The 45,678-nt window shown below is 69.5% G+C and carries 53 protein-coding genes; 31 read left to right on the top strand and 22 right to left on the bottom strand.

All coding sequences use genetic code 11. The annotated features are described in order from the left end of the window. The 4 genes from EP26_RS21210 to EP26_RS21195 form a co-directional block, all read left to right on the top strand. Positions 1-324 (top strand): IS630 family transposase (locus EP26_RS21210; RefSeq protein ID WP_043335572.1); only part of this gene is annotated, 324 nt, incomplete at its 5' end. Between the two features lie 16 nt (positions 325-340). After that, the gene (locus EP26_RS21205) at positions 341-988 is read left to right on the top strand and encodes an ABC transporter ATP-binding protein (protein ID WP_043341624.1); all 648 of its coding nucleotides are present in this window, start codon (positions 341-343) and stop codon (positions 986-988) included. Next, positions 945-2,150 (top strand): capsule biosynthesis protein, encoded by a 1,206-nt coding sequence (locus tag EP26_RS21200; protein WP_157033655.1) that lies wholly within the window; start codon positions 945-947, stop codon positions 2,148-2,150. Before EP26_RS21205 ends, EP26_RS21200 begins: the two co-directional genes overlap by 44 nt. Further along, positions 2,140-3,912 (top strand): polysaccharide biosynthesis/export family protein, encoded by a 1,773-nt coding sequence (locus EP26_RS21195; protein ID WP_084112721.1) that lies wholly within the window; start codon positions 2,140-2,142, stop codon positions 3,910-3,912. Before EP26_RS21200 ends, EP26_RS21195 begins: the two co-directional genes overlap by 11 nt. Before the next feature lie 78 nt (positions 3,913-3,990). On the opposite strand, the gene EP26_RS32210 is transcribed toward EP26_RS21195, so the two are convergent. Further along, entirely contained in the window at positions 3,991-6,213 is a 2,223-nt protein-coding gene (locus tag EP26_RS32210) for a glycosyltransferase family 4 protein (RefSeq protein WP_157033654.1), read from the bottom strand. Between the two features lie 81 nt (positions 6,214-6,294). Beyond that, entirely contained in the window at positions 6,295-6,465 is a 171-nt protein-coding gene (locus tag EP26_RS35070) for a hypothetical protein (protein WP_157033653.1), read from the bottom strand. A gap of 159 nt (positions 6,466-6,624) precedes the next feature. On the opposite strand from EP26_RS35070, the gene EP26_RS21185 reads away from it, so the two are divergent. After that, positions 6,625-8,004, top strand: a complete 1,380-nt coding sequence (locus EP26_RS21185) for a glycosyltransferase family 4 protein (RefSeq protein ID WP_052389463.1) — start codon at positions 6,625-6,627, stop codon at positions 8,002-8,004. 156 nt (positions 8,005-8,160) lie between these two features. After that, a complete protein-coding gene (locus EP26_RS21180; protein WP_052389462.1) occupies positions 8,161-8,595 on the top strand; it encodes a response regulator in 435 nt (144 codons plus the stop codon). A gap of 25 nt (positions 8,596-8,620) precedes the next feature. Here the strand turns inward: EP26_RS21180 and EP26_RS21175 are convergent, their stop codons facing one another. Continuing rightward, on the bottom strand, positions 8,621-9,085 hold the full coding sequence (locus EP26_RS21175) for a CYTH domain-containing protein (RefSeq protein ID WP_043341621.1): 465 nt from the start codon (positions 9,083-9,085) through the stop codon (positions 8,621-8,623). Between the two features lie 49 nt (positions 9,086-9,134). After that, the gene (locus EP26_RS21170) at positions 9,135-9,662 is read right to left on the bottom strand and encodes a BON domain-containing protein (RefSeq protein ID WP_043341620.1); all 528 of its coding nucleotides are present in this window, start codon (positions 9,660-9,662) and stop codon (positions 9,135-9,137) included. A gap of 79 nt (positions 9,663-9,741) precedes the next feature. Between EP26_RS21170 and fdhD the strand changes: the two genes are divergently transcribed. From fdhD to EP26_RS21110, 13 genes are all read left to right on the top strand, one after another. Beyond that, positions 9,742-10,614 (top strand): formate dehydrogenase accessory sulfurtransferase FdhD, encoded by an 873-nt coding sequence (gene fdhD, locus EP26_RS21165; protein ID WP_043341619.1) that lies wholly within the window; start codon positions 9,742-9,744, stop codon positions 10,612-10,614. Then, positions 10,607-11,263: a molybdenum cofactor guanylyltransferase MobA gene (gene mobA, locus EP26_RS21160; RefSeq protein WP_084112723.1), complete on the top strand. Its 657-nt coding sequence runs from the start codon at positions 10,607-10,609 to the stop codon at positions 11,261-11,263. The genes fdhD and mobA overlap by 8 nt, the downstream gene beginning before the upstream one ends. Then, positions 11,260-11,385 carry a hypothetical protein gene (locus EP26_RS38215; protein ID WP_281177104.1) on the top strand — a complete coding sequence of 42 codons (126 nt, stop codon included), beginning with the start codon at positions 11,260-11,262 and terminating at the stop codon, positions 11,383-11,385. Before mobA ends, EP26_RS38215 begins: the two co-directional genes overlap by 4 nt. Before the next feature lie 69 nt (positions 11,386-11,454). Then, on the top strand, positions 11,455-11,916 hold the full coding sequence (locus EP26_RS21155) for a GFA family protein (protein WP_342669122.1): 462 nt from the start codon (positions 11,455-11,457) through the stop codon (positions 11,914-11,916). A gap of 245 nt (positions 11,917-12,161) precedes the next feature. After that, the gene (locus EP26_RS32205; protein WP_052389460.1) at positions 12,162-12,515 is read left to right on the top strand and encodes a tripartite tricarboxylate transporter substrate-binding protein; all 354 of its coding nucleotides are present in this window, start codon (positions 12,162-12,164) and stop codon (positions 12,513-12,515) included. A gap of 135 nt (positions 12,516-12,650) precedes the next feature. Continuing rightward, on the top strand, positions 12,651-13,436 hold the full coding sequence (locus EP26_RS21145) for a RibD family protein (RefSeq protein WP_052389459.1): 786 nt from the start codon (positions 12,651-12,653) through the stop codon (positions 13,434-13,436). Continuing rightward, positions 13,433-14,416, top strand: a complete 984-nt coding sequence (locus tag EP26_RS21140; RefSeq protein WP_043341616.1) for a zinc-dependent alcohol dehydrogenase — start codon at positions 13,433-13,435, stop codon at positions 14,414-14,416. The genes EP26_RS21145 and EP26_RS21140 overlap by 4 nt, the downstream gene beginning before the upstream one ends. Positions 14,417-14,422: 6 nt before the next feature. Next, positions 14,423-14,824: a 6-pyruvoyl trahydropterin synthase family protein gene (locus EP26_RS21135; protein ID WP_043341615.1), complete on the top strand. Its 402-nt coding sequence runs from the start codon at positions 14,423-14,425 to the stop codon at positions 14,822-14,824. Then, positions 14,821-15,852 (top strand): glycosyltransferase family 4 protein, encoded by a 1,032-nt coding sequence (locus EP26_RS21130; protein WP_043341614.1) that lies wholly within the window; start codon positions 14,821-14,823, stop codon positions 15,850-15,852. The genes EP26_RS21135 and EP26_RS21130 overlap by 4 nt, the downstream gene beginning before the upstream one ends. Further along, complete coding sequence (locus EP26_RS21125) at positions 15,849-16,751, top strand: class I SAM-dependent methyltransferase (protein ID WP_043341612.1); 903 nt, start codon at positions 15,849-15,851, stop codon at positions 16,749-16,751. The genes EP26_RS21130 and EP26_RS21125 overlap by 4 nt, the downstream gene beginning before the upstream one ends. Positions 16,752-16,817: 66 nt before the next feature. Further along, positions 16,818-18,071, top strand: a complete 1,254-nt coding sequence (otnK, locus tag EP26_RS21120) for a 3-oxo-tetronate kinase (protein WP_043341611.1) — start codon at positions 16,818-16,820, stop codon at positions 18,069-18,071. Continuing rightward, entirely contained in the window at positions 18,068-18,700 is a 633-nt protein-coding gene (gene otnC / locus EP26_RS21115; RefSeq protein ID WP_043341609.1) for a 3-oxo-tetronate 4-phosphate decarboxylase, read from the top strand. The genes otnK and otnC overlap by 4 nt, the downstream gene beginning before the upstream one ends. 79 nt (positions 18,701-18,779) lie before the next feature. After that, on the top strand, positions 18,780-19,754 hold the full coding sequence (locus EP26_RS21110) for a Bug family tripartite tricarboxylate transporter substrate binding protein (protein ID WP_052389458.1): 975 nt from the start codon (positions 18,780-18,782) through the stop codon (positions 19,752-19,754). Between the two features lie 4 nt (positions 19,755-19,758). On the opposite strand, the gene EP26_RS21105 is transcribed toward EP26_RS21110, so the two are convergent. From EP26_RS21105 to EP26_RS21095, 3 genes are all read right to left on the bottom strand, one after another. Then, positions 19,759-20,211, bottom strand: coding sequence for a DUF3237 domain-containing protein (locus EP26_RS21105; protein ID WP_043341607.1), 453 nt, complete (start codon positions 20,209-20,211; stop codon positions 19,759-19,761). A 144-nt stretch (positions 20,212-20,355) separates the two neighbouring features. Further along, complete coding sequence (locus EP26_RS21100; protein WP_043341606.1) at positions 20,356-20,838, bottom strand: nucleoside deaminase; 483 nt, start codon at positions 20,836-20,838, stop codon at positions 20,356-20,358. Then, a complete protein-coding gene (locus EP26_RS21095) occupies positions 20,831-21,811 on the bottom strand; it encodes a Bug family tripartite tricarboxylate transporter substrate binding protein (protein ID WP_043341605.1) in 981 nt (326 codons plus the stop codon). Before EP26_RS21095 ends, EP26_RS21100 begins: the two co-directional genes overlap by 8 nt. Before the next feature lie 116 nt (positions 21,812-21,927). On the opposite strand from EP26_RS21095, the gene corA reads away from it, so the two are divergent. The 3 genes from corA (at position 21,928) to EP26_RS21080 (ending at position 24,595) form a co-directional block, all read left to right on the top strand. Further along, positions 21,928-22,914 (top strand): magnesium/cobalt transporter CorA, encoded by a 987-nt coding sequence (gene corA / locus EP26_RS21090; RefSeq protein ID WP_043341604.1) that lies wholly within the window; start codon positions 21,928-21,930, stop codon positions 22,912-22,914. 95 nt (positions 22,915-23,009) lie between these two features. After that, positions 23,010-23,597 carry a hypothetical protein gene (locus EP26_RS21085; protein WP_043341603.1) on the top strand — a complete coding sequence of 196 codons (588 nt, stop codon included), beginning with the start codon at positions 23,010-23,012 and terminating at the stop codon, positions 23,595-23,597. 32 nt (positions 23,598-23,629) lie between these two features. After that, complete coding sequence (locus EP26_RS21080; protein ID WP_043341639.1) at positions 23,630-24,595, top strand: acetamidase/formamidase family protein; 966 nt, start codon at positions 23,630-23,632, stop codon at positions 24,593-24,595. 43 nt (positions 24,596-24,638) lie between these two features. Here the strand turns inward: EP26_RS21080 and EP26_RS21075 are convergent, their stop codons facing one another. The 4 genes from EP26_RS21075 to EP26_RS35065 all read right to left on the bottom strand — a co-directional run bounded on the left by EP26_RS21075 (position 24,639) and on the right by EP26_RS35065 (position 28,591). Beyond that, the gene (locus EP26_RS21075; protein WP_043341602.1) at positions 24,639-25,496 is read right to left on the bottom strand and encodes an SDR family NAD(P)-dependent oxidoreductase; all 858 of its coding nucleotides are present in this window, start codon (positions 25,494-25,496) and stop codon (positions 24,639-24,641) included. Next, positions 25,496-26,602, bottom strand: a complete 1,107-nt coding sequence (locus EP26_RS21070) for an SDR family oxidoreductase (protein WP_084112717.1) — start codon at positions 26,600-26,602, stop codon at positions 25,496-25,498. Before EP26_RS21070 ends, EP26_RS21075 begins: the two co-directional genes overlap by 1 nt. A 120-nt stretch (positions 26,603-26,722) precedes the next feature. Continuing rightward, positions 26,723-27,457, bottom strand: coding sequence for a Fe-Mn family superoxide dismutase (locus tag EP26_RS21065; RefSeq protein WP_084112715.1), 735 nt, complete (start codon positions 27,455-27,457; stop codon positions 26,723-26,725). Between the two features lie 63 nt (positions 27,458-27,520). Then, positions 27,521-28,591, bottom strand: coding sequence for an ABC transporter ATP-binding protein (locus EP26_RS35065; RefSeq protein WP_043341601.1), 1,071 nt, complete (start codon positions 28,589-28,591; stop codon positions 27,521-27,523). Positions 28,592-28,714: 123 nt separating this feature from the next. Between EP26_RS35065 and EP26_RS35060 the strand changes: the two genes are divergently transcribed. The 5 genes from EP26_RS35060 (at position 28,715) to EP26_RS32195 (ending at position 30,640) form a co-directional block, all read left to right on the top strand. Then, positions 28,715-29,062 carry a DUF883 family protein gene (locus EP26_RS35060; RefSeq protein WP_052389456.1) on the top strand — a complete coding sequence of 116 codons (348 nt, stop codon included), beginning with the start codon at positions 28,715-28,717 and terminating at the stop codon, positions 29,060-29,062. A 6-nt stretch (positions 29,063-29,068) separates the two neighbouring features. Then, positions 29,069-29,503, top strand: coding sequence for a phage holin family protein (locus EP26_RS35055; RefSeq protein ID WP_043341600.1), 435 nt, complete (start codon positions 29,069-29,071; stop codon positions 29,501-29,503). A gap of 95 nt (positions 29,504-29,598) precedes the next feature. Next, positions 29,599-29,856 carry a hypothetical protein gene (locus EP26_RS21045; RefSeq protein WP_043341598.1) on the top strand — a complete coding sequence of 86 codons (258 nt, stop codon included), beginning with the start codon at positions 29,599-29,601 and terminating at the stop codon, positions 29,854-29,856. Continuing rightward, a complete protein-coding gene (locus tag EP26_RS21040; RefSeq protein WP_043341596.1) occupies positions 29,853-30,131 on the top strand; it encodes a GNAT family N-acetyltransferase in 279 nt (92 codons plus the stop codon). The genes EP26_RS21045 and EP26_RS21040 overlap by 4 nt, the downstream gene beginning before the upstream one ends. A gap of 20 nt (positions 30,132-30,151) precedes the next feature. Further along, positions 30,152-30,640 carry a hypothetical protein gene (locus EP26_RS32195; RefSeq protein ID WP_052389455.1) on the top strand — a complete coding sequence of 163 codons (489 nt, stop codon included), beginning with the start codon at positions 30,152-30,154 and terminating at the stop codon, positions 30,638-30,640. On the opposite strand, the gene EP26_RS21030 is transcribed toward EP26_RS32195, so the two are convergent. The 5 genes from EP26_RS21030 to EP26_RS21010 are packed head-to-tail and all read right to left on the bottom strand — an operon-like array spanning position 30,637 to position 35,228. Then, positions 30,637-31,761: a serine hydrolase domain-containing protein gene (locus EP26_RS21030; protein ID WP_169747440.1), complete on the bottom strand. Its 1,125-nt coding sequence runs from the start codon at positions 31,759-31,761 to the stop codon at positions 30,637-30,639. The two genes, EP26_RS32195 and EP26_RS21030, sit on opposite strands and share 4 nt — an antisense overlap. A 54-nt stretch (positions 31,762-31,815) precedes the next feature. Further along, the gene (locus EP26_RS21025; RefSeq protein ID WP_043341592.1) at positions 31,816-32,772 is read right to left on the bottom strand and encodes a Bug family tripartite tricarboxylate transporter substrate binding protein; all 957 of its coding nucleotides are present in this window, start codon (positions 32,770-32,772) and stop codon (positions 31,816-31,818) included. Then, positions 32,772-33,269 (bottom strand): DUF934 domain-containing protein, encoded by a 498-nt coding sequence (locus EP26_RS21020; RefSeq protein WP_043341591.1) that lies wholly within the window; start codon positions 33,267-33,269, stop codon positions 32,772-32,774. The genes EP26_RS21025 and EP26_RS21020 overlap by 1 nt, the downstream gene beginning before the upstream one ends. Beyond that, complete coding sequence (locus EP26_RS21015) at positions 33,256-34,923, bottom strand: nitrite/sulfite reductase (RefSeq protein WP_043341589.1); 1,668 nt, start codon at positions 34,921-34,923, stop codon at positions 33,256-33,258. The genes EP26_RS21020 and EP26_RS21015 overlap by 14 nt, the downstream gene beginning before the upstream one ends. 2 nt (positions 34,924-34,925) lie before the next feature. Then, positions 34,926-35,228, bottom strand: coding sequence for a DUF2849 domain-containing protein (locus tag EP26_RS21010; protein WP_043341588.1), 303 nt, complete (start codon positions 35,226-35,228; stop codon positions 34,926-34,928). A 170-nt stretch (positions 35,229-35,398) separates the two neighbouring features. Between EP26_RS21010 and EP26_RS21005 the strand changes: the two genes are divergently transcribed. After that, complete coding sequence (locus EP26_RS21005; protein ID WP_052389454.1) at positions 35,399-36,538, top strand: YbfB/YjiJ family MFS transporter; 1,140 nt, start codon at positions 35,399-35,401, stop codon at positions 36,536-36,538. 17 nt (positions 36,539-36,555) lie between these two features. Beyond that, positions 36,556-38,514 carry a DUF4139 domain-containing protein gene (locus EP26_RS21000; RefSeq protein ID WP_043341586.1) on the top strand — a complete coding sequence of 653 codons (1,959 nt, stop codon included), beginning with the start codon at positions 36,556-36,558 and terminating at the stop codon, positions 38,512-38,514. A gap of 12 nt (positions 38,515-38,526) precedes the next feature. Here the strand turns inward: EP26_RS21000 and EP26_RS20995 are convergent, their stop codons facing one another. Genes EP26_RS20995 through EP26_RS20985 form a run of 3 tightly spaced genes read right to left on the bottom strand, consistent with a single transcriptional unit; the run spans position 38,527 to position 41,275 of the window. Further along, a complete protein-coding gene (locus EP26_RS20995; RefSeq protein ID WP_043341585.1) occupies positions 38,527-39,507 on the bottom strand; it encodes a Bug family tripartite tricarboxylate transporter substrate binding protein in 981 nt (326 codons plus the stop codon). Positions 39,508-39,524: 17 nt separating this feature from the next. After that, positions 39,525-40,490: a D-2-hydroxyacid dehydrogenase gene (locus tag EP26_RS20990; protein ID WP_043341583.1), complete on the bottom strand. Its 966-nt coding sequence runs from the start codon at positions 40,488-40,490 to the stop codon at positions 39,525-39,527. Continuing rightward, on the bottom strand, positions 40,490-41,275 hold the full coding sequence (locus EP26_RS20985) for a class II aldolase/adducin family protein (protein WP_043341581.1): 786 nt from the start codon (positions 41,273-41,275) through the stop codon (positions 40,490-40,492). Before EP26_RS20985 ends, EP26_RS20990 begins: the two co-directional genes overlap by 1 nt. A 214-nt stretch (positions 41,276-41,489) precedes the next feature. On the opposite strand from EP26_RS20985, the gene EP26_RS35050 reads away from it, so the two are divergent. Continuing rightward, positions 41,490-41,654, top strand: a complete 165-nt coding sequence (locus EP26_RS35050; RefSeq protein WP_169747439.1) for a helix-turn-helix domain-containing protein — start codon at positions 41,490-41,492, stop codon at positions 41,652-41,654. Between the two features lie 3 nt (positions 41,655-41,657). Beyond that, entirely contained in the window at positions 41,658-41,933 is a 276-nt protein-coding gene (locus EP26_RS20980) for a hypothetical protein (protein WP_043341579.1), read from the top strand. 10 nt (positions 41,934-41,943) lie between these two features. On the opposite strand, the gene EP26_RS20975 is transcribed toward EP26_RS20980, so the two are convergent. The 3 genes from EP26_RS20975 to EP26_RS32190 form a co-directional block, all read right to left on the bottom strand. After that, positions 41,944-42,804 (bottom strand): glucose 1-dehydrogenase, encoded by an 861-nt coding sequence (locus tag EP26_RS20975; protein WP_211259499.1) that lies wholly within the window; start codon positions 42,802-42,804, stop codon positions 41,944-41,946. Between the two features lie 76 nt (positions 42,805-42,880). Then, positions 42,881-43,672 (bottom strand): enoyl-CoA hydratase/isomerase family protein, encoded by a 792-nt coding sequence (locus EP26_RS20970; RefSeq protein ID WP_043341576.1) that lies wholly within the window; start codon positions 43,670-43,672, stop codon positions 42,881-42,883. Then, the gene (locus tag EP26_RS32190; protein WP_052389453.1) at positions 43,665-45,557 is read right to left on the bottom strand and encodes an acyl-CoA dehydrogenase family protein; all 1,893 of its coding nucleotides are present in this window, start codon (positions 45,555-45,557) and stop codon (positions 43,665-43,667) included. The genes EP26_RS20970 and EP26_RS32190 overlap by 8 nt, the downstream gene beginning before the upstream one ends. Positions 45,558-45,678 lie beyond the last annotated feature (121 nt).

Below are 45,678 nucleotides of genomic sequence, written 5' to 3'. Positions count from 1 at the left end.
GCCGGCAAGGTGATCCACGCCATCCTTGACAACTACGCCACCCACAAGCACCCAAAGGTCCGGCAGTGGTTGGCTGATCATCCGCGCTGGGTCTTCCACTTCACGCCGACATCGGCGTCCTGGATCAACGCCGTCGAGGGCTTCTTCTCGGCCATCACACGCAGGCGCATCCGCCGCGGCGTCTTTCAGTCAGTCCCCGACCTGCAGGACGCCATCACCCATTACATCCGCGACCACAACAAGAAGGCCAAGCCATTCGCCTGGACCAGGCCTGCCGACACCATCCTCGGCACGCTGGCCAGGCTTCCTGCACCTTCCGTTTGAGTCAGTGCACTAGCCGATGATCCGCCTGCACGACCTCCATAAGGCCTACAAGACCCATCTCGGGCCGCGGCCCGTGCTGCGCGGCATCGACGCCACCTTCCGACCCGGCGAGAAGGTCGGCATCCTCGGCCGCAACGGCGCCGGCAAAACCACGCTGCTCCGCCTCATCGCCGGCGTAGAATACCCGACCAGCGGCAAGGTGGAGCGGCAGATGAGCGTCTCCTGGCCGCTCGGCTTCGCCGGCGCGATGCATTACAGCATCACCGGTGCCGACAATGCCCGCTTCATCGCCCGCATCTACGGCAAGCCGATCCAGGAGACGTTGGAATTCGTCGAGGATTTCTCCGAGCTTGGCGAGTACTACCGCCTGCCGGTCAGGACCTATTCCTCCGGCATGATCATGCGGCTCGGCTTCGCCCTGTCGCTCGCCGTCGATTTCGAATGCTACCTGGTGGACGAGGTGATCGCCGTCGGCGATTCCCGCTTCGGCGAGCGCTGCCGCAAGGCGCTGGCCGAACGCCAGGAGAGGAGCTCGCTGCTCCTCGTCTCCCACCAGGCGGAAACGGTGCGGGCCTTCTGCATCACGGCCGCGGTCCTCAACGATGGTAGGCTGACTCGATATGACGATCTGGGCCAGGCGATCGCCGTCTACCAAACTGTCTGACGCCGCCACGCCGATCGACGGCACCGGCTGGTCCGGCCCCGTTGCGCGGCCGTCCCTCGGCTCCCGGTTGCGCCGCTGGGCGAGGCGCCACGCCTACGGCCTCACAGTCATCCTGCCGACGGCGCTCGCCGGCGCCTATCTGCTTGGCATCGCCGCGCCACAATACAACAGCGAGGCGCGATACCTCATTCGCGGACGCACCGCCGGAGCCCCCAGCATGGGCGGACTCGGCGACATGATGTCCGGCGGCGGCCTCCGCCCCTCGGCCGAGGATGCCATGGGCATCCGCGACTACCTGCAATCCCATGATGCCGTCGCCTCGCTGCGCCGGAAGCTGCCGGTGGTCGACATCTTCCGCCGGCCCGAGGCCGACCCGGTCGCGCGCCTTTGGTGGGAGGAGCCGAATGCCGAGCGGCTGCTCGACTACTTCCGGCGGATGGTAACGGTCGAGTACGACACCACCAGCGGCATCACCGCCTTGCACGTTCGGAGCTTCCGCGCCGAGGACTCGCGCGAGATAGCCACCGCCTTGCTCGACCTCTCGGAAGCCATGGTCAACCGGCTGAACGAGCGCCTGCAGCAGGACAGCCTGCGCGTCGCCCGCGAGGAGCTGGCCCGCGCCGAGGGCCGCCTCACTGCCGCCCAGCTGGGCATGAGCCAGTTCCGCGAGCGCGAGCGCGCCGTGGACCCGACACGTTCCGCCGCCGTCGCCGCCGAGACCATCGGCAAGCTCGAATCCGCCCTGGCCCAGGCCCGTGCCGAGCTGGCCGAAGCCCAGCGCTTCGCCCGCGCCGATAATCCGCGCCTCACCACGCTCCGCAATCGCGTCGAGGCGCTGGATGCCCAGGCTCGCGCCGAGCGTGAGCGTGTGAGCGTTGGTGAGGCCGGCCTCTCCCAGCAGGTCGGTGAGTATGAGCGGCTGAACCTGGAGCGGGAGCTGGCCCGCGGCCAGCTCGCTTCCGCCACTGCCTCGCTTGAGAAGGCGCGGGTCGATGCCCAGCGCCAGCAGCTCTTCCTGCTCCGCGTCGTTGAGCCGAACCTCGCGGAATATGCCCGTTACCCGAAGGCGACCCTCACCGTGCTCTACATTTTCCTCTCCCTCTCCGTCGCCTATGGGCTGGCTTGGCTGCTGGTCGCCGGGATGCGCGAACATGCGGCCTGAGCGGATGCGCCCTGCCCTTCTCGCCGCTGCCCTGCTCGTAAGCCTGCCGGCCGCGGCGCAGACGCCGTTGCAGGCATGGCAGTCAAGCCAGCAGCAGCAATTGCTGAACCAGTCTAATGCCAGCCTCGCCGCGCAGAACCGCGCCGGCATGGCAGCGCCGAGCAGCGGCGTGATACAGACCCTGCCAAACCTGCTCGGCTCGGAGCGCGTCGTCTCCCGTCCCGGCCAGGTTACTGAGTCGGAGGGCGGCCCGGTCGCCATTGGCCCGCTCGGCGATGGGCAGCGCGCCGCCGGTGTCACCGCCGTCTTCGGCGCCAGCCTTTTCACCCGAGAGGCGACCGCTGTTTCCGACGCGCCCAACCCCAACTACGTCATCGTTCGCGGCGACCGCGTCTCCCTCCGCGTCTGGGGCGCTGTCGAAGCGGAGGCGATGGGCGTCGTCGATCCTTCCGGCAACCTCTTCCTGCCGAATATCGGCCCGATCCGCGTCGCCGGTACCCGCGCTGGCGACCTCCAACGCGTGGTCGAGAGCGAGGTGCAAAAAGTCTACACCAGCCAGGTCCAGGTCTATGCCGTGCTGCTGTCCACGCAGCGCATCGGCGGCTTCGTCCGCACGCCCGGCCGCTTCGGTGGCTCGGCGGCGGACAGCGTGATCGACTTTCTGGTCCGCGCCGGTGGCGTCGATCCCGGCCGTGGCTCCTACCGCGAGATCGCCATCCAGCGTGGCGGCCGCAGCGTCGCCAATGTCGATCTCTACCGCTTCCTGATGGAAGGCACCCTGCCGCAAATCCGGCTGCAGGAGGGTGACACCATCGTCGTCGCACGCCAGCGCGCCGTGGTCGGCGCCGATGGGGCGGTGCGCAACAACTACCTCTTCGAGGTGCCCGGCCGGGCCATGACGGGGCGGGAGCTGATCGACTATGCTCGCCCCCTCCCCTCCGCGACCAATGCTGTGGTCCGCGGCAGCCGCAGCGGCCAGCCCTTCTCGCGCTATGCGACCCTGACCGAGCTCGCCGGCCAGGTCCTCGCGGATCAGGACACCGTCACCTTCATCACCGACAGTCCGGCGCGTACCGTGCGCGTCAGCGTCGAGGGCAGCCGCATCGGTCCCTCGGTGCTTGTGGCGGACCGGGACACTCAGCTCTGCCAGCTGCTCGACCATATCGTGGTGGACCCGGTGCTGGCCGATACCCGTTCCGTCTTCCTCCTCCGCCCTTCGGTCGCCCAGCAGCAACGCCGCGCGATCGACGAGGCGCTGGACCGGCTGGAGCGCCAGCTCTTCCTCGCCGTCTCGCCGACCACCGGCGTCGCGGCGATCAGGGCGAGCGAGGCCAATCTCGTCTCCTCCTATATCCAGCGCGCGCGGCGGACCCAGCCGGAGGGGCGCGTCGTCGTCACCGACCGCGACGGCCGCTGCGCGCCGATCCGGCTTGAGAATGGAGATGTGATCGTCATCCCCGAGCGCTCGCAGACCGTACTTGTGGCGGGCGAGGTCACTGCGCCGCATGCGGTGATCTGGCGACAGGAGATGCGCCTTAAGGATTACGTCCGCGCCGCCGGCGGCTTCACCCCGCGCGGCAACGAGGGTTCGATTATGATCCGCCGTGCCAGCGGCGAGCTGGTGCTCGACCCGCAGGAAGGCCCGCGCCCGGGCGACGAGCTGATCGTCCTGCCGCGCCTGGATCCCAAGGCCTTTCAGATCGGCAGCGACCTGCTGGGCTTGCTGTACCAGATCGCCGTCTCGACCCGCATCTTCCTCTAAGCTGGAACTCTCGCTGGAAAACCCCTCCCGGACAGCCTGTCCGGGAGGGGTTTTTCATATTCGGCGTTGAGGCCAGCGTCAGGCGGCAACCATCCGCGGCAGCGCTGCCCGCTCCAGATAATCGAGCCGCGCCGCCAGGTCATCCCGCCGGCACGCCATGAGGCTGCGCAGGCCGATGCCGACCTGCCGACCATCCGGCAGCATCACGCCGCGGTCGGCTTCGATCTCGACTTCGATTTCGCCGCCTGCCACCGCTTGGAGCTCGAGCATGCAGAACAGTACCTCGCCCGCTGCGGCCCTTACATCGCGGAAGGGCATCGACGTGCCACCCTGCATTCCGACGCGGATGCGGAAGGCAACAGCCTCCGGCGGCGCCACCAATTCGAGATAGACGCGAAGCCGGCCGGCTTCGGCTTCCGGCTCCATCGGCAGGCGCAGCACGCTCTGCCCAGGGCTGGTCCAGACGCCCCAATCCTCCAGCCGATGCCAGTCCTCACCATCGCGCAGCAGATCGGCGATTGCCATGGCCAGGCTCGGCCCCGGGCCTGGCTGCAGGTGCAGGTGCAGGTGCAGCGCATGCACTTCGCCCAGCCGGCAGGCAAGACGCGCCCGCGGCGCTGGCAGTCGGCTGCGGCCTGCTTCCCGTACCGAGGCCTGGATCTGTGCCGTAATGTCCGCCCAGCGCCGAGGAGGCGGCGCGGCGGCCAGTGCCGCCTCGCGCTCCGCCCGGAATCCCGGTTCGAAGATCAGCCGCTCCAGCTTCGCTACCAGGTCGGGCTCGCTCTGCGGCGTGAAATAGACAGCCGAGTCACGCCCCGCCTCGCGCAGCGAGGAGTGGTCCGGCACCAGCGGCACTTTCCCGGCGGCCAAGCTTTCCGTCACCGGCAAGCCCCAGCCTTCGTAGAAGCTGTTATAAAGGGTGAAGAGGCAGCCTCTATACAGGGCGCTCAGCTCGGTATCTGGCACGCCGTGCAACATGTGCACCTTCGCTCGCAACTCCGGCGAGTTGCGGTGGAGCTGCAGAGCTGCCTCAGCCAGCCAACCGAGCTTCCCGACGCAGACCAGGTCCGGCACCGCCTCCGCCCCGTGCCGCCGCACCAGGCTGAGCCAGGCATTGAAGGCGAGCAGATGGTTCTTTCGCGATTCGATGGTGCCGACGAAGAGCACATAGGGTCGGCCGGACCGCAGCAGGGGCGGCAAGGCACCGCCGCCCGTCAAAGGCTCTGCCGCGTCGAGGGGGATGGTGAAGGCGGGAATCTCGAGCCCTGGCAGCAGCCGCCGCTGCGCCCGCCGGAAATCCGCCCGGGTGCATTCGGAATTGGTCAGCACTGCATCAGCATGCATGCAGACGGACGCGAACCAGCGGGCGAATTCGTCGACCAGCCCGCTCGAACAATGCTCCGGCACCAGCAAGGGTATGCAGTCGTGGACGAATGGAATGTAGCGCAGGCCGGAGCGCGCCTGAGCCCGGCGCACCGCCTGCATGTAATCCGGGATCCACCAGGATGTGCCGAGATTGATGAGGCTTGCCCTCGGCGGAATCTCGAGCGGTGGCGCCTCGCGCAAGGCCTCCTCGACCGTTTGCAAGGCTGCGCGCCAAGCCGGGTCATCGACCGCGCTGCCCTCACACGACAATGAAGCGAGCCGGAGGAACAGCGCTGGCGCCAGCGGCTTCCACCGCCCTCCGGCGGCATCGAAGGCAACGACAGCGACGCCGCCCATATCTGTCGCCGCCAGCGCCTCGCGGATGACGTTGGTCTGCACGCGCTGGATACCGGTCGGCGCCCGGTTCTGGCGGAAATAGTCGAGCAGGTCGGATGCGTCGAAAATCGTGGAGCATGAACTGGTTCGCAGCTCGGCTGGCACCATCGGCAGCGGTGAGGCGGGCATCAGCGAGCGGGCCTCAATCGGTTCCGCATTCAACGCCAGAAGTTCGCCCCGAGCCGCCTCGCTTGCCGGGTCGAGCGTCAGCGCCCTGGCATACTCCTCGAGCGCTTCCTCCTGCCGGCCGAGCAGCTTCAGCGCATGACCGATCTGCAGGTGGATATCCGAATCGTCCGGACATTGCCGCTCCGCCTCGCGATAGGCGAGCAGCGCCGCATGCGGGTCCCCTGCCTCCTTCAGGCAATGACCATACTGGACGCGAATAGACCAGGCCTTAGGATGGAGGCGTAGGAAGGTGGCATAGGCGGCAGCCGCATCCGTCCAGGCACGATCGTCGCGCAGCGTGTCAGCACGAGCCCGGATTTCGTCAGGATCGGTCGCGGCGTCGGTGGCGCCGCTCCAGGTCATGATATCCATCGATGGCTCCAAGCGCTCGACCAACTCAGCTTGCGGTTAACCACGGCCGCTTGGCTGGTATCCTCTATAAGCGCTCTTCACTCAAGAGAATGTGAGTAATAATAGAAGGATCGGCGAGATCAGACCCAGGATGGCGCTCGCGCGCAACATCAGCACGGCGAGATCGACCAGCCCAACCGCCGCTGCATTGCGCAAAGGGAGGGCGGTATCCGCAGCCTCCAAGCCAACAACCCTTTCCGAGGACTGCACCACGTCAGGCTCCCGAACCAATAGAGCGATAAAACACCCAGCATCGACACACCACAAGGGATATCATGAAGCGATGAAGGCTTCGGAAACGTCAGGTCCCTTTCGCCCCGATCAATTTTCTGTGCATTTCGGATCCATGCTTCCGACCATTGAGGCCTTCACATGATCTCCCCGGCCCGTCCCCGCCTCTTTCTCGATGGCTACAATCTCGCCCTTGGCCAAGGCACCGGCGTTGCGACCTATGCGCGCAACCTCAGCTTGGCCATGGGCACGCTCGGTGCCGAGGTCGGCGTGCTCTACGGCACCCGCGCCGCGCCCTCCATTAACCCACTGCTGCGGGAGATCGCCTTCTTCGACGAGCGCGTGGGCGACCCGCCGAAATGGCTCATTGCCCTCCGCCGGATGAAGCGCATGCTGCGCGGGCCCTTCGGCGAACTGGCCGTATCGGTACCCATTAGCGGTCAAGTGATCGCCACCACCTTCCGCGACCGGCTGCCGCATTTCGACGAGATCTGGAACACTCAGGACTTGTTTCAGCAGGCCCACGCACATTTCCGCGTCTTCGGCCGGGAGTTGCGGGTCACCATCCCTGGCCGGCCGCAACTGATGCATTGGACCTATCCGCTGCCGCTGCGCGCCACCGGCACCCGCAACATCTACACGATGCACGACCTGGTGCCGCTGCGCCTGCCCTACACCACGCTTGACAACAAGCGGCGCTACTTCCGCCTGAATCGTCGCCTCGGCCGCCGCGCCGACCATATCGTCACCGTCTCCGAAGCCTCAAAGCGTGACATCGTCAGCCTCCTCGGCGTGCCGGAGGAACGCGTGACCAATACCTATCAGGCCGTCGACATCCCACGGAAGTTCAGCGAGGTGCCGATGCAGCAGGTCGCAGCTGAGGTGCAGGGCAGCTTCGGCCTCGACGCCGGCGGCTACTGGCTCTTCTTCGGAGCCATCGAGCCGAAGAAGAATGTCGGCCGGATGATCCAGGCCTTTCTCGCGAGCGGCGTCGAGGGCCCGCTCGTCATCGTCGGCAAGAAGGCCTGGAAGTCGGAGGAGGAACTCCGCCTGATGTTCGACGACCATATCCGCTATCTGGTGCAGGAGGGCATGACGCTCCGCACCCGGCACAAGATCATGCTGCTGGACTATGCCCCCTTCCGCTTGCTGGTGAACCTCATCCGCGGCGCGCGCGGGGTGCTCTTCCCCTCGCTCTACGAAGGCTTCGGTCTGCCTGCCCTCGAGGCGATGCTGCTCGGCACGCCGGTCATTACCTCGAACACCGCCTCCATGCCGGAGGTGGTCGGGGACGCGGCGCTGACCGTGGACCCCTACGACATATCGGCGCTCGTCCAGGCAATCCAGGTCATGGACCGCGACGAGTTGTTGCGAGCCCGACTGGCCCAGGCCGGACCGCAACGCGCTGCCCTGTTCAACGCGGAGCGTTATGCTGCCCGGCTAGCCAATCTCTATGCGCGGCTCGGCATCCCGCCCGCCGTCGACCGACCCGGGGAGGCACGGTACCGGATGGCGGTCTGAGGCCGGCTTTGTCGTGGGTCCATCACATCAACAAATATTCTTCCCCAATCAAGGGAACTTGAAAGCGCCCTGGGCGGGGCTGCTTTAAACCACCAGTAGGCGTCTCGACACACTTGTCTCTAGAAAAGGTTGCGACGCCTGCGGAATGAGGCAGCGATGAATCAGGCGTTCGTGGCTCGCAATGGAATACGCGTCCTGGTTGCCGAGGATGAACCCCTCGCTGCCATGGTCGTCGAGGATATCTTGACCGAGTTGGGCTATGACGTGCTCCTCGCCTCGGATGGCGAGGAGGCCATGCGACTGGCCGAAGGCCAGAGTTTCGACGTGCTGGTGACTGACCTTGCAATGCCTCGCATGACGGGATGGGAGCTGATCCCGCGTCTCCGCGCCCAACGCCCGGACCTACCCGTGGTGGTGATGACCGGCTTCCTGCCGTCGAACGGGCGAGATGTGTTGCTCTCGGACCAGAGCGGCCCGCTCGCCTTGGTGCTGAAGCCGTTCGAGATCAACCACTTGGTGCGAGCCATCGAGAAGGTCATGGGCAACCGGGTCGGGCTCGAGTCGCAGGCCGCCCTGGTCACCATGCACTGAACCGCCTGACGGGACCGACACAGCGTCAGGCGGACGGCGGCCCTGGGGCACGGGATAGGGCCGAATTTTGGTAGCGAAGGTCGTCGGTGACCTCGGGGCCCAGCCAGGCGGGGCGCATGTAGGGCTGGTCCGGCCTTGCCAACTCGATTTCGGCGAGGACGAGGCCGGCAAGGTGCCCAGCAAACTCGTCGACCTCCCAGCACAGCCCGTCATGGATGACGCTATAGCGGGTCTTGTCGATGATCGGGGGCGGGCAAAGGGAGGCAAGCATCGCCGCCGCGTCATCTACGGGGATCGGGTACTCGTATTCGGCACGGGCAAGCAGGCCAGGCCCTTTGATGGTCAGAAAGGCCAGCGAGCCGGCCTGACGGATGCGCACCACCGGCGTACCGGCATTGAGATAGCCTTGGCGAAACCGGGTGCCGGGACCGGCTTCGGAACGCCAGGCATCGGAGGTGACAAGGAATTTGCGTTCGATCTCGGTACCCATTCCGTCACTCTTTAAGGCATGGGCCCGAAAACGCTAAGGTGCCAGACTATCAGGTCGGCGGGATGCGGATTACCATGCTTGGTCCGGGCGGGCTGCTGCCGAGGATCGGGGCATTGGCCTCAAGCAGGCGGCGCTCGTCGCCGTTGAGGTGGCGGGCAGCAAGCGCGGCCAGGGTCTCGCCCGACTGCATCGTATGGAAGAGGCTGCGGCCAGGGCCGAAGCGGGTGCCGGTTTCGATCTGTGCCTGATGGATGGCAGTCTCCGCCGCCTCGGTGCTGGCGGCGCCGGCGGGAAGGCGGGCGAAAGCGCTGAGGCTGTCGAGCAAGCCGGGCGTACGAGCGGGGGCCAGCCTGTCCTCGACCCGGGCGACGCCTTGAAGGTTGCCGGCGGCGAGCACGAGGAGTTCTGCCGCTTCGCCATCCGGGACTTGGCCTTCGAGAATGACGGTGTTGCCACGGCGGTCGACGCGGATGCCCTGATGCAGCAGGCCTAGGTGATCGAGATGGGCGGCAATGGCGTCAGGCGTGGCGTCCGAGCTCGGCAGGCCGCCTTCGGCGGGGAAATCGTAGCTGGGCATCGACATCTCCTTTGGGCTTGGCAACGTCCGGCCGATGGCTGGGTTGCGCCGGGGCCCTGGGCCCCTCACCTTCCGCCCCATGGAACCGCCGCTCCTCGTCCAGCCCGACCCTGCCGACCCGCGTCTGACTCGCCGCGTCGCCGGCCTCGACCAGACCGGCGCACGCATCGAGGCCAGCGTGACGGTCGAGCGGCCCCTGACGCTCTACCTCAACGGGCAGGAGATCGTCACGATGATGACGATCCTCGACCGGCCGGAGGAGCTGGCGCTCGGCTACCTGCTGAACCAGGGGATGCTGCGGCGGGACGACGTGGTGCAAGGCGTCGAGTATGACGACGATCTCGGCGTCGTCGTCGTGCGGACGGAGCGGCGGACCGATTACGAGGACAAGCTGAAGAAGAAGACGCTGACCAGCGGCTGCGCGCAAGGCACCGCCTTCGGCGACCTGCTTGAGGACTTCGCAGCGCGGCGGCTGCCGCCGGCGGAGTTGCGTACATCCTGGCTCTATCGTCTGCTGCACCGGATCAATACGCTGCCGACGCTCTATCTCGAGGCCGGCGCGATCCATGGCTGCGCCCTCTGCGAGCGCGACCGGCCATTGGTCTATATGGAGGATGTCGGCCGCCACAATGCCGTCGACAAGATTGCGGGCTGGATGTTCCGCAACGCCTGCGCCCCGGAGGACAAAATCTTCTACACCACCGGCCGGCTGACCTCGGAGATGGTCATCAAGACGGTGCGCATGGGCATCCCCATCCTCGTCTCGCGCAGCGGCTTCACCGCGTGGGGCGTGGAGCTGGCGCAGGAGGCGGGCGTCATGCTCATCGGGCGCTGCAAGGGCAAGCGGTTCACCGCCCTCGCCGGGCAGGAGCGGATCGTCTTCGACGCCGACCTCGCCTATGTCGAGGAGGAAAGCGCGAGGCATTGGCGGAAGAATGCGCGCGATGAGTAGCGTGCTGGCGGTGGTGCTGGCGGGCGGGCTGGCACGGCGAATGGGCGGAGGCGACAAGCCGCTCCGCAGCCTTGGCGGGCGACCGCTGCTCGATCATGTGCTCGCACGGGTCGGGCCGCAGGTCGCGGGCGTCGTCCTCAACGCGAATGGCGATCCGGGCCGCTTCGCCGCCTATGGGCTGCCGGTGGTGGCCGACCCGCTGCCGGATTATCCGGGGCCGCTGGCTGGGGTGCTGGCGGGGCTCGATTGGGCCGCCGGGCAGGCAGGCGTGACCGACATCCTGTCGGTGCCGGGCGACTGCCCCTTCCTGCCGGGTGATCTGCTGGCGCGGCTGGACGCGGCGCGGCGCGCGGCAGGCGTGCCGATGGCCTGCGCGGCCTCGGGCGGCTGGACGCATCCGCCGGTCGCGCTCTGGCCGGTCGCGCTGCGTGGCGAGTTGCGGGCCGCGCTGCTGGCAGGGGAGAGAAAGATCGACCGCTGGACCGCGCGCTTCGGCTGCGCCAGTGCCGAATGGCCGGCGGAACCGGTCGACCCCTTCTTCAACGCCAATGCCCCGGAGGACCTGGCGGAGGCGGAGCGGGTCTTGTCTTCGGGCCCTGGCGGACCCATAGGCAAGTGCAACGGAGCCATTCCAGGGGACCCACCGTGAAAGCCTTCCTCGCCGCCCTGTTTGCCGCCGCCGCGCTCGCCATCGCCGCCGCCGTGGTGCTCGACACCGAAGTGCAGCGCAGCGCTGCCGATCACTTCCAGACCGAGGGCGTACGGCTCTAGGCGCTTCCCGCCGGGCATCCATCGCGATGCCGTGCTGTTGCATTCCCGCCAGGTGCCGTACGCCACAGAATGCGTCGGCTGCAAGACCTGGGAGGAATGCAAATGAGCGGGACCTATCACGGGGCATGCTTTTGCGGTGCCGTGGAACTGCGCGTCAGCGGAACGCCGCAGGCCATGGGGTATTGTCATTGCACCTCTTGCCGTTCCTGGTCGGGTGGGCCAGTGAATGCCTTCAGCCTCTGGGCGCCGGAAGCGGTCGAGGTGACGAAGGGAGCGGAACATGTCGCCACCTTCGCCAAGACGGAGATGAGCCACCGCCAGTTCTGCCGCCTTTGCGGCGGGCATCTGATGGCGCGGCATCCGCCGCTCGGCATGGTCGATGTCTTCGCCGCCACCCTGCCGGAGCTGCCCTTCACGCCGCAGGTGCATGTGAACTATGCCGAGACCGTGCTGCCGATGCGGGATGGCTTGCCCAAGCTACGCGACTTTCCGAAGGAATTCGGCGGGTCCGGAGAGATGGTCGCCGAATGACGCCGGTGGCTTGACGGGCAGATGGGTGGCGGGATCGGGCCGGAAAGCTTCGAGGGTGTCTGCGGCACGAGCGAGAGTGTCATCATTGTCGCCGTGCGGACGAACAGCCCGATCCGCGACTTGCCAGGCTTGCTGGCGGAGGCGCGACGGCAGTCGCTGAGCTTCGGTCGCCCAAGGCCGAATTCTCTGCCGCAACTGGCGGGTGCAGCGGGCGACGGGAATGGAGATGAACCACATCCCATATCGTGACGAGGCGCTGCGTTGCGAACGACACGCTGGCCGGGCGGCTCGACTTCTCGGCGGCGATCTTCAGCTCCGTCGCCGAGCTGGCGCAGGCGGGACAGATACGCGTGCTGACGGCCTTCTCGGAGAACCGCCATCCGGCTTTCCCCGATGTGCCGACGGCGCGTGAGCAGGGGATCGACGCCCTGGGATTCTGCCAGGACGGCATCTACGCATCGCGTGGAACGCCGGGTCTCGCGCTCGACCGGCTGGAAGCGGCCTGCCGCAACGTGCTCGATGAGCCGGCGGTGCGGCGGGTGCCGGCAGCAACGCGAGCCAGGTACGTTTCATGTCGCGTGCCGAGCTGTACCGCATGATCGCGAGGAATACGCCTATTTCCGCCGCATTCTCCGCAGATTCGTTGTCAAGCTACAATAGACCGCCATCACCTGCGCCTTGCACCCTTCGTTGCGCTGGTGCGAGCACCGCGCTTGCGGCATGGTCGCGGGGCCATGGATGGACTGACCGGGATTCGGGATTGGGGAGAGCTGCTGGCGGTGCGCGAAAGTGGCGCTCCGCCACCGTCCGGCGCCCTCGGGGCTTTGTTTGGGCCGCTGCTGGCGCCGCCCCGGGCGGCGGATGGATGCATGGTGGTCGGGCGGCTGGCGCAGACGCTGGATGGGCGGATCGCCACGGCCTCCGGCTCCTCGCAATGGATCGGCGGTGAGGGGGACATCCTTCATACCCACCGGCTGCGGGCGCTGTGCGACGCCGTGGTTGTCGGTGCAGGAACGGTGCGACAGGACGACCCCCGGCTGACGACGCGGGAATGCGCCGGACCCCACCCGGTGCGGGTCGTGCTCGATACCGACCGGCGACTCTCGGGCGAGTACCGGCTGTTCCGCGAGGGGCCGCCGACCCTGCTGCTCGCGGCCGAGGATGCGGTAGGCAGCGACCGGCTGGGCATTGCCGAGGTTGTACGGTTGCCGCGCGACCCGGCGCAGGGCGGGTTGGACATCCCCGCGATCCTCGGGGCGCTGGCAGCCCGAGGCTTGCGGCGGATCTTCGTCGAGGGAGGCGGGGTGACAGTCAGCCGGTTTCTGGCGGCGGGCTGCATCGACCGGCTGCATGTGACGGTGGCGCCGGTGCTGTTGGGCTCGGGCATCCCCGCCTTCACCCTGCCGGAGGCGGCCCGCATCGCCGATGGGCTGCGCTTCGCCTGGACGGTGCATGCGATGCCGCCGGATGTGCTGTTCGACATCGCGCTCGATCGGGTGCGGCCGGGCGTGTGCCGATGACGGCCCAAGGGACGGCAAAGGCCCTTTGGTACGTCGCGCCGGGAGTGGCGGAACTGCGAGAGGAGGCGGTGCCGTCGCCGGGGCTGGGCGAGGCGCTGGTCAGGATGCTGGCGAGCGGCCTGTCACGCGGGACGGAGCGCCTGGTGCTCGGCGGGCGCGTGCCGCCCAGCCAATGGGGGACGATGCGGGCGCCGCTGATGGGGGGCGAATTCCCCTTCGCCGTCAAATACGGCTACGCCGCCGTCGGCGTGGTGGAGGCTGGGCCTGCAGCGCTGATCGGCCAGCGGGTCTTCTGCCTGCATCCTCACCAGGATCGCTTCGTCGCGCCGGCCGCGATGTGCATCCCGGTGCCGGATGGCGTGCCGGATCTGCGGGCGGTGCTGGCGGCGAATATGGAGACGGCGCTCAATATCCTTTGGGATGCCCGGCCGCTGCCGGGGGAGCGGGCGCTCGTCATCGGCGCCGGCGTCGTCGGGTTGCTGGTGGCGGCGCTGCTCGGGCGCATCCCCGGGATGGAGGTGCTGCTTTGCGACACCGATCCGGCGCGGGCGGGGTTGGCGGCGGCACTTGGCCTCGGCTTCGCAGCGCCCGCCGCCGTGCCGGTGGGATGGGAACTCGTCATTCATGCCAGCGCCGACCCGGCCGGGCTGCGCCTGGGGCTGGAGCGTGCCGGCTTCGAGGCGCGGATCGTCGAGGCAAGCTGGTATGGCGACAAGCCGGTGACCCTGCCGCTCGGCGAGGCTTTCCATGCGCGGCGACTGCAATTGATCTCGAGCCAGGTGGGCCAGGTGGCGCCGGCGATGCGCGGGCGCCGGACTTATGCGGAGCGGCTGGCGCTGGCCCTCGCCTTGCTGGAGGATGCGCGGCTCGACGCGCTGCTGGCGCCGCCGGTGCGCTTCGACGATCTGCCGGCGGCCCTGCCGGGGCTGCTGGAGGGGGAGGCTATCTGGCCCTGCCCGACAATCCGATATGGTGAGTGACGCGACATGTTCAGCCTGACCGTCTGCGACCACATCATGGTGGCGCACAGCTTCCGCGGGGCGGAGTTCGGCCCGGCGCAAAGGCTGCACGGCGCGACCTTCGCGGTGGAGGCGGAGTTCCGCGCCGAGCGGCTCGATGCGCTGCATCTTCTGGTCGATATCGGGCTGGCGAAGGTCGAATTGCGGAAGGCCCTCGGCGGGCTTGACTACCGCAACCTTGACGCGGAGCCAGAGTTCGCCGGGCTGAACACCACCACGGAATTCCTCTGCCAGCACATCCATGGGCTGCTGGTGGCGGCGTTGAAGGCCGGGAAGCTCGGGCCACAGGCGGCGAACGTCACGGGGCTCAAGGTATTGCTGCGCGAGAGCCCGAATGCCTGGGCGGCCTATGAAGGACCCGTCGCGTGAGCATCGCCCTGCTGGTGCCGGGGCCCTACGAAACGGTCTCGGGCGGCTATAACTACGACCGGCGGCTGGTCGAGGGATTCCGGGCGCTCGGCGAGACGGTGGATGTGGTGGAGCTCTCGGGGCGGCATCCGCTGCCGGATGCAGCGGCCGAAGCGTCGGCGCGGGCTGCGCTCAATGCGGTGCCCGAGGGGGTGCGGATCATCGCCGACGGGCTGGGGCTGCCGGCCTTCGCGCCGCTCGCCGAAGCGCTGGTGGCGCGGGGGGCGGTGGGGTTGATCCATCACCCAACGGCGCTGGAGGGCGAGAAGGCGCAGCGGGATGCCCTACGGGCGATCGAGGGGGCGCTGTTCCCGCGGATGCCGCGGCTTGTGGCGACCTCGCGTCTGACGGCGCAGCGGCTGGTCCGTGACTTCGGCGTCGAGGCGACACGCGTCGGCATCGTCGAACCAGGCACGGATCCGGCGCCGCGCGCCCGCGGCTCGGGCGGACCAGGAGTGGCCGTGCTCTCGGTCGGGACGCTCATCCCGCGGAAGGGGTATGACGTGCTGCTGCGGGCACTCGCCGGCATCCTGGATGTAGAGTGGCGGCTCACCATCGTCGGCGCGGCGCGGGATGCTGTCCATGCCGCGGGCCTCGGTGCATTGGTCGAGGAGCTGGGCCTGGGCAGACGAGTGGAATTCGCCGGCGAGGTGACGGGGCCGGCGCTGGAGGGGCTCTATGACGGTGCGGATGTCTTCGCCCTTGCCTCGCATTGGGAAGGCTATGGGATGGCAGCGGCGGAAGCGTTGGCGCGGGGCCTGCCAGTCTCGGTGACGGCGGGCGGGGCGCTCGGCGAGCTGGTGCCGCTGGAGGCAGGAAGCGTCTCGCCGCCCGGCGATGTCGTCTCGCTGACCAAGGCGCTGCGGCGGGTGCTGTTCGATACCGAGCTGCGGGCGGCGATGGCGGAGGCGGCCTGGGCGGCCGGGCAGCGCCTGCCGCGCTGGGACGACCGGGCAGCGGCGTTCATCGCCGAGATGGGGCGGGTATGAGCGAGGAATTCGATCTCGACTGGCTCGACCTGCGCGAGCCCTTCGACGCCATGGCGCGGAGCGAGGCCCTGGTGGACCTCCTGCTAGCCCGCCTGCCGGCGCGGCCACGCTTCCTCGACCTCGGCGCCGGGACGGGAAGCTTGCTGCGCTTCATCGCTCCCCGGCTCGGGCGGGCGCAGGCCTGGACGCTGGTCGATGCCGACCGGGAGCTGCTGGAGGCGGCCTACGACACCATCGCCGACCGGGCGGAGGCCATCGGCTACACCGTCTCCTTCCCCAACAAGCGGACGCTGCTGGTGCATGCGCCGGGCGGGGCTTGGCGGGTGGAGACGGTCGTCGCCGACCTGGCCGAGGCGCCGCGGGGGCTGCCGCTCACCAATGCTGATGCCGTGGTCTGCTCGGCCCTGGCCGACCTCGTCTCGCGCGGCTGGGTGGAGCGCATGGCGGCAACGCTGCGGGTGCCCTTCTATGCCGCGCTTTGCGTCGATGGGCGGGAGCGCTTCCTGCCGCCGCATCCGGCGGACCATGTGGTGGCGGCAGGGTTCCGCCGCGACCAGGGGCGGGACAAGGGATTCGGCGGCGCAGCACTCGGCGCAAGGGCGCCTGGGGTGATCGCCGAGGCCTTCGGGGCCAGGGGCTTCGAGGTCAGCAGCGCGCCGAGCGACTGGGTGGTGCGCGGGCGCGGCGTCGCACCGATGCCGGGCATGGGCGAGGCGGCAGGGCGGTTCCTCGCCGAACTGGTGATGGGCCATGCGGAGGCGGCCCGGCAGCAGGACCGGCGGGGCGACCGGCGGATCGAGGCCTGGATGGAGGCGCGGCTCGATCAGGTGGCGGGGCGGAAGCTCGCGGTGCGGATCGGGCATCGGGACGTGCTGGCGCTGCCGCCCGGGAGGGGATGACCAGGGCGGGGTTGAAAGGCCGCAGCGCTTCGCGGAGTGTGGCCCGACCACAGGGAGGGCTTCACCATGCCGCTGCTCGGCTGCATCGCCGATGATTTCACCGGCGCCACCGATCTCGCCAATACGCTGGTGAAGGGCGGCATGACGGCAGTGCAGGTGATCGGCGTCCCCGACGGCCCGCTGCCGGAGGCGGATGCCGTCATCGTCGCGCTGAAGTCACGGACGGCGCCCGTGGCCGAGGCGGTCAGCGAGAGCCTCGCCGCCTGCGAGGCGCTGCTGAAGGCGGGGGCGCGGCAGGTCTTCTTCAAATACTGCTCGACCTTCGACAGCACCGACGAGGGCAATATCGGCCCCGTGGCCGATGCGCTCGTGCGGCGGCTGGACTGCGGCTTCGCCCTGGCCAACCCGGCTTTCCCGACCAATGGGCGGACGGTCTTCCAGGGGCACCTCTTCGTCGGGGACAAGCTGCTGAACGAGAGCGGGATGGAGAACCATCCGCTGACCCCGATGCGCGACGCCAACCTGGTCCGCGTGCTGTCGCGCCAGACGGATGGGACGGTGGGGCTAGTGCCCTTCGCCACCGTCGAGCAGGGTGCGGCGGCGATCCGCCGCGCGATGACGGGCCTCAAGGAGAGCGGCCGGCGCTATGCCATCGTCGATGCGGTGACGGATGCGCATCTGCTGGCGATCGGCGAGGCGGCGGCAGGGCATGCGCTGATCACCGGCGGCTCCGGCGTGGCGATGGGCCTGCCGGCCAATTTCCGCTGCGAGGGGCGGCTGCCGGAGCGCGGCGCCGCGGCGGCGGAGCTGCCGCCGATGCGCGGGCATGCGGCGGTGCTGGCAGGCTCCTGCTCGCGGGCGACGCTCGGGCAGATCGGCTATGCGCGCGACCATGCCCATACCCTCGAACTCGACGTGCTCGCCAACCCGGATGTCGCGGCCTTGCAGCGGCAGGCGCTGGACTGGGCGAAGGGCAAGCTCGGCGAGGCGCCGGTGGTGATCGCGGCCTCGGCGCCGCCCGAGAAGGTGCAGGCCCTGCAGGCGCGGCTGGGCCGCGACAAGGCGGGCGCGCTGGTCGAGGAGGTGCTGGCGGGCATCGCCGAGGCGCTGGTCGCGCAGGGCATCGGGCGGCTGGTGGTGGCCGGCGGCGAGACCTCTGGGGCGGTGGTGTCGCGGCTCGGGGTCAGGAGCCTTCGCATCGGGGCGGAGATCGACCCTGGCGTGCCCTGGACCTTCGCCGAAACCCCCGGCCTGCATCTCGCGCTCAAGAGTGGGAATTTCGGAGCGCGGGACTTCTTCCTGAAGGCGTTCGGGCAATGAGCGAGGATGAGATCCGCGAGGCGATCGCGGCACATGGCCGGCTGCTCTTCGGACGCGGCTTCTCGGTCGGGTCGGCGGGGAACATCAGCGTCCGGCTGCCGGACGGCTTCCTCATGACGCCGACCAATTCCTGCCTGGGGCGGCTCGATCCGGCGCGGATCAGCAAGCTCGACCGGGAGTACCGGCACGTCTCCGGCGACAAGCCCTCGAAGGAGGTCTTCATGCACCGCGCCTTCCTCGATGCGCGGCCGGAGGCTGGGGCGGTGGTGCACCTGCACTCGACCCATGCGACGGCGATCGCCTGCCTCGCCAGGCCCGGCGAGCCGGCGCCGATTCCGCCGCTGACGCCCTATTTCGTTATGCGCATCGGGCGCGTGCTGCCGGTCGTGCCCTATTACCGGCCGGGCGACGCGGCGATGGAGCCGGCCATCGCCGCAGCGGCCCGGGATGCGCGGGCGGTGCTGCTCGCCAATCACGGGCCGGTCGTCAGCGGCAAGACGCTCGACGATGCGGTCTTTGCGGCGGAGGAGCTGGAGGAAGCCGCCAAGCTCGCCCTGCTGCTGCGCGGCCAGGATGCGCGCGAGCTGACTGCAGCGCAGGTGGAGGACCTGCTCGGCACCTTCGGGTAGCGGTTGACCCTCAGGGTCGGCTTTGCTTGGCTCTCCCGGCAACGAAACAAGGCGCCTGGCGCCAGGGGAGCTTCCGTCCATGATCTCGCGCGCATTGCGGCGGCGTTCCGTGCTGGCCGGCGCGGCCGCCTTCCCCTTTCCTGCCCTGGGTGCACTGCCCGACCGGCCGCTGCGCATCCTGCTCGGCTTCCCGGCCGGGACGGGGCCCGACCTGCTCGGGCGGCTGCTGGCGGAAGGAATGAGGGAGGCCTGGCCGGCCGGCATCGTCGTCGACAACAAGCCGGGCGCGGGCGGGCTGATCGCGGCGCAGGAGGTGGCGAAGACGGCGCCGCCCGACGGCTCGACGCTGCTGCTCGGGGAGGTGGCGCAGCTCGCCATGGCGCCCAGCACCTACGCCCGACTTCCTTATGATCCGGCGCGCGACTTCACCGCCGTCGCCGAGCTGGCCTCGGTGGATTTCGCCCTGGTCGTGCCGCCGGGGCTGCCGGCGACCGATCTCGACGGCTACCTCGCCTGGGGCAAGGGCCAGTCCGCGCTCTACATGGGCACCTTCGGCGCTGGCAGCCCGGGGCATTTCGCCGCCGCCATGCTCGGCCAGGCGGCGGGGGTGACGGTCGAGGCGGTGCATTTCCGTGCGACGGCGGATGCGGTGGCCGCGCTGCTCAACGGCAATGTGCAGGGCATGTTCGGCAGCATCGCCGCAGTCGCGCCGCACGTGCAGGCGGGGCGGATGAAGGCGCTGGCGGTGACCGGGCCGGAGCGTTCCCCCTTGCTGCCCGGCATTCCGACGATGGCGGAGCTAGGGCGGCCAGCGCTTTCGATCAGCGCCTGGTTCGGTCTGGTGGCGCCGGCGGCGACACCAGGCCCGCTCGCCGCCGAGATCGAGGCGGCGGTGCTGCGGGCCATGGCGGCGCCGGCGCTCCGCATCCGCCTGCAGGAGGCCGGGTTCCGCCTCTCGCCGGCCGGGCGGAGCGACTTCGCCACGCTGATGCGGACGGAGACCGCGCGCTGGGCGGAGGTGGTGCGGGCAACGGGGTTCCGGGCGATCGAGTAGGCCGTCAGGTGGCGTAGATGCGGATGATGACGGCGCTCGGCTGGCGCTCGCCATAGCCGACGAAGACCTGCCGATGCAGCCAGGCATGGGAAGGCGCGGCCGTCTCGAAGACCGGCGTCGTGCGAAAATAGACGCGCTCGGGCGGCACCGGCTCGCCCCGCAGCAGCCGGGCCATGTCCGCCGGCGCGGCGTGGCGAAGGCCGCTGTTGACGACATGGACCAGCGTCCCATCGGCGAGGCGGAGCGCGTAGCGTGCGACGATCTCCGTGACGCCGTCCGGCCGGATGAGCTGGTGGTCGGTGCCGCCGGGAAGCACCTCCCCCTCGAGCCGCGGCCCGGCGATGCGGCCGCCGAGGATCGGGACGACGCGGCGCTCTCCTTGCGGGCCGGGGCCGAGGATGATGGGCGCGGCGACGTCGAAACGGGCTTCGGCGATGAAGTCGAGGCTGGGCGGCATGGTGGGCGGTCCTCCGGGCGAAGGAGGTTATACCAAGTCCCAGTGAGACCAACCTATTGGCGGCGGCGGGGCGCCCCGCAGCAGCACGCTCCGTCCTTAACCGGGCCGCTTTACTGTATGGGTTCTGATTAACGGGATTTGATATTAGCCCTTCGCCCACGCCTCCAACACCGCCACCGCCTCCGCCACCAGCGCCTGCCGGGCGGGGATGCGGCCCTGACCGATCGGCGCGCCGGCCTCGCGGCGAAGGGCGGCGACATCACCGCCGCGGCGGCGCTCCTTCGGCACACCGGCCAGCGTCCGGGCGCTGTCGGCGAGCGACGCGGCATAGACCACGCGCCCGATACCGGCGATCTGCATCGCTGCGACGCAGAGGGCGCAGGGCTCGCAGGAGGTCGCCACCGCGCAGCCGGTGAGGTCGAGCGTGCCGAGCTTGGCGCAAGCGTCGCGGATCGCCTCCGTCTCGCCATGGGAGGTCGGGTCGAGCTTGCTGCGCGAGCGGTTGAAGCCCTCGCCGACGATCTCGCCCGCACGCAGCACCACGGCGCCGAAGGGCTCGCAGCCCGGCGTCGCCGCGGCCTCGGCCGAGAGGGCAATGGCGCGGCGAAGCGCGTCCTCCTCAGTCATTCCTGATCCCCATGGCGCGGACGGCGCCGCCGATCGTGTTTACCTGATCCGCAACATAGGCCGCGAATTCCGGCTGCGTCTTGGTGCCGGTGATGATGCCGACGCCGGCCAGCCGCTCCTGGATCGCCGGGGTCCGGAGCAGGAGGTTGAGTTCGTCGTGCAGGCGCGCGGTGACCTCCGGCGGCAGGTTGGCCGGGCCGCTCAGGCCGAGCCAGTTATGTGCGAGGAGGTTGGGCAGGCCGGCCTCGCCGACGGTCGGGACCTCGGGGACACTCGGCGCGCGCGCCGGCACCGTCACCGCATAGGCGCGCAGCCGTCCGACGCGGATGTTCTCGACATTCTCCGGCAATGTGTCGAAGGACAGCAGGATGGAGCCGCCGAGCAGGTCTGCCTGCATCGGCTGCGAGCCCCGATAGGGCGCGTGGTTCAGCGGGATGCCGGTCTGCTGCGTGAACATCGTCCCGACCACATGGCCGACCGAGCCAGCGCCCGAGCTGCCGAAGGTGACGGGTTGCGGCTGGGCGCGCATCCAGGCCATCAGCCCCTTGAGGTCGGCGGCGGGGACCTGGAGGTTGGTGACCACCACCATCGGCGTCGCGCCGATATAGGCGATATGGGTGAAGGAGGTGATCGGGTCATAACCCGGCCGCGAGTAGAGCGGCGGCGAGGTGACGATCGGGGCGGTGTTGCTCAGCATCAGGGTGGTGCCATCGGCCGGCTGCTGCGCGACATGGGCGGCGGCCAGCGTCCCGCCGGCGCCGGGGCGGTTGTCCACGGCCACCCGCTGGCCGAGGCGGGGCGAAAGCGCCTCGCCGAGGACGCGGGCGGCGATGTCGGAGGCACCGCCGGGCGGGAAGACGACGACGATGCGGATCGGGCGGCTGGGCCAGCCCTCCGCCCGGGCCGAAGGGGCCAGTTGCCCGATGGCGAGGCAGAGCCCTGCCGCCAAAACCTGCAAACCGCGCTTGAGCATGGCAAATCCCCTGGATCACCGGCTGGGGAGCAAGGGGCGGGCCAGCGGCAGCGCCCTCGTGACTCCTGGCGCGGGCGCGGGTAGAAGCCCCTGGCCCGACCGGCCGGGGAGCCATCATGCTGACCACCTATACCGTCGAGGCCGGACAGCTCGTCGTGCGCGAGGGCGCACAGGCGACCGAGAGCCTCGGCCGCGCCATCTGGATCGACCTGCTGACGCCGACGCCCGAGGAGGAGCGGCAGGTGCAGGACGCGCTGCGCCTCGAAATCCCGACGCGCGAGGAGATGCAGGAGATCGAAAGCTCCTCGCGCCTCTACAAGGAGGACGACACGCTCTTCCTCACCGCGCCCTTCCTCTATGGGGTCGAGGGGGGCGAACTGGGCTCGACGGCCATCACCTTCGTTCTCGGCAATGCGGTGCTGGTGACGGTCCGCTACGCGACACCGAAGGCCTTCGCCGTCTTCTCCGCCCGCTGCCAGCGGACGCCGGTGCAACTACTGACCTCGCCCGACGGGGTGATGCTGCATCTGTTCGAGCAGGTGGTGGACCGGCTGGCCGATATACTGGAGCGCATCGCCGCCGAGATGGACCGCGCCAGCCAGGCCGCATTCCGCACCGCCAAGGCCAAGGTCAAGGCGACCGCCAAGGATGCCGACCTGAAGGACGCGCTCATCACCCTTGGCCAGGTGGGAGAGGTGACGACCCGGGCAAGCGAGACGCTGCTCGGCCTGTCGCGCATCTTCACCTTCCTCACCGCTGAGAAGGCGATCGCGGTCAGGCGTGAGAACCAGCCGCTGATCAAGACGCTGGTGCGCGACGTGCGCTCGCTCGTCGAGCATGCGAACTTCCTGAACAGCAAGGCGAACTTCCTGCTCGACGCGGTGCTCGGCATCATCAATGTCGAGCAGAACGCCATTATCAAGACCTTCACCGTGGCTTCCGTCGCACTGATGCCGCCGACCCTGCTCGCCAGTATCTACGGCATGAATTTCGAGATGATGCCAGAGCTCAAATGGAGCTTTGGCTACCCCATGGCGCTGGGGCTGATGGTGGTCTCCGCGGTGCTGCCAATCATCTACTTCAAGCGCAAGGGCTGGCTCTGAGCTCGCGCTGGCTCGCAGCGCTTCTGCTGCTGCCGGCAGGCGCCGCTCATGCGGAGGGTGTGCCGCCCTGCCCCACCGGACGGCCGGAGATCCGCATGACCGTGACCGACCCTGCACCGGTGGTCAGCCACTCGCTTGGCATCGACGGGCTCCATGGCGAGTCGGGGCAGCCGCGCAGCCCAGGGCTGCACCACCTGGCGCTGACCACCTCCCGCGTCGAATGGCAGAGCGAGATCGAGACCCGCTACCGCGAGGATGCGGGCGGGGTCTGCGCCCGGCCGGCGCGGATCGCGCTCGGCCTGCTGCAAACGGAGCATCTGATCCGCATCGCCGGGGAGATTCCGCGCGGCGGCTGCCTCTGGCGCGAGGTTCTGGCGCATGAGAGGCGCCATGTGGCGGTGAACCGGCGCACGCTGCACGCCGCGGCGGCACGGGCACGGGCGGCGACGGAAGCCTGGGCGATGCGGGCCGAGGGGCGTGGCGCCACCTTCGACGAGGCGATGGCGGCCTTGCAGGAGGGCCTGCGGCAGGCGATCGAGCCGGCCCTCGCCGGGATGCGGGATGCCCGCGAGACAGCACATGGACGGATCGACAGCCGGGCCGAATACGAGCGTCTGGGCGAGGTCTGCCCGGCCGATCAGCGCCGGCTGCGGGAGGCCTTGCAGGCATCCGGCGCCCCGTGATGCCATGGCGCCGATTCGAGGAGGACCGTAGCTTGCCCGCGACGCACCATATCGAACCGACGCTCGAGAACATCCGCTGGGGCGGGTTCGACGCCTCCTTCGCGCCCGTGAAGACTGTCGACCCCGGCGACCTCGTCATCCTCGAATGCGTCTCCGGCGCGCCGGACGTGATGCCACCAGCGGGGAGCGGGCTTGCCATCCCGCCGCGCCTCGCCGCCATCCATGCCGCGCCGCCGACGCGGCACGGGCCGCATATCCTCACCGGCCCGGTCGCGGTGAAGGGCGCCGAACCGGGGGATTGCCTGCGCGTCGATATTGAGCGGATCGACCTGGGCGCCGACTGGGGCTTCTGCGCCTTCCGCCCGCTCGCGGGCACCTTGCCAGAGGACTTCCCCTACAAGCGGGTGCTGCACATCCCGGTCGACAAGCAGGCGATGACCTGCAAGGTGCCGGTCGGGCCTGGCATCACCCTGCCGCTCGCGCCTTTCTTCGGGGTGATGGGCGTCGCAGGACCCGAGGAATGGGGCACCATCTCCACCAAGGAGCCGCGGGCGCATGGCGGCAACCTCGACAACAAGGAGCTGGTGGCAGGGACGACGCTCTACCTGCCGGTCTTCGTGCCGGGGGCGAATTTCTCGGCCGGCGACGGGCATGGCGTGCAGGGCGATGGCGAGGTCTGCATCAATGCGCTGGAGATCTGCCTGACCGGGCATTTCCGCCTCGGCCTAGAGAAAGGCGGCGGCGCCAAGGACCCGGTGCTGCGTTTCCCGCGCGCAGAGACGCCGACGCATTTCATCAGCATGGGGATGCACGAGGATCTCGACCTCGCCATGAAGCAGGCGCTGCGCGAGATGATCGCCTTCATCGTCTCGCGCACCAACCTCTCGGCGGCGGATGCCTACCAGCTCTGCTCGCTCGCCGTCGATTTCCATGTGACCCAGACGGTCAACGGCGAGAAAGGCGTGCACGGCATGCTGAAGAAAGGCCTGTTGTTCTGAAGTCGGGCCGCCGTATGCGACAGCCGACCTTGAGCGGAAGCGCTCAGGGCGATCGAGGGCCGGATTTGACGAAAGCCGCGAAGGCCTCAGCATAGTCCTTGTGCCAGCGCGACAAGGGCGGACGGTTCTCGACGATGTCGCCTGCCGACCAAAGGATGCGCCGCTCATCCAGCCAGCGCGGCACGTCGTTGTCGGGGCAGAGGATGTAGAAGTCGCCGGCTTCGAGGCGTTCCAGCATGAAATCCACCGTCTGCTCCGGCGTCCAGGCGGCCGCGGGCTTCTCCGTGCGGCCGTTGGCGGTGAGGCCGGTGAAGACGAAGCCGGGAATGAGCAGATGCGCGCTGAGCCTGCAGCCCTCGGTGTTGCGCAACTCGTGCTGCAAGGCCTCGGTGAAGGCGCGAACGCCGGCCTTCGCCACGTTGTAGGCCGGGTCGCCGGGCGGCGTGGTGATGCCCTGCTTCGAGCCAGTGTTGATGACGAGGCCCGGGCGACCACGCTCGATCATCCGCGGCACGAAGATCTGACTGCCATGAATGATGCCCCAGAGATTGGTCTGCAGGATGCGAGACCAGGTTCCGGGCGGGCCGAAGATGGTGCTACCGGGTTGGATGCCCGCGTTGTTCATCAGAACGTCCGTGCCGCCGAAGCGCTCGCGCACCGCGGCCTCCAGCGCCGCGACCTGGGCGGGGTCGGCGACATCGCAGGGCTGCGTCATCACCTCTGCACCGGGCACTGCCTCGACGATGGCGGCCGCCGCCCTGACCAAGCGGTCCTCGCCGAGATCGGCGAGGACGATATGCAACCCTTGCTGCGCAAAGCGGGTGGCGGCCGCGAAGCCAATACCCGCGGCGCCGCCGGTGACGACGGCGACGGCGCCCGGGACGAGAGCCGGGTGCGGCATCAGAAGATGCCGCCGACGCGTCGCCGCGCCTCGCGGGCGAGCCGGCGCACCGGCCGCTGGCCAGGGATGAGGACGCGCCCGCCGCCCATCCGCCGGGCGGCACCGATGCCGATCACCAGCGCGCCAAGGCCAGCGAGCGCCGCCGCGGTCATCGCCGGATGCAGCTGGGCCTCAAGGAAGAGGCTGGTCTTCCGCACCGGAGCGACAGGGCGGGTGAGGCTCTTCTCGGTGCCGTCCTCGCGCGGCTGGTAGAGGTTGTCGACGCGGCTCGCCTTCGGGCGCTTGCTGCTGACCTGGGCCGGGTAGCCGACCGCCTCCATCACCAGGTCGGTGGTGCGGGGGAAGAGCGCACCCATCAGCGCGATGGCATGGCCGCCGAAGCCGACCACCAACTCCCGCCGCTTATGGGCGCAGGCATGCAGGATGGCGCGGGCGACGAGCTTCGGGTCATAGGCCGGCGGCGGAACGCGGACGCCCTCGCTCGGCAGGTAGTTGCGGGCATGGTCTTGGAAACCGGTCTCGATGCCGGAGGGCTTGATGAGCGTGACGCTGATAGGCGCCCCGTCGCGCTCCAGCTCCATCCTGAGCGCATCCGTAAATGCGCGGACGGCGTGCTTCGTTGCGGAATAAGGGCCCTGGAGCATCATGGCCCGGTCAGAGAGAACGCTGCCGATATTGACGATAGCACCACCGCCGCGCTGGCGCAGCGCACGCGCCGCGATGGTGCTGCCGTGGACGACGCCCCAGTAGTTGGTCTCGAAGAGACGATGGTGATCGGCAAGCGGGACCTTCTCGATCTCACCATAGATCGATGTGCCGGCATCGTTCACCCAGGAGTCAAAGCCGCCGAAGACCTCCTGCACCTTGCTGGCGGCAGCCTCCAGCTCCTCGAGCTTGCCGACATCGGCGACGGCATGGTCGGCGCGCGCGCCCTGGTTGCGCAACTCCTGCACGATCTTCTCAAGAGCCTCGCCGTTGCGGGAGATGAGGAAGACGCGGGCACCGGATTGCGCGGCGAGGCGGGCAGTGGCGAGGCCGATGCCGGAGCTGGCGCCGGTGATGACGATAGTCTGCTGGTTGAGCGGCTTCAGCCGGAGCTGCGGCATGGGGAACCTCGGAATTCGTGGGGGAAGTGCGGGGTGAACCGCCCTCCCCCGCCCTCGGTTCCCACACAGGTCGACACCGCGACCCATGCCTTCGGCACCGGCGCCTCAGGCGGTCGCGGCCTAGATCGTCAATGAACCGGCCTTGGCCGCGGCATAGCGGGCAGCGACCTTCTCCCAATCGAGCACGTTCCACCAGGCCTCCAGATAGGCCGGGCGGCGGTTCTGGTACTTCAGATAGTAGGCATGCTCCCAGACATCGTTGCCGATGAGCACCCGGCCATCATCCATCAGCGGGGTGTCCTGGTTGGGCCGGCTGGCCAGCGCCAGCTTGCCAGCGCGATCCACGGTGACGAAGACCCAGCCGGAACCGAAGACGCGGGCGCCAGCCCCGTTGAAGTCGCCCTTCAGCTTGTCGAAGCCGCCAAGGTCGCGGGTGATCGCCTCGGCCAGCTCGCCCGTCGGCGCACCACCCTTGCCGCCCATGATGCCCCAGAACATCGCGTGGTTGGCGTGTCCCCCGCCATTGTTGCGGAGCGCTGTGCGGATCGCCTCCGGCATCTCGCCGAGCCTCGCCAGGATCTGCTCGATCGGCATGGCTGCGACCTGGCCGTGGTCCTTCACCGCCGCGTTCAGGTTGGCGACATAGGCGGCGTGGTGCCGGCCGTGGTGGATCTCCATGGTCTGCGCGTCGATATGCGGCTCGTTCGCATTGGCCGCATAGGGGAGCGGCGGCAGGGTGAATGGGCCAGAAGGAGCGGAAGCGGGCGCCTGGGCCCAGGCTCGCGGGGCAGCGAAAAGGCTGGCCAGGGCAGCGCCGCCCAGCAGGGCGGAGCGGCGGTTCAGCAGCGTGGACAAGGACGGTCCCTCCGGTTTGTTGCGCGGAGCAGATGGGGCGGCGCCGGCCGGAACCAAGGCCGGTCAGCGGAGCGCGCGGTAGGCGAAGGCGGCAAAGGGATCCCAAGCAACGGAGGCCGGGCCACCGGGCACCGGCAGGCGGGTGCCAGGCGGACGGCGGGCGATGAGCATCCCGCCCTCGCCGAGTTCCATCAGCAGGCGGACATGGTCGCCGAGGAAGACAGTATCGCGCAGCGCCGCCGGCAGCGCGCCCTCGCCCATCTCTTCGGCCGGCAGGGCGGCGACGGCAACACGGTCCGGGCGGATGGCGACGATGCAGCGGCTCCCTGGGCCGCCGGCATCGGCGATGCGGGCCTCGACCGATGGGCCGCAATCGAGGCGAATGCCGCACTCCGCCTCCTCCCGCCATTCGACCGTGCCGGGCAGGCGGTTGTTCTCGCCGAGCAGGCCGGCGATGAAGGCCGTAGCGGGCTCCTCGTAGAGGGCGCGGGGAGTGTCGCACTGGGCGATTCCACCCTCCTCGATGATGGCGATGCGGTCGGCCAGCGCCATGGCCTCCTCCCCATCCCGCGTCGCCAGCAGGATGGTGAGGCCGAGGCGGCGGGCGATGCGCCTGAACTCGAAGGCGAAGGCGCGGCGCGGCGCGGGGTCGAGCCCGGCCAGCGGATCGTCGAGCAGCAGGAGCGGCTGCTCCGGCGCAAGCGCACGGGCGAAGGCGGCCCGGAGGCGCGGCAACGGGCCGAGCTGGCCGATGCGGCGACCTTCGAAACCGTCGAGGCCGAGGGCGGTCAGCGCCCGGGCAATGCGGGCGGAGCGGTCGCGGGCGGGGATGCCGTAGCCGGGCAGGAGTTGCGCAATGGCCTCCTGCACCGTGCGGCCGCCAGGAAGGTCTGGGTCGAAGACGGCGATCGGGCGCTGCGACGGCGCAAGGCCCGAGAGTTGGCGCCCGGCAAGCAGCACCCGCCCCTCATCCGGCCGATCGATGCCGGCGACGAGGCGAAGCAGCGCGGTCTTGCCGGCGCCGGCCGGGGCGAGCAGCGCCAGGCATTCGCCATGGGCGAGGTCGAGGTTGATCGCCTCCAGCCCGGCCGCTCTGTTTGCGATGCCTTCGAGGCGCAGCAGCGGCACGTCCATCACGGTCCCTTCCCTTGCCAAGGCATCGCCGCCCGGCCTGACAGTGTCAACGTCCAGGGGTGGAACCATCGGCCGCCAGGCCGCGTTGCAGCGCCAAGTTTCCACCCCGCAAGGAGAAAAACCATGTCGGCTGCCAATGACATGTCCAACGACGCCCGCCGCCTCAAGGATCAGGCCGCAGCTTCCGCCGACCGCGTCTCCACCGACGCGCAGGAAGAGCTGGCGAAGCTGCGCGCCCAGGTCGAGCGGCTGATGCAGGAGCGCGTCACGCCGGCGCTGGCCGGCGCGGCCGACCAGGTATCCGACTATGCCAACCGCGCCCGCGAGGCGGTCGAGGAGCGGGCCGACGCAATCTCCGAGACCGTGCGTGAGAAGCCGCTGATGGCGATCGGCATCGCCGCCCTCGGCGGCTACCTGATCGGCCGGCTGATGGGCGGCAATACCTACGTCTATCCGCGCGACCGGCACTAAGCGGCCATGCGCCTGATCAGCCTCCTGCGCGTTGCGGCGCAGGCCGAGACGCTGCGGTGGAAGCGCACCGGCCGAGGAGTCGCCATCCAGGCGGCGCTCGGCGCGGCGGCGGCGGTCTTCGGGCTGATGCTGCTGGTCATGCTGCATGTCGCGGCGCTGATCTGGCTGGCCGACGGGCGCAGCGGGACAGCGGCGGCGCTCATCGTCGCCGGCGTCGATCTGGTAGTGGCGGCGCTGCTCGGCTGGTTGGCTGCGCGGCATGCCGAGGACCCGATCCAGGTCGAGGCACAACGGGTGCGTGACGATGCGCTGCGGCAAGTGGGGGATACCGCCTCCCGCGCCATGGTGCTCGCCCCGCTGCTGCGCAGCCGGAACGCGAAGAAGGGACTGATCGGCGCGGCAGTGACCGCAGCGGTCGTCGGCTTCATCGCCAGGCGGTAAGCGGAGAGGCGGCCGGCCATCATTGGCCGGCCGACTTTGACGATCTCTCGCAGCCCTCGCGCGTTCAGCCAGGGCAGGCAGCGAGGAATAGCGGCATGGACCGCGAACTTCACCATCATCTGAGGACATTGCTGAACGAGCTGCAGCCGCTCCTGGCCATGGCCGAGCGTGATGGCGTGCCGGGCCAAGCGGCGGCACAGCTGCGTGCCGCGGCGGCCGAGATCGAGAATGCGCTGACGCCGGATGCGTCGCAACGGCGTGCCGATTCCGAGCACTCCATCGATGCCGCCAATGCCGAGATCATCCGCCGCGGCGAGCGCGAGCGCGGCGCTTGGGGGATCGACGAAGCATGAGCCAGGTCAGGGACAATGCCACGGCGCAGCACTTCGAGCTCGCGGCCGGGGATGCGCTTGCCTTCATCGCCTATCGCCGAGAGGGCGATACGGTCGAACTTTTCCACACCGAGGTGCCTCAGGCGCTGGAAGGAAAAGGCATCGGCTCGGCCCTGGTGCGTGGCACCCTGGACAGGTTGCGAGCCGAAGGGGTGACGGTGGTGCCGAGTTGCAGCTTCGTCGCAGGTTACATCGAGCGACATCCCGAATACGGAGCCATGGTCGCCAGAGGTTGAAAGGCACCAGGCGCCAGGTAGTGGCGCTGGCGCTCAGCCTGCCCATGGCGGGGCGGGCGGCAGACCTCAGCTGCACCCTGCCGACGGAATCGCGGGTGCTGGACTGGCGTAGCCCGGAGCTTGGGCTGCGGATGCGTTACCCGGACAGTTTCTCGCTCGCATCGGCAGCGCTGGACACGGTGCGCTTCGTCAGCCTCGACGGGCAGGCCAGCGCTACGGTGACGGCGATCCCCAACGGCTTGCGGCAGGATTTGGTCTCGGTGATGGCCGAAGCTCGCCAGGACATCACCGGGAACAGCGGCGGCGAAATCACCTATAGCCGCACCAGGGATAATTGGTTCGTACTCTCCGGCTTCATGGCTGGCCGGATCTTCTACCGGCGCAGCCTGATCCCGGCGGACGGACGGATGATTGGCACGCTCTGGATCGAGTTCCCGCGCGCCCTGAAGCCCTGCTTCGAGGCGGCGGTGACGACCATGTCCCTCTCCTTCCGCGAGATGCTCGGCTAGTCAGGCAGGATGGCGGCATGGGCGAGGCTGCTGAGCACATCCATGCGCTGGTTGTGGAAGGCTTCGGTCTGCCGGCAGTTCGAGAAGAACGCGAAGGATGTTCCGCTCGTCGGATCCGCCCAGCAATAGGAGGAGCCGACGCCGCCATGACCGAAGGTGCGCGGATGGGCGATCGTGCCCAGGCCCCGCGCGACCGGCGTCTCGCCGCGAGAATGCGGGCCGAGGCCGCGATGCATCGGGATGCCCATATAGTCGTCGATGCGGTCGCCGGTGAAATTGCGCGTCACGAACTCGATCATGCGCGGGGAAAAGAGGCGAGTGCCGTTGAGAGCACCCCCATGGGCAAGCGCCTGGTAGAAGGCGGCCATGCCGCGCGCCGTACCGTAGCCACCGCCGCCTGGAATGCCGGCGGCGTGGTGGGCGGCGGTGTTCTCCGCCGCGCGAGGAATGAAGGCGCCCTCCTGCTTCGGGTCGTAGATCTCGGCGGCGCGGGGCAGCTGCGCCTCCGCCATGCCGATGATGACCTCATCGGCGAGGCCGAGCGGGGCGAGGATGCGCTCACGGATGAAGGTGCGGAAGTCCTGGCCGGTGATGGCCTCGACCAGCACCGCCGCCACCCAGTGAGCGGCGGTCGGGTGGTACTGCACGCGGCTGCCGGGCGTCCATTCGAGGGTGAAATCGCTCACCGTCTTGCGCAGCAGCGCATGGTCGGCCCAGCACTCGGCGGGCACCACCGCGGAGGGAAAGCCGCCTTGATGGGTCAGCAGCTGCAGGATGGTGATGTCACCCTTCCCATGGGACGCGAATTCCGGGACGTGCAGGGCGACGGGGTCGGAGAAGCGGAGCGCCCCTTCCTCCGCCAGCAGCCAGAGCGCCGAAGCGGTGACGACCTTGGTGTTGGAATACATCAGGAAAAGCGTCTCGGCCGTCGCCGGCGTGCCGAGCCGTGCCTCGCCGAAATGACGGAAGAGGGCGAGCTTGCCGTGGCGTGCAACGGCGACCTGCGCGCCGGGGTGATGACCCTCGCCGATATGGCGCTCGATGATGGCGCAGAGACGGGCGAGCGGCCGTGGATCGAGGTTCAGCGCCTCGGGGTTGGATTCGGGCAGCGGGAAGGTCATGGACATGCTCCCTCGGGTCTTTCCGAGGGAGCCTAGCACCACTGAACCGCGATGCTAGTCGGGTTGGATGCGGGCGCGACGGATAGTCTCGGCCCAGCGGCCGGCATCGGCGCGGATGAGGGTGCCGAGGGCCTCGGGGCTCTCGTTCACCGGCTCGAGGCCAAGGGCGGCGATGCGCTCGGCAACCTCGGGCTTCGCCAGGACTTCGGCGATGGCGGCGTTGAGCCGGGCGATGATGGCCGGGTCGGTGCCGCGCGGCGCGACGATGCCGTGCCAGCCGACCGCCTCGGCGCCGGTCATGCCGGCCTCGGCGAGGGTTGGGACATCGGGCAGGCCCGCCGCGCGCCCGGCGCTGGAGACGAAGAGGCCGCGCATGCGCCCGGCGCGGACATGGTCCGTCACCGCGCCGATATTGATGATGACGCCCTGCAGGCTGCCGCCGAGCAGGTCGTTCACCGCCAGCGCGCCGCCGCGATAGGGGATGTGGGTCCAGCGCACCTCCGCGGCCGACTGGATCTGCTCGCCGAGGAGATGGGCGAGGCTGCCATTGCCCGGCGTGCCGACAGCGACCGGGCTGCGGCGGGTCGCAGCAATGAATTCCTCCAGCGTCCGTGCGCTGCTGTCGGCGCGGACGACAAGGATTTGCGGAACGCGGACGGCGCGGGCGACGGGGGCGAAGGCCTCGACCGGATCGAAGCTGAGATGCGGGAAAAGCGTGCGGTTGATGGAAAGGCTGTCCGAGCCGGCGAGCAGCGTATAGCCGTCCGGCCTGGCGCGGGAGGCAGCCTCGTAGCCGATATTGCTGCCGGCGCCGGGCTGGTTCTCGACCACGACATTCTGGCCGAGCGTGTCGGTCAGGTGGCGAGCGAGCAGGCGGGCGACGATATCCTGGCTGCCGCCGGCGGCGACGGGAACGATGATGCGGATGGTTCGCTCGGCCGGCCAGGCCTGCGCGAAGGCAGGGGTGGCGAGACTGGCGGCGGCGAGAGCCAGCAGGCTGCGGCGGCGCATCAGGCGAGCTCCAGCTTGCGGCGGAGCAGGGAGAGCGGGCGGTCCGCCCCCTGCGCCGCCTGGTAGGCGATGCGGATGGTGTCGCGCGAACGCGCCCATGTCTCGGGCTTCGTGCCCTCCGGCACCTCCACGGTTGTCACGCCGCAACGGAGCAGCATGGCGTACTGGTCAGGGAGGATGTGGCCAGCCGCGCGGATCTCGCCGGCGAAGCCGTGGTGCTCGCGCAGCGCCCGGATCTGGGTGAAGGCGCGGCCATCCTTCGACTTCGGCATCTTCACCGCGATGAGGGCGAGGCGGTCGAGGAAGGGCGCGATCTCCTCAGGCTGCGTCTCGGGCGGCAGGGCGACGCCGAGCGGCGCGTTGCGGCCGGCGAGGCTTGCGGCCTCCGCGCGGAGGCGGGCAAGGCTGACGATCGCGGGCCCCTCGGGGAGTGGCGCCTCGTCTTCAACATGGGTCCAGTCGTCGGGCCGCAGGCGGCCATCCTCAAGCAGGGGCATAGAGGGCGTCCTTGAAGGGCATCACGCCGATCCGGCGGTAGGTGTCGATGAAGCGCTCGCCCGCTGCGCGATGGGCGATATAGGTGGTGATGAGCGTCTCCACCGCATCGACGACCGCGTCGTAGGAGAAGGCAGGGCCGATCAGCTCGCCGATGGCGGCGTCGTTGGTCGCCGAGCCGCCGAGGGTAATCTGGTAGACCTCCTCGCCGCGCTTATCGACGCCGAGGATGCCGATATGGGCGACATGGTGATGCCCGCAGGCATTGATGCAGCCGGAGATGTTGATGAAGCACTCGCCGATATCGTGCTGACGGTCGAGCGAGGCGAAGCGCTCGCTGATGCGCTGGGCGATGGGGATGCTGCGGGCGGTGGCCAGCGCGCAGTAGTCCATCCCCGGGCAAGCGATGATGTCGCTGATCAGGCCGATATTCGGCGTCGCCAGTCCGGCGGCACGAAGCCCCTGCCAGAGCGCGTGCAGATCCTCCTGCCGGACATGCGGCAGAACGAGGTTCTGCACATGGGTGACACGGATCTCGCCGAAGGAGTGCCGCTCCGCAAGGTCGGCGACGGCCTCCATCTGCTCGGCGCTGGCATCGCCGGGGATGCCGCCGATCGGCTTCAGCGAGATGGTGACCGAGGCATAGCCCGGCTTCTTGTGGGCGCGGACGCTCGCCTCGGCCCATTGGCGGAACTCGGGGTCCTCGGGGAGCGGCTGGTCGTCGAGCGCAGCAAACGGGGGCGGCGCGAAATGCGCGGCGATGGCAGCGACGATCTCCGGATCGAGCCGGTACTTGTCACGCGGCATGCGCTCGTATTCGCGCTCGACCATCTGCGTGAACTCGTCGCCGAGGTCGCGGACCAGGATTTTGATGCGTGCCTTGTAGATGTTGTCGCGCTGGCCGAGAGCGTTATAGACGCGCAGCACGGCTTCCATATAGGCGAGGAACTCCGCCTCCGGCACCCAGTCGCGCAGCTTGCGGGCGATGATCGGCGTGCGCCCCAGGCCCCCGCCGGCATGCACCTCAAAGCCGACCTCGCCGCGCTCGTTGCGCTTGGCCAGCACGCCCACATCGTGCACCTGGGCCGCAACGCGGTCATGCGGCGCGCCGGTGATGGCGATCTTGAACTTCCGCGGCAGCCAGGTGAATTCCGGGTGCAGCGTCGACCACTGCCGCAGGATCTCGGCATAGACGCGCGGGTCCACCACCTCGTCCGGGCTGGCGCCGGCATACTCGTCGGTTGTGGTGTTGCGGATGCAATTGCCGCTGGTCTGGATGGCGTGCATGTCCACCTCGGCCAGCGCCTCCAGCATCGCCGGCACGTCCTCCAGCTTCGTCCAGTTGAACTGGATGTTCTGGCGCGTGGTGAAATGGCCGAATCCGCGGTCCCAGCGACGGGCGATCTTGCCGAGCTGACGCAGCTGGGCGCTGTTCAGCAGGCCGTAGGGGATCGCCACGCGAAGCATGTAGGCATGCAACTGGAGGTAGAGGCCGTTCATCAGCCGCAGCGGCTTGAACTCGTCCTCGGTCAGTTCGCCGGCGAGGCGGCGCTCCACCTGGCCACGGAATTCGGCGATGCGCTCCTGGAGGAATTCGCGGTCGATCTCGTCATAGCGATAGGTGCGGGCGTATTGCGGGGGAGTGAGGGCGTTCATGCTCAGGCAGCCTCCGCCGCGACGCTCGGCCCCTGCACGCGCAGGCGCTCGCGGAATTTAAGGGGGGTAGGGCCAGCCGGGTCGACCTCGACGGCATAGACGCCCACCACCTGCTGGTCCCGCTCGCCCTGCTGAGCGAGGGCGAGACCCTCCTCGGCGGCGGCAGGAGCGAATGGTGTCGTCCCGTCGATGCGGTCGCGCCAAGTGCCCTCAGCGCCGAACCAGACGACGCGGCCGTCGCGCAGGCGATTGGCAGTGAAGACCACGGGAGCTGTGGCTGGGCGGGCCTTCGCCTTGGTGCTCATTGCGGCGGATATCCTGCACGGCGGGAGAGTTGCCCCGTATTTAACGATCGCCCTTGCAGGCAACAAGACACGAGGCGTGGATTTGGCGACAAAATCACTCTTATTCACGTGTTACGATTGTGGTTCACGGCACATCGCCCAGGCTGGCGCTGGCGCCTAGACTTCCCCGCGTGAGCCTCTTCCTTCGATATGCGCTGGCCGGTGCGGCGGCCACGGCCTCCGGCAACGGCCTAGCGCGCTTCGCCTATGTGCCGCTGTTTCCCGCCATGGTGACCGCCGGCTGGGTCGATGGCGGTCAGGCGGGGACGCTGGGGGCGGCGGCGCTGCTCGGCTACCTGATCGGAATCCTGGGCGGGCGAGGAATTGCACGGCGGCTCGGCGTGCCGGGGCTGCTTGATTGCGGCATGGGGCTGGTAGTGCTGGCGCTTGCGGCCTGCGCCTGGAACGGCGGATTCGGCTGGTTCCTCGCCTGGCGGACGCTGGCCGGGATCGGCGGCGGGCTGCTGATGGCGCTGGCAGGGCCGGCAACCCAGGCCTCGGTAGTGCCGGAGCGGCGCGGGGCGGCGGGCGGCATCGTCATCGCCGGGGTGGGGCTCGGGATCGCCACCGGGGCCGTGGCGGTGCCGGTGCTGCTGCCGGCCGGCCTGCCAATGGCATGGCTGGGGCTGTCGGCGCTTGCGCTCGCCCTCTGGGCCTTTGCCCATCCACGCTGGCCAAGGATGCTGCTGACCGGCGAGGCGGCCGAGGCGCCGCCGCGGGCGCGGCTACTCATCGCAACCTACGGCCTGCATGCTGCGGGCATGGTGCCGCCCATGGTGTATCTGGCCGATCTCGCGGCGCGCGGTCGTGGATTGGGCCTGGGCGTCGGCGCGGCGATCTGGCTGGTCTTCGGGCTGGTCGGCGTGGCGGGCGGCATTCTCTCCGGGCGGGTGACGGACCGGATCGGCGGACGGTGCGCGCTGGCGATCTGGCTTGCGGTGCAGTCGGTGGCGCTGGCGCTGACCTTGCCGCCCTGGCCGGTGCTGGTGCTGCCCGCAGCGGCGGCGGCAGGCTTTGCTGCAGTCGGGGTGACGGCGGTGACGCTGACCGTCTGCCGGGAGGTAGCGGGGACGCGGGCGACCGGGCTCTGGGTGCGCTGCACCGCGGTCTTCGCGGTGATGCAGACCGTGGTGGGGTTTGGCCTGGCGGCGCTCTTCGCCGCGACCGGGGAGAGCCATCTGGTGGTCTTTGCCATGGGTCTCGGCTTCTCGCTCGCCGGATTTGCGGGAGCGGTGGGGTTGCTGCGCGGATCGGCTAAGCTGGGCGGATAGCATCCCGGGAGTCCGCCATGCGCCGTGCCCTGCTGTTCGCCGCCTGCCTCGCCTCCCCTGCGCTCGCCGAGGAGTTGCCGGTGCGGGCGGTGACGCTGTCCAATGCCGGCCTCGCCGAGATCGAGCGCGGCGGCCGGCTGGAGCCGGGCGCAACGATCACCTTCCGCGTGCCGGTCGAGGATGTCGACGATGTGTTGAAAAGCCTGGTGCTGCGTGACCCGGCCGGCACCGTCGAGGGGCTCAGGCTGCCGGCGCAGGAAATCGAGGCGGAAGCCTTTCGCGGCCTGCCTCTGAAGCCGATGGATTTCGAGAACCGCGCGAGCCTGCTGCGGGCGCTGCGCGGTCAGGTGGTGCAGGCCGGGGGCAGCACGGGGCGCCTCGCCGATGCCGAGGAGGCGGAGGGCGGACTCCGCGTCTCCCTGTTGAGCGAGACGGGCCTGCGCCTGCTGCTGCTGCGCGAGGGGGAGGAGGTACAGCTCACCGATGCCGCGCTCGCGGCTCGCATCGCGCGGGCAGCGGAGGCGCTGGCAGCGGCCCGTGCAGCGGATGAACGGCAAGTGGAGATCCGGCTCCGCGCGGATGTGGCGCGAGAAGTCTCCTTCGCCACGGTGACGGGCGCGCCGCTCTGGAAACCCTCCTACCGTTTGCTGCTGCCGGAGGCGACGGGCGAGGCTCGGTTGCAAGGCTGGGCGGTGGTCGAGAACCGCTCCGGGGCGGATTGGGCCGGCGTGCGGCTCTCGCTCGTCTCCGGCAATCCAGCGGCCTATCGCCAGGCACTCTATACGCCGATCCGCGTGGAGCGGCCGGAGCTACCGGTGCGGGCGGCGGAGCAGGTGCAGGTTGCGGCGGATACCGGGCCGCAACCACCGCTTCCGCCGATGCCGGCAGCGGCTCCCGCGCCTGCGATGCGGGCGATGCGCATGGAAGGAGCGCCGGCTCCGGTCGCCGCAATGGCGCAGGCGGCGGCGGAGAGCACGGCGGGGCGCGTCGCCTTCACCCTCCCCTCCCCCGTCTCGGTCCGCGGCGGCGAGACGGCGAACCTGCCCTTCCTCGATGCGCGCCTGCCGATGGAACGGGTCTGGTGGGTGCAGGAGACCGAGGCGCGGAACCCTCTCAACGCCGTGCGCCTCCGCAACGCCGGCGGAGCGGTGTTGCCGGACGGGCTGGCGGCGGTCTTCGACGCCAAGGGCGCCTATCTCGGCGATGCGCAACTGCGCGCGCTGCAATCGGGCGAGCAGCGGCTGCTGGCTTTCGCGCGCGACCGCGACGTGGCGATGACCTCCAGCGCCGCCAGCGCGGAGCGGCCGGTCGGGGTGGAGTTGCGGCGCGGCGTCGTCGTCCTCGCCTCGATCCTCCGGGAAGAGGTGGCCTTGGCCGTCGACCCGCGCGGAGCACGGGGACGGATGGTGCTCGACCTGCCGCGACGGGTCGGGGCTAAGCCTCTCTTCACCATCGTCGCCGAGGGAGATTTCGGCCTGCGGACCGAGACGGTGCTGGAAGGCACACCCACGACACTCCGGTTCGCATGGGAGCGCGACGGGCGGACCGAGGTGCCGATCCTTGACCAGGGGCTCGGAGACCCGGTGCTGCTGCGCTGGCGGGAGATCGATGTGGAGGCGAGCCTCCGGCGCCTGCCGGGCGGGGCGGGAAGCCTCGAGACTCTGCGCTCGGTGCTCCAACGGCTCCCGCCAGACGCGGCAGGGCGGCCGGCGCTGGAGGCCGTCGTCGCCGGGCTCGGCGAGGCGCGGCGGCTGCTGGACACGGCCCGCGCAGCGATCCGGCAATACGCGACCGCCGAGGCAGCGCTCGGCCGGGCGCGGGCGGCGGCGGAAGACCGCAGCGGGGCGGAGCGGGAGGAGGCGCGGCGCCGGCTCAACCAGGCGAGCCTCGCCGCCGAACGGGCCGGCGCCGCGGCGGACACCGCCTGGGAGGCCTGGCAGCGCCAGGTGTCGGAGGTATTGACAAAGACAGGATGAGGCGCCGCCACCCTATTCCGGCTTGATGCCCGTGCTGCGGATCACCTCGTCCCAGACCCGGATTTCACGCGCCAGCCTGTCCCGCAGCGCCGCGGCATCGCCATGCATCAGCACCACGCCTTGCGGCGTCACCCGCGCGGCGAGGGCCGGATCATCGACGCTGGCGCGAAGCGCGCCGTAGAGGCGCGCCTGCACCTCGGGCGGCGTACCCGGCGGGACGAAAAGGCCCTGCCAAAGCACGCCGGCACAATCGGGGAAGCTCTCCGCCACCGAGGGCAGGTCCGGCAGGCTCGCCAGCCGATCCGCAGAGGAAATGGTGACGAGCCGGATGATGCCATCCCTCAGTAGCGGCTCCGCATCGAGCGGCGTGGCGTAGAAGACCTGGATGCGGTTGGCGCGAAGGTCGACCAGCGCCGGCCCGGCGCCGCGATAGGGCACGTGCTCGAAGCGGGCACCCGATTTCAGCATCAGCAGCTCGGTCAACAGGTGGTTCACCGAGCCGCTGCCGGAGCTGCCGTAGTTCAGCTTGCCGGGGTTGGCCCTGGCATAGTCGATCAACTCCTTGAAGTCCCGGACCGGGACGGAGCTGTGCACCGCCAGCGCGAAGGGTGTGTAGTAGACCTCGCCGACCGGCTGCAGCTCCCGCATCGGGTCGCGCGGCGTGAGTCCGGGCTGCAGAGCCAGGTTGATCGCCAGGCTGTTGGTGCCGATCAGCAGCGTGTAGCCGTCCGGCCGCGCCTGGGCGACGGCGGTGGAGGCGATGGAGGTCGCGCCGCCGCTGCGGTTCTCGACGACGACGGTCTGGCCCAGCTCGCGCCCCAGCCGCTCGGCAATCATCCGTACCATCACATCGGTTAGGCCGCCGGGGGCGTAGCCGATCAGCAGCGAGAGCGGACGGCTGGGATAGGCAGGCTGAGCGACGGCAGGCCCGGCGGCGAGGAAGGCGCCCGTCCGCAGGAGCTGGCGGCGCGAGGCTTGGGCGATCGGTGTCATTCGATGGTGTCTTTCGGTCAGGCTTTGGCGGCCCAGCGCCGCAGGTTGTCGCAGAAGATCGCGGCGACGCGCTCCGCGAGGCCATCGCCGGCGGCAGCGCTGTGGGGTGAGACGATGACGTTCGGCAGGTCCCAGAAGGGACTCTCCGGCGGCAGTGGCTCCTCGGTGAAGACGTCGACGAAGGCGCCGCCGAGCCGGCCGGATCGCAGGGCGGCGAGCAACGCCCCCTCCTCCACCACGCCGCCGCGGGAGACATTCACCAGCCCGGTGCCGTCGGGCAGCCGGGCAAGGGCGGCCGCATCGATCAGGTTGCGGGTGATCTCGCTCAACGGGCAGGCGAGGATCAGCCAGTTGGCACGCGGCAGCCACTGCTGCAGTCCGGCATAGGGAGCAACCGCGGCGAAGTGGGGCGGCGGCGGCGCGGCGGCCTCGCGGCGGATGCCGACGGAGCGGAGCCCGAAGGCGGCGGCGAGGCGGGCGATCTCCTGCCCGATTGGGCCGGTGCCGATGATGAGCGCGGTCTGGCTGGCGAGGTCCGGCGGTTCCGCCTCGCCATAGATTGGCTCCCATGCATGTCGGCGCTGCGCCTCCATCACCCGCGGCAGGCGCCGGGCCAAGGCGAGCAGGCCGGTGATGGCTGTCTGCGCCACGGTCGGCGCACTGGCGCCGCTGGCGCCGACCACCTCGATGCCCTTCGCCCGCATCGCCTGGTAGGGCGCCATGTCGGTACCGGCTGAGAAGGTCTGCACCCGCCGGATGTCGGGCGCGGCGAGGACCAAATCGACGAAGCGCTGGAAGCGTGCGGTGAGACGGAAGCGCGTGCCGCCGAGGAACAGGTCGCGGGTGACGAAAGCCAGCCCGATGCCCGCCGTCTCCGGTAACGGACCCTCGGGCGCGACGGGGACGAGTACTACGCCAGGCAGGGCAGCGCGGATACGCGCGCCGTGCCGGGCCTCGGCGATATCCGAAAGCAGGACGCGCATCAGGTCCGGTAGCTGGGATCGATGCGGTCGAGCTTGCGCAGCAGCGCCGGCCAGTCGAGCACGCCGAAGGGGCGGCGGACCTGCGGCTGGTAGTTCATGTAAGTCTTCTCAACGATGTCGTCGGCGACCTTGACCATCGGCGTGTTGCACGACATCGCCGCAATCTGCGTCTTGCAGGAGAGTTCTAGGCGGTGCAGCGCGTTGAACGCCTCGGGGATGGTGTTGCCCACGGTCAGCAGGCCGTGGTTGCGGAGGATCATGGCGTTGTTGTCGCCGAGGTCGCGCACCAGCCGCTCCTGCTCGGAAAGGTCGAGCACCACGCCGTTGAAGTCGTGGTAGCTGATCTTGGCGAAGCGCATGCTGGTCTGGGTGTTCGGGAGCAGCCCGCATTCGAGGGTCGAGACTGCCATCCCGGCCCAGGTATGCGTATGCGCGACGCAGGCCAGGTCGTGCCGCGCCTTGTGGACTGCGGAGTGGATGACGAAGCCGGCGCGGTTCACGCCGTAATCCTGGTCAGGGAAGTCCGGCTTCAGCAGGATATTGCCGTCGTAGTCCACCTTCATCAGCGAGGATGCGGTGATCTCCTCGTAAAGCAGGCCATAAGCGTTGATGAGGAACGCATCCTCTCCCGGGACGCGGACTGAGACGTGGTTCGCGATCAGGTCGCTCATGTGGTAGAGGTCGACTAGGCGGTAACAGGCGGCCAAGTCGATCCGGGCCTGCCACTCCTCCGGGCTGACCTTATGGCGCAGCGAAGGTATGCGGTATTCGGTGCCGTCTAGCATCGCTTTCTTCCTGTCCTGGACGTGAATCGTATCCCGCACCCGATCAGGCGCTTTGTCCAGCGGTCCCCGCATGTGGCGCAGTCCGACCACAGCGCGTTCCATGAAAATTCCCGGTCATTTTCGGCACGCTTCCAAGGTAAGTCATAGGCCTGAGACTGTTCAACTTATGCGATAAATATTACGGTAGCGTACAAGCTTACGGTAGATCAGCACCATGCCGCGCATTACCCCCATGCCTCCTCCCTCTCTGGCCGATGGCGGGGAGGTCAACACAACCCTGCCCTCTATCGCGCCAATCCATCAGCGGCTGAAGCAGGCGCGGCTTAATGCCGGGGCTACCCTGGCGCAAATGGGCGTGGCGCTCGGCGTCAGCCCGTAACAGGTGCTGAAGTACGAGCGGGGGCAGAACCGACTCTGCGCCGACCGGCTGCCGGTCTGGGCGGCGCTGTGCAACAGCTCGGTCGAGGGGTTGCTCGGCAGTGCAGGGCGGCATGCGCCCATCCATCTCGCCGGGGAAGGAGTGATGAGCCTCGTCCAGGCCTTCACCGCTATCACCGATCCCTCCGCGCGCCAGGCCCTGATCGAGACCGCACGGGCATTGGCCCTGACCGACCGGCAGCGACGGGAAGAGCCCGCCGCCGTCCTGGCGGCGGACTGATCCCTCCAGCCTACAGGATGGGCACGCCGCCGGTGACGGCAATGGTGGCGCCGGAGACATAGCTCGCCTCGTCGGAGGCCAGCATCACATAGACCGGGGCAAGCTCGGCCGGCTGGCCGGGGCGCTTCATCGGCACTTCCGAGCCGAAGCTCTTCACCTGCTCCACAGGCATGGTGGCCGGGATGAGCGGCGTCCAGATCGGGCCGGGGGCTACGCAATTCGCGCGGATCCCCCTCTCCGCCAGCAACTGCGCGAGGCTGCCGGTGAAATTCTGGATCGCCGCCTTGGTCGCCGAATAGGGCACCAGCTTCGGCTTCGGCGTATCCGCATTGACCGAGACGGTGTTGATGATGGCCGCACCCGGTTTCATATGCGGCAGCGCCGCCTTGGTGATGCGGAACATAGCGCCGATATTCACGTTGAAGGTGTAGTCCCACTCCTCGTCGCTGATCTCGTCAAGCGACTGGCGTGTCATCTGGTAGGCGGCGTTGTTGACCAGGATGTCGATCCTGCCGAAGGCCTCGACAGTTTCCTCCACGATGCGACGGCACATGGCCGGGTCGGCGATGTCGCCGCCGATGCGCAGCGCGCGGCGACCGGCAGCTTCGACGAGCCGCACGGTCTCCGCCGCATCCTCCTCCTCGTTCAGGTAGGCGATGGCGACATCGGCGCCCTCGCGGGCGAATGCGAGGGCAACGGCGCGGCCGATGCCGCTGTCGCCGCCGGTGACGATCGCCGCCTTGCCGGCGAGGCGGCCGGAGCCGCGATAGCTGGCCTCGCCGTAATCGGGCGGCGGATCCATCGGCGCGTTGCGGCCGGGGGTCTGGTCCTGGTGCTGCTCGGGCAGCGGCGGGCGATGGTCATCGGGCATGCGTCGGTCCTCCATATGCAGAAGGCCAACGCAGGCCGGTGGGATGGTTCGGCCGCTTCGGCGGAACGACGGGAGGTTATTTCCCGCGGAAGACGGGCCTGCGCTTCTCAGCGAAAGCGGCGGTCGCCTCGCGGTGGTCCTCCGTCGCGCTGACGACGCCGACGCAGCTCGCGGCGAAGGAAAGCGCATCGCGGAAATTGCTGCCGAGGCCCTGCATCACCATGCGCTTCATCAGCCGGATGCCGACCGTGGGGCCGGATGCGAGGCGTTCGGCGACCGAATAGGTATGCGCCATCAGTTGGTCGTCAGGCACCGCCTTGCTGACGAGGCCGATGCGCTCGGCCTCGGCGGCGCCGACGAAATCGCCGAGCCAGAGCATCTCCAGCGCGCGCGGCAAGCCGATGAGACGCGGCAGCATCCAGGCGCCGCCATCGCCGGCGACGAAGCCGACCTTGATATAGGTCTCGGCGAAACGGGCGCTCTCGGCGGCGAAGCGGAGGTCGCCCATCAGCGCCATGTCCATCCCCGCGCCGGTCGCGGCGCCGTTGACGGCGACGATATAGGGCTTGTCCAGCTCCATCAGCGTCAGCGGGATGCGGTGGACATGGTCGGTGAGGTACTTGGCGCGGTCCCAGGGCTGCTGGCCGCCGGCGGTGTTCGCCGCCATGCGCTTCACGTCGCCGCCGGAGCAGAAGATGCGGCCGGCGCCGGTCAGCACCACGCAGCGGATGGCATCGTCATGGATGCATTCGCGCAAGGCCTGCTCCCATTGCGCCAGCATTTCGGTGGTGAAGGCGTTGCCGCTGTCAGGGCGGTTCAAGGTGATGGTGGCGATGCCGCCCTGGGTCTCGAAGAGCAGTTCACTCATGCTCGGTTTCCTCCGCGTCAGCCGGCATCCTGCCCCGATCGGCGACGAGGGGCCACAGGCCGCCGGCGCCGGCGCCGGCGCGGCGGGCCTGGCGGCCGAGCCAGCTCGCCCATTCGGACTCGGTGCCGAATTCGCCCGACCAGGCGGCGATCCGGCCGCTTAGCGCCACGTCGCCGCCGGGAATGGCCATGGCAGCCTCGGCGGCGGCCTGGGTGCGGAGGCGAGCGCAGGCGATGGTGAAGCGGCTCGGCTCGCGCGCCGCCTGCTTCAGGGCAAAGCGCGCGGCGGCGGCCAGGCCGCGGGCGCGCCGGCCTCGGGCAAGGCGGCCGAGGGCGCCGAGCATGGCAGCGGCGCGGAACAGGGCGCCAAGGTCACGAAGGCCCCCCGGCGTCAAGCCGCTGCCGGGCGGCCCGGCGGCGAGGACGGGCATCTCCTCCAACAGCACCAGGTCACGTGGCTCGCCGGCGCCGTTGCGGCCCTCCGCGCCGATGGCGGGGCGACCGGCCAGGATAGTGCGGCTCCCATCCAGAACGATCACGGCGGCGGCAGCGTGGCAGGCCCAGGGTAGCCGGTCCAGGCGCCCCACGAGCAGCCCGGCCTCGAAGCGGGCCACCTCGCCCGGTTGCACGGGGCCGATGGTCAGCGGGCCGATGGGTGGAGCAAGGCCAGCGAGCGCCAGAGCGTAATGGCCCAGCAGCGTCTCGGCGACCGGCAGTGGCGCTCCGACGGCACCCGCCGCCTCGGCGATGGCGAGCAGGTCCGGCAGCCCCTCCCCCTCCCCGCCCAGGTCGGGCGGCAAGGCAGCGCGGAGCACTGGACCATCCTCCAGCGCCTCCCAAAGCTTCGGATCGAAACCGAATGCCAGCCGCCCGGTCAGCAGCCGTGCGGTCTCGATGGCGAGCGGATGCAGCCGGCGCGAGGTGCGGCGGGCTGTGAGGATCGGCGGCAGGCCGGGCGGCGGCTCGGTCGGCGCGGGGCGGGCTTCCTCGGGCAACAGGCGCAGCAGGGCGGCAGGGACGGCCTCCGCTTCCAACGCGGCCGACACGGCAAGGCTGGGCGAGGTGCGGCCGGCACGGGCGAGGCCCATCGCCCGCAGCGTCGCGGTGCCGGCGAGAAGGCGGCCGAGCACCGGCTCCCCCTCGGGCGGCCCATGGGCCTCGGCGAGGGCGGCGAGCAGCGGAAGGTGGCGGAGCCAGGGCGCCGGCGCGCCATGGGCAATGCCGGCGACCTCGTGCCAAAGCGGCAGCGCCTCATCCTCTGCCCCGACCAGCCGGTCCGCGGCCAGGAAGACCCCATCGAAGCCGAGACGGTCGGCGCCGAGCAGGGCGATGCCGGGCAAGGCGAGATCGACGAGGAACAGGCTGAGCCCTGCCCCCTCCTCGCCCGTGCGGGCCAGGAGAAGCAGGCGCCCGAGCGCATCACCAATCAGCCTGCAACGGCCGCTGAGGCGCCAGCCGCCTCGGTCCGGCCGCGCCAGGCAGCGTGGGGCGTCGCTGTCGGGCAGGGCAGCTTCGGTAAGGCCGATGCAGGCGGAGAGCCGCCCGGCGGCGAAGCGCGGCAGGACCTCCCGCTGCTGCTCCGGCGTGCCTGCGGCCAGCAGCAGCGGCCCCGCAAGCCATTCGGCGACCCAGTTCACCCGTAGCGGGGCGCCATGGGCGATCAGTTCCTCGGCGACGACATGGCGCTCGAAGGCGCCGCCGCCCTGGCCGCCCAAGGCGCGCGGCCAGCTCGCGCCGATCCAGCCACGGGCGCCAAGCCGGGTGGCGAAGCCCGGATCCGCCGGCCCCCAGCTGCCGGCGGCAGGGTCGAAGCCGTCCGCGGCGATCTCGGCGGCGAGGAAGGCGCGCAATTCGCGCCGCAGCTCCGCCGCATCGGCCTGCTTCATCCCCGCCCCTCCGCCATGTCGGAGAGGTTATTGAGGCGGCCCCCATTGTCTTGACTACGCGGCGTAGCGGAATTGCGGGTGCTGAAAGATGGAGCGGATCCGCTGCGGCCGCTTGGCAAGG

Origin of the sequence: Belnapia moabensis DSM 16746, from assembly GCF_000745835.1 — a bacterium.
In the GTDB taxonomy this organism is placed as follows: domain Bacteria; phylum Pseudomonadota; class Alphaproteobacteria; order Acetobacterales; family Acetobacteraceae; genus Belnapia; species Belnapia moabensis.
This window is presented reverse-complemented; position numbering and strand designations above follow the sequence as displayed.

What these genes read in the sequence shown, in the direction of transcription:
- EP26_RS21105 (WP_043341607.1), bottom strand. Translation starts at nt 20,211, where the DNA reads ATGCCGCCCAGCCTCGACTTCATCGCCGAAGCCCGTTTCGACGTCGCC.
- EP26_RS21200 (WP_157033655.1), top strand. Translation starts at nt 945, where the DNA reads ATGACGATCTGGGCCAGGCGATCGCCGTCTACCAAACTGTCTGACGCC.
- EP26_RS32210 (WP_157033654.1), bottom strand. Translation starts at nt 6,213, where the DNA reads ATGGATATCATGACCTGGAGCGGCGCCACCGACGCCGCGACCGATCCT.
- EP26_RS21045 (WP_043341598.1), top strand. Translation starts at nt 29,599, where the DNA reads ATGGACCGCGAACTTCACCATCATCTGAGGACATTGCTGAACGAGCTG.
- otnK (WP_043341611.1), top strand. Translation starts at nt 16,818, where the DNA reads ATGCCGCTGCTCGGCTGCATCGCCGATGATTTCACCGGCGCCACCGAT.
- EP26_RS21030 (WP_169747440.1), bottom strand. Translation starts at nt 31,761, where the DNA reads ATGACCTTCCCGCTGCCCGAATCCAACCCCGAGGCGCTGAACCTCGAT.
- EP26_RS32190 (WP_052389453.1), bottom strand. Translation starts at nt 45,557, where the DNA reads ATGAAGCAGGCCGATGCGGCGGAGCTGCGGCGCGAATTGCGCGCCTTC.
- EP26_RS21110 (WP_052389458.1), top strand. Translation starts at nt 18,780, where the DNA reads ATGATCTCGCGCGCATTGCGGCGGCGTTCCGTGCTGGCCGGCGCGGCC.
- corA (WP_043341604.1), top strand. Translation starts at nt 21,928, where the DNA reads ATGCTGACCACCTATACCGTCGAGGCCGGACAGCTCGTCGTGCGCGAG.
- otnC (WP_043341609.1), top strand. Translation starts at nt 18,068, where the DNA reads ATGAGCGAGGATGAGATCCGCGAGGCGATCGCGGCACATGGCCGGCTG.
- EP26_RS21075 (WP_043341602.1), bottom strand. Translation starts at nt 25,496, where the DNA reads ATGCCGCACCCGGCTCTCGTCCCGGGCGCCGTCGCCGTCGTCACCGGC.
- EP26_RS35065 (WP_043341601.1), bottom strand. Translation starts at nt 28,591, where the DNA reads ATGGACGTGCCGCTGCTGCGCCTCGAAGGCATCGCAAACAGAGCGGCC.
- EP26_RS21020 (WP_043341591.1), bottom strand. Translation starts at nt 33,269, where the DNA reads ATGCCCCTGCTTGAGGATGGCCGCCTGCGGCCCGACGACTGGACCCAT.
- EP26_RS21135 (WP_043341615.1), top strand. Translation starts at nt 14,423, where the DNA reads ATGTTCAGCCTGACCGTCTGCGACCACATCATGGTGGCGCACAGCTTC.
- EP26_RS21025 (WP_043341592.1), bottom strand. Translation starts at nt 32,772, where the DNA reads ATGCGCCGCCGCAGCCTGCTGGCTCTCGCCGCCGCCAGTCTCGCCACC.
- mobA (WP_084112723.1), top strand. Translation starts at nt 10,607, where the DNA reads ATGAGTAGCGTGCTGGCGGTGGTGCTGGCGGGCGGGCTGGCACGGCGA.
- EP26_RS21070 (WP_084112717.1), bottom strand. Translation starts at nt 26,602, where the DNA reads ATGCCGCAGCTCCGGCTGAAGCCGCTCAACCAGCAGACTATCGTCATC.
- fdhD (WP_043341619.1), top strand. Translation starts at nt 9,742, where the DNA reads ATGGAACCGCCGCTCCTCGTCCAGCCCGACCCTGCCGACCCGCGTCTG.
- EP26_RS20995 (WP_043341585.1), bottom strand. Translation starts at nt 39,507, where the DNA reads ATGACACCGATCGCCCAAGCCTCGCGCCGCCAGCTCCTGCGGACGGGC.
- EP26_RS21085 (WP_043341603.1), top strand. Translation starts at nt 23,010, where the DNA reads ATGACCGTGACCGACCCTGCACCGGTGGTCAGCCACTCGCTTGGCATC.
- EP26_RS21010 (WP_043341588.1), bottom strand. Translation starts at nt 35,228, where the DNA reads ATGAGCACCAAGGCGAAGGCCCGCCCAGCCACAGCTCCCGTGGTCTTC.
- EP26_RS21095 (WP_043341605.1), bottom strand. Translation starts at nt 21,811, where the DNA reads ATGCTCAAGCGCGGTTTGCAGGTTTTGGCGGCAGGGCTCTGCCTCGCC.
- EP26_RS21040 (WP_043341596.1), top strand. Translation starts at nt 29,853, where the DNA reads ATGAGCCAGGTCAGGGACAATGCCACGGCGCAGCACTTCGAGCTCGCG.
- EP26_RS21015 (WP_043341589.1), bottom strand. Translation starts at nt 34,923, where the DNA reads ATGAACGCCCTCACTCCCCCGCAATACGCCCGCACCTATCGCTATGAC.
- EP26_RS35055 (WP_043341600.1), top strand. Translation starts at nt 29,069, where the DNA reads ATGCGCCTGATCAGCCTCCTGCGCGTTGCGGCGCAGGCCGAGACGCTG.
- EP26_RS21185 (WP_052389463.1), top strand. Translation starts at nt 6,625, where the DNA reads ATGATCTCCCCGGCCCGTCCCCGCCTCTTTCTCGATGGCTACAATCTC.
- EP26_RS20985 (WP_043341581.1), bottom strand. Translation starts at nt 41,275, where the DNA reads ATGCTAGACGGCACCGAATACCGCATACCTTCGCTGCGCCATAAGGTC.
- EP26_RS21140 (WP_043341616.1), top strand. Translation starts at nt 13,433, where the DNA reads ATGACGGCCCAAGGGACGGCAAAGGCCCTTTGGTACGTCGCGCCGGGA.
- EP26_RS35060 (WP_052389456.1), top strand. Translation starts at nt 28,715, where the DNA reads ATGTCGGCTGCCAATGACATGTCCAACGACGCCCGCCGCCTCAAGGAT.
- EP26_RS21000 (WP_043341586.1), top strand. Translation starts at nt 36,556, where the DNA reads ATGCGCCGTGCCCTGCTGTTCGCCGCCTGCCTCGCCTCCCCTGCGCTC.
- EP26_RS21145 (WP_052389459.1), top strand. Translation starts at nt 12,651, where the DNA reads ATGGATGGACTGACCGGGATTCGGGATTGGGGAGAGCTGCTGGCGGTG.
- EP26_RS21205 (WP_043341624.1), top strand. Translation starts at nt 341, where the DNA reads ATGATCCGCCTGCACGACCTCCATAAGGCCTACAAGACCCATCTCGGG.
- EP26_RS20970 (WP_043341576.1), bottom strand. Translation starts at nt 43,672, where the DNA reads ATGAGTGAACTGCTCTTCGAGACCCAGGGCGGCATCGCCACCATCACC.
- EP26_RS21175 (WP_043341621.1), bottom strand. Translation starts at nt 9,085, where the DNA reads ATGGGTACCGAGATCGAACGCAAATTCCTTGTCACCTCCGATGCCTGG.
- EP26_RS21155 (WP_342669122.1), top strand. Translation starts at nt 11,455, where the DNA reads ATGCGTCGGCTGCAAGACCTGGGAGGAATGCAAATGAGCGGGACCTAT.
- EP26_RS21125 (WP_043341612.1), top strand. Translation starts at nt 15,849, where the DNA reads ATGAGCGAGGAATTCGATCTCGACTGGCTCGACCTGCGCGAGCCCTTC.
- EP26_RS21195 (WP_084112721.1), top strand. Translation starts at nt 2,140, where the DNA reads ATGCGGCCTGAGCGGATGCGCCCTGCCCTTCTCGCCGCTGCCCTGCTC.
- EP26_RS20990 (WP_043341583.1), bottom strand. Translation starts at nt 40,490, where the DNA reads ATGCGCGTCCTGCTTTCGGATATCGCCGAGGCCCGGCACGGCGCGCGT.
- EP26_RS35050 (WP_169747439.1), top strand. Translation starts at nt 41,490, where the DNA reads ATGCCGCGCATTACCCCCATGCCTCCTCCCTCTCTGGCCGATGGCGGG.
- EP26_RS20975 (WP_211259499.1), bottom strand. Translation starts at nt 42,804, where the DNA reads ATGCCCGATGACCATCGCCCGCCGCTGCCCGAGCAGCACCAGGACCAG.
- EP26_RS21170 (WP_043341620.1), bottom strand. Translation starts at nt 9,662, where the DNA reads ATGCCCAGCTACGATTTCCCCGCCGAAGGCGGCCTGCCGAGCTCGGAC.
- EP26_RS21100 (WP_043341606.1), bottom strand. Translation starts at nt 20,838, where the DNA reads ATGACTGAGGAGGACGCGCTTCGCCGCGCCATTGCCCTCTCGGCCGAG.
- EP26_RS21180 (WP_052389462.1), top strand. Translation starts at nt 8,161, where the DNA reads ATGAATCAGGCGTTCGTGGCTCGCAATGGAATACGCGTCCTGGTTGCC.